49 protein-coding genes and 1 riboswitch (1 of these 50 cut by a window edge) are annotated in these 56,578 nt (G+C 70.3%); of the genes, 29 read left to right on the forward strand and 20 right to left on the reverse strand.

What is annotated here, in order from left to right:
* Positions 1–294 precede the first annotated feature (294 nt).
* Both ACFWYW_RS47165 and mgrA read left to right on the forward strand, forming a co-directional pair.
* Positions 295–2,343, forward strand: a complete 2,049-nt coding sequence (locus tag ACFWYW_RS47165; RefSeq protein WP_379613950.1) for a S9 family peptidase — start codon at positions 295–297, stop codon at positions 2,341–2,343.
* Positions 2,340–3,326 (forward strand): L-glyceraldehyde 3-phosphate reductase, encoded by a 987-nt coding sequence (gene mgrA, locus ACFWYW_RS47170; RefSeq protein WP_379613952.1) that lies wholly within the window; start codon positions 2,340–2,342, stop codon positions 3,324–3,326. Before ACFWYW_RS47165 ends, mgrA begins: the two co-directional genes overlap by 4 nt.
* On the opposite strand, the gene ACFWYW_RS47175 is transcribed toward mgrA, so the two are convergent.
* On the reverse strand, positions 3,323–5,785 hold the full coding sequence (locus ACFWYW_RS47175; RefSeq protein ID WP_379613954.1) for a flippase-like domain-containing protein: 2,463 nt from the start codon (positions 5,783–5,785) through the stop codon (positions 3,323–3,325). The two genes, mgrA and ACFWYW_RS47175, sit on opposite strands and share 4 nt — an antisense overlap.
* Before the next feature lie 151 nt (positions 5,786–5,936).
* Here ACFWYW_RS47175 and ACFWYW_RS47180 point away from each other — a divergent pair, with 151 nt between their 5' ends.
* The 3 genes from ACFWYW_RS47180 (at position 5,937) to ACFWYW_RS47190 (ending at position 10,925) form a co-directional block, all read left to right on the forward strand.
* Entirely contained in the window at positions 5,937–7,232 is a 1,296-nt protein-coding gene (locus ACFWYW_RS47180; protein ID WP_379613956.1) for a M28 family peptidase, read from the forward strand.
* Positions 7,233–7,323: 91 nt separating this feature from the next.
* Positions 7,324–8,877: a M28 family peptidase gene (locus ACFWYW_RS47185; protein ID WP_379613958.1), complete on the forward strand. Its 1,554-nt coding sequence runs from the start codon at positions 7,324–7,326 to the stop codon at positions 8,875–8,877.
* 56 nt (positions 8,878–8,933) lie between these two features.
* Positions 8,934–10,925, forward strand: coding sequence for a molybdopterin-dependent oxidoreductase (locus tag ACFWYW_RS47190; RefSeq protein WP_379613960.1), 1,992 nt, complete (start codon positions 8,934–8,936; stop codon positions 10,923–10,925).
* Here the strand turns inward: ACFWYW_RS47190 and ACFWYW_RS47195 are convergent.
* Positions 10,912–11,841: a GNAT family N-acetyltransferase gene (locus ACFWYW_RS47195; RefSeq protein WP_379613962.1), complete on the reverse strand. Its 930-nt coding sequence runs from the start codon at positions 11,839–11,841 to the stop codon at positions 10,912–10,914. The genes ACFWYW_RS47190 and ACFWYW_RS47195 overlap by 14 nt on opposite strands.
* A gap of 75 nt (positions 11,842–11,916) precedes the next feature.
* On the opposite strand from ACFWYW_RS47195, the gene ACFWYW_RS47200 reads away from it, so the two are divergent.
* The gene (locus ACFWYW_RS47200) at positions 11,917–12,357 is read left to right on the forward strand and encodes a hypothetical protein (protein ID WP_379613964.1); all 441 of its coding nucleotides are present in this window, start codon (positions 11,917–11,919) and stop codon (positions 12,355–12,357) included.
* On the opposite strand, the gene ACFWYW_RS47205 is transcribed toward ACFWYW_RS47200, so the two are convergent.
* The 5 genes from ACFWYW_RS47205 to ACFWYW_RS47225 form a co-directional block, all read right to left on the reverse strand.
* Positions 12,326–13,240: an NADPH:quinone oxidoreductase family protein gene (locus ACFWYW_RS47205; RefSeq protein WP_379613966.1), complete on the reverse strand. Its 915-nt coding sequence runs from the start codon at positions 13,238–13,240 to the stop codon at positions 12,326–12,328. The genes ACFWYW_RS47200 and ACFWYW_RS47205 overlap by 32 nt on opposite strands.
* Positions 13,237–13,704 carry an SRPBCC family protein gene (locus ACFWYW_RS47210; protein WP_379613968.1) on the reverse strand — a complete coding sequence of 156 codons (468 nt, stop codon included), beginning with the start codon at positions 13,702–13,704 and terminating at the stop codon, positions 13,237–13,239. The genes ACFWYW_RS47205 and ACFWYW_RS47210 overlap by 4 nt, the downstream gene beginning before the upstream one ends.
* Positions 13,705–13,729: 25 nt before the next feature.
* A complete protein-coding gene (locus ACFWYW_RS47215) occupies positions 13,730–14,113 on the reverse strand; it encodes a VOC family protein (RefSeq protein WP_379613970.1) in 384 nt (127 codons plus the stop codon).
* A gap of 95 nt (positions 14,114–14,208) precedes the next feature.
* Positions 14,209–14,535 carry a DMT family transporter gene (locus ACFWYW_RS47220; protein ID WP_379613972.1) on the reverse strand — a complete coding sequence of 109 codons (327 nt, stop codon included), beginning with the start codon at positions 14,533–14,535 and terminating at the stop codon, positions 14,209–14,211.
* Between the two features lie 35 nt (positions 14,536–14,570).
* A riboswitch (guanidine-III (ykkC-III) riboswitch) is annotated at positions 14,571–14,630 on the reverse strand.
* A gap of 4 nt (positions 14,631–14,634) precedes the next feature.
* On the reverse strand, positions 14,635–15,453 hold the full coding sequence (locus ACFWYW_RS47225) for a class I SAM-dependent methyltransferase (protein ID WP_379613974.1): 819 nt from the start codon (positions 15,451–15,453) through the stop codon (positions 14,635–14,637).
* A 103-nt stretch (positions 15,454–15,556) separates the two neighbouring features.
* Here ACFWYW_RS47225 and ACFWYW_RS47230 point away from each other — a divergent pair, with 103 nt between their 5' ends.
* From ACFWYW_RS47230 to ACFWYW_RS47240, 3 genes are read left to right on the forward strand one after another with little or no spacing between them, the layout of a single operon-like run.
* Positions 15,557–17,362 (forward strand): acyl-CoA dehydrogenase, encoded by a 1,806-nt coding sequence (locus tag ACFWYW_RS47230; protein WP_379613976.1) that lies wholly within the window; start codon positions 15,557–15,559, stop codon positions 17,360–17,362.
* A 55-nt stretch (positions 17,363–17,417) separates the two neighbouring features.
* A complete protein-coding gene (locus ACFWYW_RS47235) occupies positions 17,418–18,356 on the forward strand; it encodes an MBL fold metallo-hydrolase (RefSeq protein WP_379613978.1) in 939 nt (312 codons plus the stop codon).
* Positions 18,357–18,416: 60 nt separating this feature from the next.
* The gene (locus tag ACFWYW_RS47240; RefSeq protein ID WP_379613980.1) at positions 18,417–18,641 is read left to right on the forward strand and encodes a hypothetical protein; all 225 of its coding nucleotides are present in this window, start codon (positions 18,417–18,419) and stop codon (positions 18,639–18,641) included.
* On the opposite strand, the gene ACFWYW_RS47245 is transcribed toward ACFWYW_RS47240, so the two are convergent.
* The 5 genes from ACFWYW_RS47245 to pdhA form a co-directional block, all read right to left on the reverse strand.
* Positions 18,638–18,931 (reverse strand): Dabb family protein, encoded by a 294-nt coding sequence (locus tag ACFWYW_RS47245; protein ID WP_379613982.1) that lies wholly within the window; start codon positions 18,929–18,931, stop codon positions 18,638–18,640. The genes ACFWYW_RS47240 and ACFWYW_RS47245 overlap by 4 nt on opposite strands.
* A 10-nt stretch (positions 18,932–18,941) precedes the next feature.
* Positions 18,942–22,481: a fibronectin type III domain-containing protein gene (locus ACFWYW_RS47250; protein ID WP_379613984.1), complete on the reverse strand. Its 3,540-nt coding sequence runs from the start codon at positions 22,479–22,481 to the stop codon at positions 18,942–18,944.
* Between the two features lie 133 nt (positions 22,482–22,614).
* Positions 22,615–24,027, reverse strand: a complete 1,413-nt coding sequence (locus tag ACFWYW_RS47255; protein WP_379613986.1) for a dihydrolipoamide acetyltransferase family protein — start codon at positions 24,025–24,027, stop codon at positions 22,615–22,617.
* A gap of 14 nt (positions 24,028–24,041) precedes the next feature.
* Complete coding sequence (locus ACFWYW_RS47260) at positions 24,042–25,022, reverse strand: alpha-ketoacid dehydrogenase subunit beta (protein WP_379613988.1); 981 nt, start codon at positions 25,020–25,022, stop codon at positions 24,042–24,044.
* Complete coding sequence (gene pdhA, locus ACFWYW_RS47265) at positions 25,019–26,110, reverse strand: pyruvate dehydrogenase (acetyl-transferring) E1 component subunit alpha (RefSeq protein ID WP_379613990.1); 1,092 nt, start codon at positions 26,108–26,110, stop codon at positions 25,019–25,021. Before pdhA ends, ACFWYW_RS47260 begins: the two co-directional genes overlap by 4 nt.
* 252 nt (positions 26,111–26,362) lie before the next feature.
* On the opposite strand from pdhA, the gene ACFWYW_RS47270 reads away from it, so the two are divergent.
* The 6 genes from ACFWYW_RS47270 (at position 26,363) to purL (ending at position 32,936) form a co-directional block, all read left to right on the forward strand.
* A complete protein-coding gene (locus ACFWYW_RS47270) occupies positions 26,363–27,784 on the forward strand; it encodes a hypothetical protein (protein WP_379613992.1) in 1,422 nt (473 codons plus the stop codon).
* Entirely contained in the window at positions 27,720–29,057 is a 1,338-nt protein-coding gene (locus ACFWYW_RS47275; protein ID WP_379614336.1) for a hypothetical protein, read from the forward strand. The genes ACFWYW_RS47270 and ACFWYW_RS47275 overlap by 65 nt, the downstream gene beginning before the upstream one ends.
* Entirely contained in the window at positions 28,975–29,220 is a 246-nt protein-coding gene (gene purS, locus ACFWYW_RS47280) for a phosphoribosylformylglycinamidine synthase subunit PurS (protein WP_379613994.1), read from the forward strand. The genes ACFWYW_RS47275 and purS overlap by 83 nt, the downstream gene beginning before the upstream one ends.
* Positions 29,221–29,441: 221 nt before the next feature.
* Positions 29,442–29,825, forward strand: a complete 384-nt coding sequence (locus ACFWYW_RS47285) for an ATP-binding protein (protein WP_184970239.1) — start codon at positions 29,442–29,444, stop codon at positions 29,823–29,825.
* A gap of 178 nt (positions 29,826–30,003) precedes the next feature.
* Complete coding sequence (gene purQ / locus ACFWYW_RS47290) at positions 30,004–30,684, forward strand: phosphoribosylformylglycinamidine synthase subunit PurQ (protein ID WP_379613996.1); 681 nt, start codon at positions 30,004–30,006, stop codon at positions 30,682–30,684.
* Positions 30,681–32,936, forward strand: coding sequence for a phosphoribosylformylglycinamidine synthase subunit PurL (gene purL / locus ACFWYW_RS47295; RefSeq protein WP_379613998.1), 2,256 nt, complete (start codon positions 30,681–30,683; stop codon positions 32,934–32,936). Before purQ ends, purL begins: the two co-directional genes overlap by 4 nt.
* A 50-nt stretch (positions 32,937–32,986) precedes the next feature.
* On the opposite strand, the gene ACFWYW_RS47300 is transcribed toward purL, so the two are convergent.
* Complete coding sequence (locus ACFWYW_RS47300; protein ID WP_379614000.1) at positions 32,987–33,901, reverse strand: hypothetical protein; 915 nt, start codon at positions 33,899–33,901, stop codon at positions 32,987–32,989.
* Positions 33,902–34,127: 226 nt separating this feature from the next.
* On the opposite strand from ACFWYW_RS47300, the gene ACFWYW_RS47305 reads away from it, so the two are divergent.
* Genes ACFWYW_RS47305 through ACFWYW_RS47315 form a run of 3 tightly spaced genes read left to right on the forward strand, consistent with a single transcriptional unit; the run spans position 34,128 to position 38,310 of the window.
* Positions 34,128–36,137, forward strand: a complete 2,010-nt coding sequence (locus ACFWYW_RS47305; protein WP_379614002.1) for an adenylate/guanylate cyclase domain-containing protein — start codon at positions 34,128–34,130, stop codon at positions 36,135–36,137.
* 33 nt (positions 36,138–36,170) lie between these two features.
* Positions 36,171–36,833 (forward strand): Crp/Fnr family transcriptional regulator, encoded by a 663-nt coding sequence (locus ACFWYW_RS47310; protein ID WP_379614004.1) that lies wholly within the window; start codon positions 36,171–36,173, stop codon positions 36,831–36,833.
* A gap of 34 nt (positions 36,834–36,867) precedes the next feature.
* Positions 36,868–38,310, forward strand: coding sequence for an MFS transporter (locus tag ACFWYW_RS47315; protein ID WP_379614006.1), 1,443 nt, complete (start codon positions 36,868–36,870; stop codon positions 38,308–38,310).
* A 146-nt stretch (positions 38,311–38,456) separates the two neighbouring features.
* Here ACFWYW_RS47315 and ACFWYW_RS47320 read toward each other — a convergent pair whose 3' ends face one another.
* Complete coding sequence (locus tag ACFWYW_RS47320) at positions 38,457–39,206, reverse strand: methylenetetrahydrofolate reductase (protein ID WP_379614008.1); 750 nt, start codon at positions 39,204–39,206, stop codon at positions 38,457–38,459.
* Positions 39,203–39,859: a TetR/AcrR family transcriptional regulator gene (locus ACFWYW_RS47325; RefSeq protein ID WP_379614338.1), complete on the reverse strand. Its 657-nt coding sequence runs from the start codon at positions 39,857–39,859 to the stop codon at positions 39,203–39,205. Before ACFWYW_RS47325 ends, ACFWYW_RS47320 begins: the two co-directional genes overlap by 4 nt.
* A gap of 73 nt (positions 39,860–39,932) precedes the next feature.
* On the opposite strand from ACFWYW_RS47325, the gene ACFWYW_RS47330 reads away from it, so the two are divergent.
* Complete coding sequence (locus ACFWYW_RS47330) at positions 39,933–41,342, forward strand: MFS transporter (RefSeq protein WP_379614010.1); 1,410 nt, start codon at positions 39,933–39,935, stop codon at positions 41,340–41,342.
* Here the strand turns inward: ACFWYW_RS47330 and ACFWYW_RS47335 are convergent.
* Both ACFWYW_RS47335 and ACFWYW_RS47340 read right to left on the reverse strand, forming a co-directional pair.
* Positions 41,306–43,186 carry an ABC transporter ATP-binding protein gene (locus tag ACFWYW_RS47335; RefSeq protein WP_379614012.1) on the reverse strand — a complete coding sequence of 627 codons (1,881 nt, stop codon included), beginning with the start codon at positions 43,184–43,186 and terminating at the stop codon, positions 41,306–41,308. The genes ACFWYW_RS47330 and ACFWYW_RS47335 overlap by 37 nt on opposite strands.
* A 44-nt stretch (positions 43,187–43,230) precedes the next feature.
* A complete protein-coding gene (locus ACFWYW_RS47340; protein WP_379614340.1) occupies positions 43,231–45,189 on the reverse strand; it encodes a PhoX family protein in 1,959 nt (652 codons plus the stop codon).
* A 193-nt stretch (positions 45,190–45,382) separates the two neighbouring features.
* Here ACFWYW_RS47340 and ACFWYW_RS47345 point away from each other — a divergent pair, with 193 nt between their 5' ends.
* The gene (locus ACFWYW_RS47345; protein WP_379614014.1) at positions 45,383–45,820 is read left to right on the forward strand and encodes a sterol carrier family protein; all 438 of its coding nucleotides are present in this window, start codon (positions 45,383–45,385) and stop codon (positions 45,818–45,820) included.
* 2 nt (positions 45,821–45,822) lie between these two features.
* Here the strand turns inward: ACFWYW_RS47345 and ACFWYW_RS47350 are convergent, their stop codons facing one another.
* Positions 45,823–47,517, reverse strand: a complete 1,695-nt coding sequence (locus ACFWYW_RS47350; protein WP_379614016.1) for a hypothetical protein — start codon at positions 47,515–47,517, stop codon at positions 45,823–45,825.
* A gap of 144 nt (positions 47,518–47,661) precedes the next feature.
* On the opposite strand from ACFWYW_RS47350, the gene ACFWYW_RS47355 reads away from it, so the two are divergent.
* From ACFWYW_RS47355 to purM, 4 genes are read left to right on the forward strand one after another with little or no spacing between them, the layout of a single operon-like run.
* Positions 47,662–48,111: a MarR family winged helix-turn-helix transcriptional regulator gene (locus tag ACFWYW_RS47355; RefSeq protein ID WP_379614018.1), complete on the forward strand. Its 450-nt coding sequence runs from the start codon at positions 47,662–47,664 to the stop codon at positions 48,109–48,111.
* A gap of 40 nt (positions 48,112–48,151) precedes the next feature.
* Complete coding sequence (locus ACFWYW_RS47360) at positions 48,152–48,895, forward strand: SDR family NAD(P)-dependent oxidoreductase (RefSeq protein WP_379614020.1); 744 nt, start codon at positions 48,152–48,154, stop codon at positions 48,893–48,895.
* A 51-nt stretch (positions 48,896–48,946) separates the two neighbouring features.
* Positions 48,947–50,383, forward strand: coding sequence for an amidophosphoribosyltransferase (purF, locus tag ACFWYW_RS47365; protein WP_379614022.1), 1,437 nt, complete (start codon positions 48,947–48,949; stop codon positions 50,381–50,383).
* Complete coding sequence (purM, locus tag ACFWYW_RS47370) at positions 50,380–51,405, forward strand: phosphoribosylformylglycinamidine cyclo-ligase (protein WP_379614024.1); 1,026 nt, start codon at positions 50,380–50,382, stop codon at positions 51,403–51,405. Before purF ends, purM begins: the two co-directional genes overlap by 4 nt.
* Here purM and ACFWYW_RS47375 read toward each other — a convergent pair.
* Complete coding sequence (locus ACFWYW_RS47375; protein ID WP_379614026.1) at positions 51,402–52,223, reverse strand: SAM-dependent methyltransferase; 822 nt, start codon at positions 52,221–52,223, stop codon at positions 51,402–51,404. The genes purM and ACFWYW_RS47375 overlap by 4 nt on opposite strands.
* A 133-nt stretch (positions 52,224–52,356) precedes the next feature.
* Here ACFWYW_RS47375 and ACFWYW_RS47380 point away from each other — a divergent pair, with 133 nt between their 5' ends.
* From ACFWYW_RS47380 to ACFWYW_RS47400, 5 genes are read left to right on the forward strand one after another with little or no spacing between them, the layout of a single operon-like run.
* Positions 52,357–53,241, forward strand: coding sequence for an ATP-binding cassette domain-containing protein (locus ACFWYW_RS47380; protein WP_379614028.1), 885 nt, complete (start codon positions 52,357–52,359; stop codon positions 53,239–53,241).
* On the forward strand, positions 53,241–53,966 hold the full coding sequence (locus ACFWYW_RS47385; RefSeq protein ID WP_379614030.1) for an ABC transporter permease: 726 nt from the start codon (positions 53,241–53,243) through the stop codon (positions 53,964–53,966). The genes ACFWYW_RS47380 and ACFWYW_RS47385 overlap by 1 nt, the downstream gene beginning before the upstream one ends.
* Positions 53,963–55,126, forward strand: coding sequence for a sensor histidine kinase (locus tag ACFWYW_RS47390; protein ID WP_379614032.1), 1,164 nt, complete (start codon positions 53,963–53,965; stop codon positions 55,124–55,126). Before ACFWYW_RS47385 ends, ACFWYW_RS47390 begins: the two co-directional genes overlap by 4 nt.
* On the forward strand, positions 55,123–55,716 hold the full coding sequence (locus ACFWYW_RS47395; RefSeq protein ID WP_379614034.1) for a response regulator transcription factor: 594 nt from the start codon (positions 55,123–55,125) through the stop codon (positions 55,714–55,716). Before ACFWYW_RS47390 ends, ACFWYW_RS47395 begins: the two co-directional genes overlap by 4 nt.
* A 16-nt stretch (positions 55,717–55,732) precedes the next feature.
* Positions 55,733–56,335 (forward strand): GNAT family N-acetyltransferase, encoded by a 603-nt coding sequence (locus ACFWYW_RS47400; protein ID WP_379614036.1) that lies wholly within the window; start codon positions 55,733–55,735, stop codon positions 56,333–56,335.
* Here ACFWYW_RS47400 and ACFWYW_RS47405 read toward each other — a convergent pair.
* Positions 56,332–56,578, reverse strand: partial view of a DoxX family protein gene (locus ACFWYW_RS47405; RefSeq protein WP_379614038.1) — the 3' portion only. 104 nt of this gene lie beyond the right edge of the window; only the last 247 of its 351 coding nucleotides appear in the window; its start codon lies beyond the right edge, outside the window; the stop codon is at positions 56,332–56,334. The two genes, ACFWYW_RS47400 and ACFWYW_RS47405, sit on opposite strands and share 4 nt — an antisense overlap.

Here is a 56,578-nt window from a genome sequence, read left to right on the forward strand (position 1 = left end):
TTCAGCCGGTCCGCTTGGTGTCAAATTGACACTCGCGGGCTGACCTGCGGGAATTTCGACCACCCCGTCTCCGGGGCAACCCCTCTAACTTACTCGCTCCGAGACCGACATGCAAATCGATCATCAGAACCAGCGCGTTGCAAGGGGATACCGACTCAGCACACGCCAGAACCACCCGAGAGAGGTGGTTGGTTGCGCCGCACTGCGTCGGCTTTAGAAGATTAGCAGCGCCCCAGACCACTCGGGACACCTTCCGCAACACAGAACGATCACAGCCGAACATAGACTCCCCCCGTGAGCAGGAACACGCCGCCGACGGCGAAGAGGGTCCCGACTGAGCGTCTCCATCACGGCGACACCGTGATCGACGAATACGCGTGGCTGACCGACAAGGAAGATCCGGACACGGTCTCCTATCTGGAAGCCGAGAACGCGTATCTCAAACAGGAGACCGCTCACCTGGCCGACCTCCAGGAGCAGGTTTTCCAAGAGATCAAGGGCAGGACGCAGGAAACCGACCTGTCCGTGCCCAGCCGTAAGGGCGCGTGGTGGTATTTCACCCGTACGGAGGAGGGCAAGCAATACGCCGTCTCCTGCCGGGTACCCGCCACCGGCGACGAACCTCCGGAGATTCAGCCCGGCAAGGTTCTCGACCACGAGCAGGTGCTGCTCGACGGCAACGCGCTGGCCGGCGACAGCCCGTTCTTCTCGGTCGGCACCAGCGCGGTCTCCCCCGACGGCACGATGCTGGCCTACTCCACCGACTACAAGGGCGCCGAGCGCTTCACCCTGCGCTTCAAGAACCTGACCACCGGCGAGACGCTCCCCGACGAGATCGAGGACATCTTCTACGGCGGAGCCTGGTCCGCCGACGGCTCGACGTTCTTCTACACCCGGGTGGACGACGCCTGGCGCCCCCACCAGGTCTACCGCCACACCCTCGGCACTCATGACGACGTCCTGGTCTACGAGGAGTCCGACGAGCGGTTCTGGGTCGGCATCGGCCTGACCCGCAGCGAGCGCTACCTGGTCCTGGGCGCCGGCAGCAAGATCACCAGCGAGGTGCGCCTCCTGGCCGCCGACGACCCTTCCGGCGAGTTCCACCTGGTACGCCCCCGCGAGACCGGCGTCGAATACGGCGTCGAGCACGCCGGAGACTTCTTCTACGTGCTGCACAACAAGGCCGCCGAGAACTTCGAGATCGCCACCGCCCCGCTCGGCTCCCCCGGCGACTGGACGCCGCTGATCGAGCACCGCGAGGACACCCGCCTGCTGGAGATCGACGCCTTCGAGAACCACGCCGTGGTGCACTTCCGCCGCGAAGGTCTTACCGGCCTGCGGATCCTGCCCAAGGACGCGGACGCGTACGAGATCGACTTCCCCGAGCCCCTCTACGACGTCGGGCCCGCGGGCAACCCCGAGTTCTCCACCGGCAGGCTCCGGCTGGCCTACACCAGCATGATCACGCCGCCCAGCGTCTACGACTACGACCTGGCCACGCACGAGCTGATCCTGCTCAAGCAGCGGCCGGTGCTCGGCGGCTACGACCCGGGCGACTACGAGCAGGTCCGCGAGTGGGCCACGGCCGAGGACGGCACCCGCGTCCCGATCTCGATCGTCAAGCGCAAGGACGCCGCCAAGCCCGCCCCCACCGTCCTGTACGGCTACGGCAGCTACGAGACCTCCATCGACCCGAGCTTCTCCGTGGCCAGGCTGTCCCTGCTCGACCGCGGGTTCGTCTTCGCCATCGCGCACGTGCGCGGCGGCGGCGAGATGGGCCGTCGCTGGTACGAAGAGGGCAAGATGACCCGCAAGAAGAACACCTTCACCGACTTCGTGGCCGCCGCGAAGCACCTGAAGGCGGCGGGCTGGAGCGAGCGGGTGATCGCCAGGGGCGGTTCGGCCGGCGGCCTGCTGATGGGCGCGGTCGCGAACCTGGCTCCGGAGGAGTTCGCGGGCGTGGTGGCCGAGGTGCCGTTCGTGGACGCGCTGAACACGATCCTCGATCCGTCGCTCCCGCTGACCGTGATTGAGTGGGACGAGTGGGGCGATCCGCTGCACAACTCCGATGTCTACGCCTACATGAAGAGCTACACGCCTTACGAGAACGTGGACGGCCGGCCGTACCCGCCGATCCTCGCGATCACGAGCCTGAACGACACGCGCGTCCTCTACCACGAGCCGGCGAAGTGGATCGCCAGGCTGCGGGCGGTCGCGAACGGCGGGCCGTTCCTGCTGAAGACGGAGATGGGCGCCGGGCACGGCGGACGCAGCGGACGTTACGACGCGTGGCGCGAGGAGGCGTTCGCGCTCTCCTGGATCATCGAGAGGGGCACCGCATGACCTACCAGGCCGACGAGGGCCGGTATCAGGACCGCATGCCGTACAACCGGAGCGGGCGGAGCGGGCTCAAGCTGCCTGCAGTCTCGCTGGGGTTGTGGCACAACTTCGGCGACGACCGTCCGCTGGAGAACTCGCGCTCGATCCTGCGGCGGGCCTTCGACCTGGGCGTGACGCACTTCGACCTGGCCAACAATTACGGCGTGCCGTACGGCTCGGCGGAGCGGAACTTCGGGACGATCTTCGCCCAGGACTTCGCGCGCTACCGGGACGAGCTGATCATCTCGACGAAGGCCGGCTATGACATGTGGCCGGGGCCGTACGGGGAGTGGGGCTCGCGCAAGTACGTGCTGGCCAGCCTCGACCAGTCGCTCGCCCGCATGGGGCTCGACCACGTCGACGTCTTCTACAGCCATCGGCCCGATCCGCAGACGCCGTTCGAGGAGACGATGGGCGCGCTGGACCACGCGGTGCGGTCGGGGAAGGCCCTGTACGCGGGCATCTCCAACTACTCGGCCGAGCAGACCGCGCAGGCGGCCAGGATCATGCGCGAATTGGGTACGCCGCTGCTGATCCACCAGCCGTCCTACTCGATGATCAACCGGTGGATCGAGGACGGGCTGCTGGACACGCTGGAAGATGCGGGGATGGGCTGCATCGTCTACTCGCCCCTGGCGCAGGGGCTGCTGACCGACCGCTACCTGAAGGACGTGCCGGCGGACTCGCGGGCGGCGACCAGCAGGTTCCTGTCGGCCGAGCGGGCGGAGCGCGACCGTGAGCTGGCCCGCGGTCTCAACGGCATCGCCGAGCAGCGCGGCCAGACGCTGGCCCAGATGGCCCTGTCCTGGGCCATGCGCGACCCGCGGGTCACCAGCGTGCTGATCGGCGCGAGCAGCGTGAAGCAGTTGGAGGACAACGTGGCCTGCGTGAACGGCCCCGCCTTCACCGAGGACGAACTGGCCCGGATCGACAAGCTCGTTGTTTAGAGGGCCTCGTGTTTCTGCAGCCAGGTGAAGGCGGCCCATCCGGGGAGGACGGGGAGCCAGAACGTGAGCAGGCGGTAGAGCAGGACGGCGGAGGTGGCCACGGCGCTGTCGACGCCGGCCACCGTGAGGCCGCCGGCGAGCGCGAGTTCGACCGCGCCCAGACCACCCGGTGTGGGCGCGGCCGAGCCGATCGCGTTGGCGGTCAGGAAGACCACGGCGACGGCGGTGAAGGAGATGTCGCCGCCGAACGCCGAGACGCAGGCGTCGAGGCAGGTCACGAACGCGATCGTGATCATCACGGTCCCGGCGAAGCCCTCGAACATCTTCCGCGGTGACTGCAGCACGTCCAGCAGGCGCGGCAGCACGTTCGAGAAGAGTGAGCGCAGCCGCTTGGTGAGCATCCTGCGCAGCGGCGGCACGCCGAGCACGGCGACGATCAGCACCGCGACGGCCAGCATCACCAGGACCAGCCCGCGTGTGGGCGTGAACGACGTGGCGGTGTTGGACCCGGTGATGTAGGCGAACAGCAACAGCAGGCTGATGTGCGCGATCAGCATGACCAGTTGCGAGGCGCCGACGCTGGCCACGGCCGAGGCGGGCGGGATGCCGCGCTTCTGCAGGTAGCGGGTGTTGATCGCGACGGCGCCCACCGCGGGCGGCGCGACCAGCTTCACGAACGACGAGGCGAACTGCACCAGCACCGTCCGCCACAGCGGCAGCGACTCCGGCACGAACCCGCGCAGCATGAGCGCGGCGGCGATGAAGCTGACGAACGAGGCGGCCAGCGCCAGCAGCGACCAGGCCCAGTTGGCGGTGGTGATGACGGTGACGAGGTTGACCTGGCTGAGCTGGGACAGCAGGAAGTAGGCGGCCAGCGTGCTGGCGATGATCGTGACCAGCGTGCGCGGACGGAACCGCTCCAGCCGGATCTCCTCGATCTTGGCCTGCGGCTTGAGCGCCTCGATCTGCTCCCGGATGGCCGACAGCAGGCCCTTGTCCTTGGCCAGCGCGGACCGTGTCTGCCGGGTCAGCGCGATCTTCTGCAGCAGTGGCATGGCCCCGGCCAGCGCGTCCTCGCCCACGACCCGGGCGGCGGAGGCGACCGAGCGCTCGGCCCCGACGCGCAGTGCGAGATAGGTGAGCAGCTGGACGACGTCGAGCCGCAGCAGCAGGTCGCCGGCGGCGATCTCGCCGCTCCTGGCGTCGGTGAGCACGACCCGGCCGTCGGCGTCGACGTGGATGCTGTCGCCGGTCAGCCGCCGGTGGGCCAGCCGTTGCAGGCGCAGCAGTTCGAGCTGCTCCCAGATCTGGGCGAGCAGGTCGTCGTCGATCTCGGAGTCGGGCAGCGCGTCGAGCGGGCGGGTGCTGAGGTGCTCGTAGGCGAGGAGCGCGGCTTCGGTGCCGACCTCGCTGGTGCCGAGCAGGCGCGGGGTCGAGGCCCCCGCCGCCTGCGCGGCGTAGGCCATGAGCGCCTCGCGTTCCAGCTCCGCGCGCAGCGACCTGATCGCCCTGCGCCTGGTCTCGGAGTTGAGCCTGATGCGCCGCCACAGCCGGTACGGCAGGCCGGCCACCTGCCGGTCACGGTCGAGAACGGTGACGTCGAGGCTGCTGCCGTCGTGGAGCCCGATGGCGTAGCGGCGGCTGCCCTGGTGGTCGTCTTCGATCCGCCGGGCGCTGACCGGCTGGAAGGAGAGCTTGCGCAGGGCGGCGATCACCGCGGTGCCGGGGGGTCTGGTGTTGGGGCTGCCGACGCCGTAGAGCGTGCCGTAGCCGATGGCCATGCCGGCCACGATCGTCACCATCGCGCTGGGCAGCGTGAGCTGCTTGCTGGTGAACAGCGAGAGCACGTCGAGCGCGATGACCGTCCAGATCAGCGCCCGCCAGGTGGGCCTGCGTGAGATGCGTACGGCGGTGCTGTAGGCGACCACGGAGGCGAGCAGGGTGTTGAACGGCTCCACCCCCGGCCGGTTGCCGGTGAGCAGTTGGCGCAGGTCGCCCGCGGCGTCGGAGGACATGACCCATTCGCCGATGAGGAACGAGCCGACCAGGCCGATGATCGCCGCGATGAGGCCTTCCGCCACGCGCAGGCCGTCGCGGTGGAAGACGCGCTCGACCGCGAAGGCGACCGGCACGACGAGCACCGCGCCGCCGCCGAGGAAGGCGGCGACCCGGCTGAGCAGGTTGGGTACGAGGTTGGCGCCCTCGGCGACGTCGCCGGCCAGGCCGTTCAGCGTCTGCTTGGCGACCAGCGACAGCAGGACGATCGCGGCGAGCGCGAGCAGGGCGGCGATGAAGCGGAGCAGGTCGGAGGGGCGGCGCAGGCGTTGCGGCAGGAGCGGTTCGACGACGTAGACCTCCGGGTCCTTGTCGTCGCCCTCCGTTTCACGGCGCGGCTCAACCACGGCCGGTTCCCTCTCCGAGAGGTCCGCCGCGTTGTCGCGTTCTCTGATTTCCGCCACCGTCCGCGATTCTGCACCTTCCGGGCCAGACCGTACGATCTTTGGCCTCTAGTGTCCCCAATCGTCACCTGAGTCAACGCCCCGGGTAAGGACTCGACCAGCGACGACGCGTCTAACCCCGGTCCGCGGCCAACGTTGGCATCCTCAGGCCATGATCACTCATACGATGCTGATCCTGGCCCTAGCCGCGCCGGGCGAACCGCTCGTAGACGCGGTCAAGGTGGACAACGTACTAGGACATCTCCAGGCCTTCCAAGCCATCGCTGACGCACACGCGGGTACCCGGGCAGCCGGCACGCCCGGATACGACGCATCTGCAGCCTATGTGGCCGCGCGGCTGCGTGACGCGGGTTACACCGTGCGGCTTCAGCCGTTCGCCTTCGACTTCTACCGGGAGCTGGCGCCGGCGGTGGTGGAGGGCGGCGGGCGGCGGCTCACGGGGGTCACCACGCTGAGGTACTCGGGCGCCGGCGACGTGCACGCGGCGCCGCAGGAGGCGGGCGAGGGGTGCGCGGCCCGTGACTTCAAGGGTTTTCGCGCCGGGCGGATCGCGGTGACGCGGCGCGGGACGTGCATGTTCGCGGTGAAGGCGCGCAACGCGGCGGCCGCGGGAGCCAAGGCGCTGATCGTGGTCGACCAGAAGGGCTCCTTCGCGGGGAGCGCGGGGACGCCGCAGCCGATCCCGGTCGTGGGGGTGCCGCCGGAGGCGGGCGCGCAGGTGACCAAGCTGAAGAGGGTCCGGGTCACGACGAAGACCGTGAGCGAGGAGCGCATCACGCACAACGTGCTGGCCGAGACGCGGGGCACGGGCAGGGCGGTGATGGTCGGGGCGCACCTGGACTCGACGCTGGACGGGCCCGGCATCAACGACAACGGCTCGGGCAGCGCGGCGATCCTGGAGATCGCGCTGCGGGCGGCGCGTACGCCGTTGCGGCAGCCGGTGCGGTTCGCCTGGTGGGGCGCGGAGGAGGTGGGCCTGCTCGGGTCCGGCCACTACGTGCGGAGCCTGCCGGAGACCGAGCGCAAGAAGATCGAGGCCTATCTGAACCTCGACATGATCGCCTCGCCGAACCACACGTTCGCGATCTTCGACGGTGACGACTCCGAGCGCACGGGCGCGGGCGCGGGCCCGAAGGGCTCGGCCAGGGTGGAGCGGGCGTTCCAGCGGTATTTCCGCGAGCGCGGCCTGCCGTTCCGCGCCGCCGATCTGACGGGCCGTTCGGATTACGGGCCGTTCGTGGCCGCCGGGATCGCCTCCGGCGGATTGTTCACCGGCGGCGAGGAGAAGAAGACGGAGAAGGAAGCCGGTCTGTTCGGCGGTACGGCGGGCCAACCGCTCGACAAGTGCTACCACCAGGCCTGCGACACATTGCGGAACATCAGTGTGAAGGCGCTGGAGGTGACGGCGGACGCGGTCGCGGCGGTCGTCAGCCGCCTGGCCGCATAAGAACTCCGGGGCAACATCTTCCCCAGTAACCCCCCTTCGGAATATTTTTCACGCTATCGGGGGGATCGTTTCATCTTTACCGAGGAGCCATATGCGTCGTCGCCTGTCCGCAGGCGTGCTGGGTGCGGCCGCGCTCGCACTCGTCACCCCCCTCGCCCTGTCCGCTCCCGCTTACGCCGACCACGGCCGCGATCCGGCCCGCCAGCTCGTCCAGGCCGTCAAGGGCAAGCACGTCGAACGCCACCTGCGGGTGCTCGACCTGATCGCCAAGGCCGGCGGCGGCACCCGCGTCTCCAGCAGCCGCGGCTACGACCTGTCGCGTGACTACGTGGCCACGCTGCTGCGCGCCGTCGGCTACAAGGTGACCGTCCAGCCGTTCGAGTTCACCTTCGACGGCTACCGGACCAAGCCCGTGCTCGAACGGCTCTCGCCCAGTCCCAAGGCCTACAAGAACGGCTTCTTCAACGACTACGTCGCGATGGGCGACTCGCCCGCCGGCGGCGTCACCGGGCAGATCCAGGCCGTGGACCTGGTGCTGCCGCCGACGCCCCAGCCGTCGTCCACCTCGGGCTGCGAGCCGGCCGACTTCGCCGGGTTCGTCAAGGGCCGCGTGGCGCTGCTGCAGCGCGGCACCTGCAACTTCGGGGTCAAGGCGAAGAACGCGCAGGACGCCGGGGCCAGTGCGGTGATCGTCCTCAACGAGGGCCAGCCCGGACGCACCGACGTGGACCTCAACCCGGCGCTCAGCGACCCGTCGATCACGATCCCGTCCTTCTTCACGAGCTTCGCCGTGGGCTCCGACCTGGCGGCGACGCCCGAGGCCACCGTGAAGCTGAACTGGGACCCGCTGGTCGAGCAGCGCACCACCTACAACGTGATCGCCGAGTCGCGCGGCGGCCGGGCCGACAACGTCGTGATGATGGGCGCCCATCTGGACAGCGTGCAGGAAGGGCCGGGCATCAACGACAACGGCTCGGGCTCCGCGGGAGTGCTGGAGGTGGCGCTCCAGATGGCCAGGTTCCAGCCGGTCAACAAGGTGCGGTTCGGGTTCTGGGGCGCTGAGGAGTTCGGGCTGCTGGGGTCGAAGCACTATGTCGAGTCGCTGTCGCAGGAGCAGAAGAACGCGATCGGGCTCTACCTGAACTACGACATGATCGGCTCGCCGAACTTCGCGTACCACATCTACGACGGTGACGGGGATGCGTTCGGGGTGCCGGGTCCGGCCGGGTCGGCGCAGCTGGAGAAGGACTTCCAGGGGTTCTACGGGGCTCGCGGCCTGCCGTTCAAGCCGAGCGAGTTCGACGGGCGCTCGGACTACAAGGCCTTCATCGACGCCGGGATCGCCGGCGGCGGGTTGTTCACCGGGGCCGAGAAGAAGAAGACCGAGGAAGAGGCCAAGCTCTTCGGCGGTACGGCGGGCGAGCCGTACGACCCGTGCTACCACGGCGAGTGCGACACGATCGAGAACGTCGACGAGACCGCGCTGGACGTGAACTCCGACGCGATCGCGGCCCTGGCCGCCAAGTACACCTACAGCAAGGCGGCGCTGGACGCCATCCACAAGCCGGGGGCGCCGCACACGCCGCCCGCGGCGCGGATGGCCGCCACCGTCACCCATGACGGGGTGCCCGCGGCGACGAGCTGACGAGGCTGGAGCGCCCCGGGGAAGTTTCCGGGGCGCTCTTTCGTAAGCTGTGCGCTATGTCGGGAAATCTGCAGGTTTTGGGGGCGTGTCCGCTGGACTGCCCCGACACGTGCTCCTGGGTCGTCACGGTCGAGAACGGCGAGGCCGTCAAGATGCGTGGGAATCCCGACCAGCCGTACACGCGGGGCGCGCTTTGCGTGAAGGTCAACCGGTATCTGGAGCACACACGGGCGGCTGACCGGATTCTCCATCCGCTGCGCCGTACCGGGCCCAAGGGGTCTGGGCAGTTCGAGCGGATCAGCTGGGACGAGGCGCTCGACGAGATCGCCACCCGGTTGCGGAGCATCGCCGACGAGCACGGCGGCGAGGCGATCTGGCCCTACAACGGCACCGGGTCGCTCGGCTACGTGCAGGGGTGCGAGGGCGTGGCGGGGCGGCGGTTCTGGAACATGCTCGGCGCCTCACGGCACTGGCTCAACATCTGCTCCTCCGCGGGCTCCTCCGGGCTGCGGCGCGCCAACGGCACCGCGGGCGGCATGGACCCGGAGAACTTCGCGCAGTCCAAGCTGATCCTGCTCTGGGGCACCAACACGCTGACCAGCGGGCACCACCTGTGGAAGTTCATCCAGGACGCGCGGGCCGACGGCGCGCACGTGGTGGCGATCGACCCGATCAGGACCCGTACCGCCGACCAGGCCGACGAGCACATCGCGATCCGGCCGGGCACCGACGCCGTGCTGGCGCTCGGCCTGCTCAACGTGGTGCTGGCCGAGGGCACACAGGATGAGGATTACCTGGCCGCACATACCGAGGGCTGGGATGACTTCCGCGAAGAAATCCTGAAATATCCGGTGGAACGTGCGGCCGAGATCACCGGCATCCCCGCCGCGACCGTCCACAGCCTGGGGATGAGGCTCGCCCACACCCGCCCCACCGCGATCCGCGCCACGATGGGCATCCAGCGCCACGCCGGCGGCGGTACGGCCATGCGCACGATCACCGCCATCCCCGGCGTGACCGGCGACTGGCGCCACCCGGGCGGCGGCGTGGCGTACTCGACCAGCGACCACGTGCACTTCACCATCGACACCCGCGAGGACCTGCTGGCCCAGCCGGTGCGCACGCTGGCCATGACCCGCCTGGCCGCGGAACTGCCGTCGGTGAAGTGCCTGTTCGTCTACGGCGCCAACCCGCTCGCCTCGACCTCCGACACCAACAGGATCCGCCGCGAGATGCTGCGCGAAGACCTGTTCACGGTGGTCATGGAGCACTTCCCCACCGACACCGCCGACCACGCCGACATCGTGCTGCCCGCGACCATGCAGACCGAGCACATGGACCTGCACGCCGGCTACGGCCACCTCTACCTGCTGTGGAACGAGCCCGCGGTCCCGCCGCCCGGCGAGTGCCTGTCCACGACGGAGACGTTCCGCCGCCTGGCCGAGCGCATGGGCATGACCGAGCCGTCGTTGTTCGACACGGACCTGGAGCTGGCCGAGCAGCTTCTGTCGAGCGGGCATCCGTCGCTGGAGGGCATCACGCTCGACCGGCTGCGCAAGGAGGGATGGGTGCGGATGAGCTACCCCAAGCCCTTCGCGCCCTTCGCCGACGGCTTCCCGACCCGGTCGGGGCGGCTGCGCTTCCCGCCGCCCGGCAAGGCCTACGTGCCGCCGTACTCGGCGGGCAAGGACGGGCTGACGCTGATCACCCCGGCCGCGCACACGTTCCTCAACACGATCTTCGGCAACAATCCCGAGCTGCGCAGGAGGTCGAAGGAACCGGTGGTGCTGGTGAACGCGGCCGACGCGGTGGCGCGCGGGCTGGCCGACGGCCAGCGGGTGCGCGTGCACAACGCCAACGGCGAGTTCCTGGCCGACGTGGAGATCAGCGACCGGGTGGCCGCCGGGGTCGTGGCCTCGCCCAAGGGCCGCTGGCCGAAGTTCTCGCCCGGCGGCGCCGGCCCGAACGCCGTGGTGGACGAGCGCGACGCCGACATGGGCAAGGGCGCCGTCTACCACGACAACATCGTCGAGCTCACGCCGGTGTGAGCGGCAGCTTGAACCCTTCGTGGGACTGGGCGTAGCCGAGGGAGCGGTAGAAGCGGTGCGCTTCCTCGCGCTGCTTGTCCGAGGTGAGCTGCACCATCACGCAGCCGCGTGCCCGGCCCTTGGCGTGCGCCCACTCCATCATCTTGCGGCCCCAGCCCTGGCCGCGCAGGTGGGCGGCGACGCGTACCGCCTCGACCTGGAGGCGGGTGGCGCCGTTGCGGGAGATGCCGGGGATGTAGGTGAGCTGCATGGTGCCGACGATCTCGCCCTTCAGCTCGGCCACGATCAGCTCGTTGTTCGGGTCGGCCTGGATGGCGGCGAAGGCGGCCTCGTGGGCGGGGCCGTACGTGCCGGTGCGCCGGGCGGCGACCGCGTCGTCGGCGATGAGGGCCACCACGGCGGGGACGTCCTCGGCCCGTGCCGCGCGGAACACCAGCGACAGCACGTACTGGGAGTCCTGGAGCGACGGGTTGGACGGCAGGCCCATGACCTTGCCCGTGGGCACGAAACCCTTGCCCGCGTACAGGGCGCGGGCGGCGGTGTTCACGTCGACGGCCCAGAGCTCGACCTCCTCGGCCTGCCTGCCGCGGGCCCAGGCGATCACCTCGTCCACCAGCCGCGAGCCGACCTTGGCTCCCCTGGCCTCAGGGGCGACCCACATGGACAGCAGGTGCACGTGTTCCGGCCGCTCGGCGAGGCCGTAGACCATGCCGTGGATCGCACCGTCCGCCGTGGCGGCGAAGAACACCGAATCCGGATTTTCCAGGCGTTCGACCCATTTCTCCGCCGGGAAGGCGGCCTCGCGCTCATAGGTGGATCCGAACGCGTCGGGAGAGTCGGCGAGGGCGCGCAGCCGTACCTCGCGCAGACGCCCGGCGTCGGCTGTGGTCAGGCGTTCCATGGTGAATTCAGGCATGTCCGCATCATGTCAGGGACGGGTCAGGGTCCATCCCCGATGTGAACAAGGGCACTGAAGGGGCAATCTGAGGCCATGAACGAAATCAGCCGACGCGACGAGATGTCGCTTTCCGGCGCCGCCCTCCGCGGCGCCCCCTGGAAGGCCGCCGTGGTCGGTGGCGGCGCCACCGCCGCCATCGCCTGGGTGTTCTCCGGATTCGACGACATGGCCTGGGCGCTCGGCCTGGGCATCAACCTGTTCGCGCTGATCGCCGCGATCGGCGCGGTCGCCAAGCCGGACGTGAGCGACCGGGTGACCAGGCAGGCCAGGATGTGGTCGCTGAAGCACCCGTGGAAGTTCGCGCTCCTGCCGGCCGGAATCTCGGCCGTCCTGGACTACCCGGTGCAACTGGTGCTCGACGGCGAGGGCGTCTTCGGGGCCGCATGGGGCGCGCTGTGGCACGGTGCGCTGGTCTACCTGATCGCGGCCGTCCTGACGTTCGTCATGCAGGGACGAGCACGATCTTCCCAGTGACCCGGCGCTCCACCAGATCCGCCATGGCCTGCCCCGCCTGTTCCAGTGGGCGCACCTGCGGGGCCACGGGATCGATGCCCGGCATGGCCAGCAGTTCCTCCAGCATCGCCCGGTTCTCCGCCGCATGGGTCATGGACCAGGCGCCCCAGTCCAGGCCCATGACGGACCGGCTGCGCAGCAGCACCTGGTTGGCGGGGAGCCGCGGGATCTCCCCGGAGGCGAAGCCCACCACCAGCAGCCGGCCGCGCTCGCGCAGCGCGCGCAGGGCCTGCTCCGACAGCGCGCCGCCGACGGGGTCGACCGCCACGTCCACTCCCCAGGCGCGCGCCGTGGTCTTGAGGTCGTCGTAGCCGACGGCCTCGTCCGCCCCGGCCGTGATCGCCACCTCGCGCTTGGCCGCGCTCGACGCCGCCGCCAGCACGTCGGCGCCCAGCGCCTTGGCCACCTGAACCGCCGCCAGCCCGACCCCGCCGCCCGCGCCCAGCACCAGCACGCGCTCGCCCGGCCGCAGCCCCGCCCGCTCCCGCAGCGCGAACAGCGCCGTGCAGTGGCTCTGCGCGAAGGCCGCCGCTCGCGCGGCGTCGAGATGATCAGGCAGCGGTACGGCCTGCGCCGCGTGCACCAGCACATGGCTGGCGAACCCGCCGAGCCCGGTGATGGCCAGGACCCGCGTGCCGTCGGGGGTGCGCCCCGCCACCTCGTACCCGGGTGTGAACGGCAGCGGCGGCCTGATCTGGTAGCCGCCGCGCACCATGAGCCCGTCGACGAAGTTCACCCCGGCCGCCTCGACCTCGATGAGCACCTGCCCGGGTCCGGGGACGAGGTCGGGGGTCTCGACGAGTTCGACGGGCTTGCCGTACTCGGTGCAGACGATCGCCTTCATCGGCGCTCCGCCACGCGCTTGAGGTTCTCCAGCGTCGTGACCATGTTCGCGGTGTTGTGGCCGACCCGGTCGGGCACGCCGGTGGCCCAGCCGCCGACGACGCGCATGAACGCGCCGCGGGTGTCCCACGTCTTCTGTTCGACCAGGCAGCCCTCGTCGGTCGGGGTCAGCTCGAACCGCCAGACGGCCACGTCGAGCACTCCCCCGGCGCGGACGTGGTAGGCGAAGGCGCGGCCGGGTTCCGCGGCGGTGACCGTGCATCGGGTGGACCAGCGGCGGGCGCCGTTGCGGTTGCTGCCGACGAAGCGCGCGCCCCTTCTGGGCTCCTTGACCTCGCCGACCCAGCGGGCCCTGCGGCACTCGGCGTTCCACGTGCCGAGGTTGGCGAGGTCGGTGATGAGCTCGTAGACCCGCTGTGCGGGGGCGGCGATCTCGATGCGTGCGGACGCGCTTGGCTCGCTCATGCCGCCCAGTCTGATCGACCGAACTTTATTCGGGCAAGCCTCTCTCGGCCTGGCTTCTGCAGACGTCGAACTCGTTGCCCTCGGGATCGCGCATGACGACCCAGCCGACGCCGTCCGCGGTGCGGCGGTCGTCGAAGATCGTGGCGCCGAGGCCGAGCAGGCGCTCGACCTCCTGGTCGCGGGTGCGGCCCTCGGTGCCGTTGACGTCGAAGTGGATGCGGTTCTTGATCGTCTTGCCCTCGGGAACCTTGACGAACAGCAGGTAGGGGTCCTGTTTGGTGCGCAACATGACTTCGTCGTCGCCGGGGACGTCGCCTTCGCCGAGCGGCAGGCCAGTGGCCTCCGACCACCACACGGCCAGCTCGTAGGGGTTGGCCGCGTCGATGGTGACGGCATGGATCTCAATCATGCGACCCAGTGAATCGAACACCACCAAAGCCGTCAAGCAGGTTATGCGGCCGTGCGGCAGGGGAACAGACCGCACGGCCGAGACCGCGAGGGGGGTCAGTGGGCGGCGCCGCCCGCCAGGTTGAGGCCGATGACGCCGATGACGATGAGCGCGATGCTGGCGACCCGGGCGAACGACACGTTGTCCCCCATGGCGAGCATGCCCACGATCGCGGTGCCCACGGCGCCGATGCCGGTCCAGACGGCGTAGGCGGTGCCGACCTCAAGCGATTTCAGGCTGTACGCCAGCAGGCCGAAGCTCAGGACCGCGAAGCCCAGGAACGAGATGGTCCACCACAGATGCGACAGCCCGTTGCTCATCTTGAGCGACAGGGCCATCACCACCTCGAAGGCGCCGGCGATGATGAGCAGGATCCACGCCATGACGATGCACTCCCTTGCGAACGAGTCGACAATGTCGTGCGTCGTCTTGGCAAACCGGGTACGGCGCGTCTCGTCCGGGAGCTATGTCGCTCATTTCCTCTAACGGCGGGCGTTCTCCGATGATTCCCACCAGATCGTGACCCAGCGGTCACGTGGCACCGGCCACATGCCGAGCTCCATCGCGGTCTCCGCCACCTCGGGGGCGCGGGCGGGGTCGAGGCAGATGCGGTGGCAGGCGGAGGCGGCCAGTTCCTCCAGCGTGCCGAAGCGTTCCAGTGGCGACTCGCGCTCCTCCACCCGCACGTCGAAGCCCATCGCCGCGGCCAGCGCCACCACGTCTTCCGCGACGGGCCGCACGGGGCGGCGTACGTCGTGGAAGTGCTCCCACAGCGGAGCGAGCCAGCTCATCGGGTGGCGGTGGGTGAGCTCCAGCACCACGCGGCGGCGGGCGTGCGCGTCGAGTTCGCGCAGGAAGCCGGTGAGGTCGGGCACGTTGTAGACGACGTGCGCGGCCACGGCCACGTCGGCGACGGGCACCTCGGGGGCCACGTCGGGCCAGCGGCCCTCGACCCGGACGACCTCCACGCCGAGTTTGTCCGCCTTGGGGCCGAGTGCGGCCAGCATCTCGGGTGAGGTATCCACGGCGATCACCGCGCCCAGGTGCTCGTGCAACGGCAGCGAGGCGGCGCCCGCGCCCGCGCCGACGTCAAGGACGGTGCCGCCCTCGGGCAGCGCCTCGGCCAGGCGCGTCATCGTCGGGCCGTGGTCGGGCTCGGCCAGCGCGCGGTCGGTGCGCGTGGCGAATCTGGCGGGACGGTGGCCCCACGGATCGGCCGGGGCCTTCTCCAGGATTTCCGGAGGAATGGCCCACGAACCCAGGCGCTCCCGCCACAGGGCGGAGAGCTCTTCGGCGTTCATGCAGACGAGCATGCCACGCATACCAGTGGTTACCCGCGGGTAGCATTTCTAGTAAGGTTACTGGCCAGTAGACTAACGCCGCGGTTCAAGGAGATCAGCAGCCATGGGCCACTACAAGAGCAACGTGCGCGACCTGGAGTTCAACCTCTTCGAGGTGTTCGGCCGCCGTGACATCCTCGGCACCGGGCCCTATGCGGAGGTCGATGAGGACGTCGCCCGGAGCATTCTCGACGAGGTCAACCGACTGTCCACGACCGTCCTTGCCGATTCGTTCGAGGAGGGCGACCGCACCCCGCCGGTCTTCGACCCCGCCACGAGCACCGTGACCGTCTCCGATGGCGTCAAGAAGTCCTACAAGGCGCTCGTGGACGGCGGCTGGGCGCACCTCGACCTGCCGGTCGACCTGGGCGGCCCCGGCATCCCGCGGACCCTCGCGTGGGCCACGGCCGAGATGGTCCTGGGCGCCAACCCGGCGCTGTACATGTACGCCGCCGGCCCCAATTTCGCCTACACCCTGTGGAAGACCGGCACCACTGACCAGAAGCGCTTCGCCGAACTGGCCATCGAGCGCAACTGGGGCGCCACCATGGTGCTCACCGAGCCCGACGCCGGCTCCGACGTCGGCGCGGGCCGCGCCAAGGCGATCCAGCAGCCCGACGGCACCTGGCACATCGAGGGCGTCAAGCGCTTCATCACCAGCGCCGAGCACGACATGTCGGAGAACATCTTCCACCTCGTGCTGGCCCGCCCCGAGGGCCACGGCCCCGGCACCAAGGGCCTGTCGATGTTCCTGGTGCCCAAGTACCACGTGAACCTGGAGACCGGCGAGCTCGGCGAGCGCAACGGCGCCTACGTCACCAACGTCGAGAAGAAGATGGGGCTCAAGGTCTCCACCACCTGCGAGCTCACCTTCGGCGACAAGCACCCGGCCATCGGCACCCTGGTCGGCGACGTGCACGAGGGCATCAAGCAGATGTTCATGGTCATCGAGCACGCCCGCATGATGGTCGGCACCAAGGCCATCGCCACCCTGTCCACCGGCTACCTGAACGCGCTGGAGTACGCCAAGTCCCGCGTCCAGGGCGCCGACCTGACCAAGATGACCGACAAGGCCGCCCCCCGCGTCACCATCACCCACCACCCCGACGTACGCCGCGAGCTCATGCTGCAGAAGGCCTACGCCGAGGGCATGCGCGCCCTGGTCATGTACACCGCGACCTTCCAGGACGCCATCCAGATCAACCCGGACGACCAGGCCGCGCACGCGATGAACGACCTGCTCCTCCCGATCGTCAAGGGCGTCGGCTCCGAGCGTTCCTACGAGCTGCTCTCCCGCTCGCTGCAGACCCTGGGCGGCTCCGGCTACTTGCAGGACTACCCGATCGAGCAGTACATCAGGGACGCCAAGATCGACTCCCTCTACGAGGGCACCACCGCGATCCAGGGTCTCGACCTGTTCTTCCGCAAGATCCTGCGCAACCAGGGCGCCGCCGTCGGCTCCCTGCTGGCCGAGATCAACGCCTTCGCCGGCTCCGAGGCGGGAAACGGCCGCCTGAAGGAGGAGCGCAAGCTCCTCGCCGAGGCCGCGGCCGAGGTCAAGGCCATGGGCGACACGATGGCCGGCTGGGCGCTCGGCTCCCTGGAGGCGCCGGGTGAGCTCTACAAGGTCGGCCTGAACTCCACCAGGTTCCTGCTGGCCCTCGGCGACCTCATCATCGGCTGGCTGCTGCTGCGCCAGTCGGAGGTGGCCCTGGCCCGGCTGGCCGAGGGCGAGGACGCCTTCTACCAGGGCAAGGTCGCCGCCGCCTCCTTCTTCGCCGGCACCGTCCTGCCGAGGATCGCCACCGAGCGGCGCATCCTCGACGCGACCGGGCTGGAGCTGATGGAGCTGCCGGAAGAGGCCTTCTGACCCAGGGGCCGGAGAAGACCGCCCGCCACGCCGGCGGGCGGTCTATTTTCGCTCCATGAGCTCATCGCGGCACGATCACCCCCTGCCACCGGCCCGTGCGCACGAGGTCTCGGACGGCGTCCACGCCTACGTCCAGCCCGACGGGAGCTGGTGGATCAACAACACCGGCTTCCTCGTCGGCCGGCGCGGCGTGGTCAGCATCGACGCCTGCGCCACGGAACGGCGGACCAGGGCGCTGCGCGAGGCGGTCGCGCGGGTGACCGACCGGCCGATCACGACGCTGGTCAACACCCACTACCACGGAGACCACACGTTCGGTAACTACCTGTTCCCCGAGGCCACGATCGTCGGGCACGAGCTGGCCAGGCGGATGATCCTGGCCGAGGGCATCCCCGACTACCGCGCGGCCTGGTCGGCCGAGGTGGAGTGGGGCGAGCTGGAGGCGGTGCCGCCGTTCCTCACCTTCACCGACCAGATCACGCTTTATGTGGATGAGCTGAGGTGCGAGGTCAGGCACCCGGGGATGGCGGCGCACACCACGAACGACGTGTATGTGTGGATTCCGGAGCGCCGGGTGCTGTTCTCCGGCGATCTGGTGTTCAACGGCGGTACGCCGTTCATGCTGACGGGCTCGGTGGCCGGGACTGTCGAGGTGCTCGACCGGATCAGGGAGCTCGGTGCGGAGACGATCGTCCCGGGGCACGGCGAGCCGTGCGGGCCCGAGGTGATCGACCGGGTCCAGGAGTACGCGCGGTTCGTGCTGGCCACGGCCGAGCAGGGGCGCGCGGCGGGGCTGACGCCGCTGGAGGCGGCCAGGGAGACCGACCTGGGGCCGTGGGCGGAGCTGCTGGATCCCGAGCGCATCGTGGGCAACCTCCACCGCGCCTACGCCGAACTGGACGGCCTGCCCAGAGGTGGACAGATCGATGTCGTGGCCGCCGTCATGGACATGATCACTTACAACGGCGGCCAGCCACTTACCTGCCTCGCGTGACGATCACCCATACTCGGGTATGACCGAGTGCGTACGCGCTCATTCCCTCCGGAGGTCGCCATGGGTGTCGGGGTCAGCATCTTCTTCCTCACGCTTGGCGCGATCCTGAGATTCGCGATCGATCCCAACGTGTTCGGCAGCGCCGTCCGCATGGACGTCATCGGCCTGATCTTCATGATCGTCGGTGGCGTGGGGGTGGTGCTGAGCATCGTGCTCGCGCCCAAGCGGGGCCGTACCTCAGAAGACCGGCTGATGCACCGGGAGAACAACCCCCCGGAGGTCTAGAGCTCGACCTGGAGCGCCGCGCGGGCGGCGAGGATCGGCTTGATGCGCTCGGCGATGACGGCCTGGTGCACGGGGTGGTCCCGGTAGACCTCGTAGTCGGCGACCGAGTCGAACTCGGCCACGACCGCGAAGTCGGAGTTGCCCGCGCCCAGGCCGAGGTCGGTGCCGAGGTCGTAGCGGCGCAACTGCGGGATCGCCCCGGGCAGCGCCGCCAGTCCCTCGGCCACGGCGGCCTTCTGGTCGTCGGTGGCCTCTTCTGACCAGGTCAGCAGCACGATGTGACGGATCATGCCGGTCAGCCTAGGGGCCGATCGACAACCGGTCGACGTTGGGTCCTCCGTTCGCGGTGGTGGCGGTGGCTCGGATCTTGTTGACTCCGGCCTGGAGCTGGATCGGCACCGTCTTCGTCTGCCACGTCGTCCAGGCGCCGGTGCCGGGGAAGTCGGCCGTGGCGCCGTTGACGTTCAGCGGGCGATTGACCGTCGTGCCGTTGGCGTAACGGATCACCGCGTTCACGGTGCCGGCGGTGGCGGCGGTGACCGTCCACTCGACGTAGGAGCCGGTGACGTTGTCGTAGTTGACGAAGCCGGTGCCGGTGAAACCGGCGTGGTTCGACTCGACCACGCCCTGCGAGATCACCGCGTCCTCCGCCTGGTGGTCGGCGCCCGGCTGCCGCGGGGTCACGATGAGGCGGTCGAGGTTCGGGCCGCCGTTGGCCGTGGTCGAAGTGGCTCGGATCTTGTTGACTCCGGCCTGGAGCTGGATCGGCACCGTCTTCGTCTGCCACGTCGTCCAGGCGCCGGTGCCGGGGAAGTCGGCCGTGGCGCCGTTGACGTTCAGCGGGCGGTTGACCGTCGTGCCGTTGGCGTAGCGGATCTCCAGGTTCGCCGGGCCCGCGGCGGCGGCGTTCACGGTCCACTCCACGTACGAGCCGACGACGTTGTCCAGATTGACGAAGCCCGTGCCGGTGAAGCCGGCGTGGTTCGACTCCACCGCGCCCTGCGAGATCACCGCGTCCTCGGCCTGGTGGTCGGCGGGGCCGCTGCCGGTGGTGGCCTGGACCTCGTTGGAGGGGTCGGAGACGAGGCCCGCCGCGTCGCGGGCGCGGACGGTGAAGGTGTACGGCGTGCCCGGCTGCAGGCCGGAGACCGTGGCGGTGGTACCGGTGACCGAGGGGCCGCCCCGCACGTCGTAGCCGACGACGCCGACGTTGTCGGTCGCCGGGTCCCAGGCCAGGGAGACCGACGACGAGGTCGTGCCGGTGACGCGCAGGTTCGTCGGCGGAGTGGGCCGCTCGACGTCCGGCGGGCCGGTCGGGACGGTGACCGTGGCGGTGTTCCAGCCCGAGACCCTGGCGTTCGCGCCGGTGCCGCCGGCCGTCAGCGTCTTCGACTCGCCCGGCCACAGGCTGATCGCGTTGTCGGACCAGGTGATGGGCAGGACCGGTGTGCCCGCGGCGTCGACCATCCTGACGTCCAGGTAGAGGGCGGGGGCGGTGCCGGTGTTGGTGATCGTGACCGTGTTCGTGGTCGCGGTGACGCTCAGGGAGGTCCTGGGCATCGAGTTGAGGCCGGTCAGGTTGGCGTAGCTGGAGGTCGGCACGTAGTACCAGGTGTTGCCCGACCAGTCGATGACGTCGTCGGAGGTGGACAGCCAGTAGACGTTGCGGTCGATCTCCTCGCCGGCGCGCAGGAGCGTCAGCCGTACCAGGTAGGTGGAGCTGAGGCCGGAGATGGACGGGATCGTGACCGCGGTCGCCTTGCCGCCGTCGGCGGGGACGTTGACGGTCGCCGTGCTGGAGTACTTCGCGGTGCCGTCGAGGTTGAAGACGTCGGTCTTGACCTGGAGGTTCTGGGCGGCGTTCGTCGTGGAGTTGACCACGACGACCGAGTCGTTGTCGTAGGAGTACTGGACGTGCAGCGGCTTGTTGGCCTCGCGCGCGCCCCAGTAGGAGCCGCCCTGGTCGAGGTAGTAGTCGAACAACTGCCAGTGCAACGAGGACCAGCCGCTGTTGAGCATCCAGTAGATGACGCCGGTGGAGGGGTTCGTGGAGTCGGTGAAGTTACGGCCATAGGCCTCGAACTGGGCTCTCACCGCCTCGTACTGGGCCAGTTGCGCCTTCTTCACGTAGTCCTCGCGGCCGGAGGGCACGCCGTACCGGCCTCTGAGGGCGTTGTGGTAGATCGACAGGTTGTTGAAGGTGCTGGAGGGCGAGCGGTGGTACTGCGTGGCGCCCGGGTTCTGCCAGAGCGAGTCGATCTGGGCCGGGGTCATCATGCGCTTGAGCGAGTCCAGCGTGGGCACGTCGGGCCCGGCGCCGGTCTCGGAGTTGAAGCCGAACGCGCCGCCTTCGCGCTTGTTGTACCAGTAGTTCGGCGGCACCCAGTCGTACGGCCCCGGCATCTTCATGCCCGAGTTGCCCAGTTGCGGGCTGGACTTGTCGCTGGCCACCGGGACGATCGGCAACTGCCATTCGGCCTGGTTCAGCGCGTCCAGGTAGCCGGTCTCCTTCTGCGCGGGCGGCGGGTTGTCCGAGCCGATGAGGAAGGAGATCACGCTCGGGTGGTTGCGCAGCCGTACGGCTTCGGCCAGCATCGACGCCTTGGCGATCGGGTAGTCGCCGCTGGAGAAGGAACCCTCCCACTTGTTGCAGCACTCCCAGCCGGGCAGGGTCAGGATGCCGTGTTTGTCGGCCAGGTCGTAGAGCTCGTCGCCCTCCAGGTGCCCCTCGATCCTGATCGTGTTGAGGCCGAGGTCCTTGACGTAGCGGAGCTTGTCCTCGAGGTAGCCGATCTTGGGCCGCAGGAAGATGTCGGGCGACCAGCCGCCGCCCCTGATGAGGAGGTTCCGGCCGTTGATCTTGTAGTAGCGGCGGCCGGAGGCGTTCTTGGCCGACTCGACCTTGCGGACGCCGAAGCGCTCGCCGACCACGTCGCTGGTGACGCCGCCGACGGCCGCGGTGAGGCCGAGGTCGTAGAGGGGCTGGACGCCCATCGCGTACGGCCACCAGACCCGCGGGTTGCCGATCGTCTGGTTGAACGTGATCCGCCTGGTCTCGCCCGCGGCCAGGGAGACGTCCTGGCTGAACGTGAGCGCGCCGATCGTGCCGCTGACCGTGGTGGTCACCGGGCTCGTGGTGTGGTTGCGTACGTCGGCCTTGATCGTCAGGTCGGCGCGGTCCAGGGCGGGCACGGCGAGGTTCGTGATCACGTGCGGGTTGTTGAGCGAGACCGCGGCGGTCCGCTTGATCAGCACGTCGCGGAAGATGCCCATGTTGTCGTCGCGCGGCAACTGCACCCAGTCGATCCAGCCGATCGTCAGATGGCTGTTCGGGTTGTTGGGGTTGATCCGGAAGGCGATGGAGTTGACGCCCGCGCGTACCTGGGCGGTGATGTCGCGCTCGTGCCGCGTGTACGCGCCGGCCGCGCCGCTGACCACCTGGGTCCCGTTGACCCAGACGTCGGCGCCGGAGATCACCCCGCTGAAGTCGAGCAGGGTGCGCATGCCGCTGTCGGCGCCGAGCGTGAAGTCGGCCCGGTACCACCACGCCACGTCGAAGTCGGCGGTGGGGATGGACTGCATGTTCGTGGAGAAGAACGGGTCGGGGTAGACGCCGTTCTCCAGGAGGCCGGCGAGGACCGTGGAGCGCGGGCCGACCGGGTACCAGCCGGTGGCGGCGTACCCGGGAGTGGAGATGGCGGCGCCGGAATCGCTCACCTTGGCCGAGGACTGGATCTTGTAACCGGGCAGTGCGGTCACCGACGGCGCCTCGGCATGGGCGGGAAGTGAGATCCCGAAAGCGGCCATGAGCAGCGACAACACGACGAGTAATCGGGCCATGGGGCACTCCGCTGAGATGAGTCCGTTTGTTAATAAACCTTCTTAACCACCAGATCGGATCTCGTAAATCCCCTTGAAGCCACAAAACACAACAGGCCGCCACCCTTCGCGGGCGGCGGCCTGTCGCGTGTCGTCAGCTCCAGGCGAGCATCCGCAGCGGATCCTCCAGCATCGCGCCCACGTCACGCAGGAACAGCGAGCCCAGCTCGCCGTCGATGATCCGGTGATCGAACGACAGCGCCAGCGTCGTCACCTTGCGCACCGCCAGCTCGCCGTCCACCACCCACGGCATGTCCCGCACCTGGCCGAACGCCAGGATCGCCGACTCGCCCGGGTTGATGATCGGCGTACCGGTGTCGACGCCGAACACGCCCACATTGGTGATCGTGAACGTGCCGCCGGACATCTCCGCCGGCTGCGTCCTGCCCGCCCTGGCCGTCTCGGTGAGCTTGCCGAGCGCCTCGGCCAGCTCGGGCAGCGACAGCGTGTGGGCCGACTTGACGTTCGGCACCACCAGGCCGCGCGGCGTGGCCGCGGCGATCCCCAGGTTCACGTAGTGCTTGACCACGATCTCCTGGGCCTGCTCGTCCCAGGCCGAGTTGATCATGGGGTAGCGGCGGGCGGCCACCAGCACCGCCTTGGCCACCAGCAGCAGCGGCGAGACCTTGACCTCGGCGAAGTCCGGCACCTCGCGCAGGCGCCGGACGGCCTCCATGGTCGCGCTCACGTCGAGCTGCAGGAACTCGGTGACGTGCGGGGCGGTGAACGCGCTGGCCACCATGGCCTGCGCGGTCATCTTGCGCACGCCCTTGATCGGAATGCGCTCTTCCTGTACGGCCGGCCGAGCCGTCACCTCCTGGGTGGCGTCTCCGGCGGCGGCGTGGATGTCCTCCCTGGTGATCGAGCCCTGGGGCCCGGTGCCGTTGAGCGTGGTCAGGTCGACGCCCAGGTCCTTGGCCAGCTTCCGTACGGGCGGCTTGGCCAGGACCATCACGCGGCCGCTCTCCGATGCGGGCGTGCCCGCCGCAGCGGGGCCGGTGACCTCGGTGCGGGCCGGGTTGGCCACAGGCGCCACGGGCGTGGGAGCGGGGCTCGAAGGAGCGGCGCTTGACGGCGCGGCGGTGGCGGGTTGCTTGCGCGGCCGGCGCTGGGCGGCGCCGGTCTTGACGCCGTAACCCACCAGGACGGCCTGACGCTCCTCCTTGGGCGCCGGGCTCCCGTGTACGCCCGGCTCCACGGCGGCCTCCGCCGGCGGGCTGGGCACCATGTCGTCGGCCAGCGCCTCGGCCCGCTCGCCGGTCTGCCCGGCGGCCGTGTCGATGGCGATGATGGGCAGGCCCACGTCGACGGTCTGGCCCTCCTCGGCCATCAGGCCGGCGACCACCCCGTCCCACGGGATCGGCAGCTCGACGATCGACTTGGCGGTCTCGATCTCGACCACGATCTGGTCGACCTTGACCGCGTCACCCGCCTTCACCTTCCACCGGACGATCTCCGCCTCGGTCAGTCCCTCGCCGACGTCGGGGAGCTTGAACTCGCGTCGCATACGGGATCCCCCTCTCAGTAGGCGTAGGCGCGGTCGACGGCGTCGAGCACCCTGTCCAGGTCGGGCAGGTAGTGCTCTTCGAGCTTCGACGGCGGGTAGGGGGTGGAGAACCCGCCGACACGCAGCACCGGCGCCTCCAGGTGGTAGAAGCACTGCTCGGTGATCCGGGCGGCGAGCTCGGCGCCGAAGCCGCTGTAGACGGGCGCCTCGTGCACGATGACGACCCGGCCGGTCCTGCGTACCGAGTCCATGAGGCGCGGGGTGTCCAGGGGGTTGAGCGAGCGCAGGTCGATGACCTCCAGGGAGCGGCCCTCCTCGGCGGCGGCGCCGGCCACCTCCAGGCAGGTCTTGACCATGGGGCCGTAGGCGACGAGCGTGAGGTCGGTGCCCTGCCGTACCACGGAGGCCTGGTCGAAGGGGGTCCACCAGTCGGTGGTGCCGGTGTCGACCTCGGCCTTCTCCCAGTAGCGGCGCTTGGGCTCGAAGAAGATGACCGGGTCGTCGCTGCTGATGGCCTGCTGGATCATCGAATAGGCGTCGAGCGGGTTGGAACAGGCGACGACGCGCAGCCCGGCGGTGTGCGTGAAGTACGACTCGGGCGACTCGCTGTGGTGCTCGACGGCGCCGATGCCGCCGCCGCAGGGGATGCGGACCACGATGGGCAGCTTGATCGCCCCGAGCGAGCGCATGGGCATCTTGGCGAGCTGGGTGATGATCTGGTCGGCGGCCGGGAAGACGAAGCCGTCGAACTGGATCTCGCACACCGGGCGGAAGCCGCGCAGCGCCAGGCCGATGGCGGTGCCGATGATGCCGGACTCGGCGAGCGGGGTGTCGATGACCCGGTCGTCGCCGAAATCCTTCTGCAGGCCGTCGGTGACGCGGAAGACGCCGCCGAGCTTGCCGACGTCCTCGCCCATGATGAGGACCTTGGGGTCGTCCTCCATGGCCTTGCGCATGCCCTCGTTCAGCGCCTTGGACAGGCTGAGCACCGTCATGCCTCGAACCCTTCCAGGTAGGCGGCGAACTGGGCGCGCTCCTCGTCGATCAGGGCGTGCGGCTCGCGGTAGACGTGGTCGAAGATGTCGAGCGGCTGGGGGTCGGGCATCTCCAGGCAGCGCCGGCGCACGTCCGCGCCGAGCTGCTCGGCCTCGGCGTCGATGGCGTCGAAGAACGCCTGGTCGGCCATCTCCTGCTTGAACAGGTACGCCTTGACCCGCTCGATGGGGTCCTTGAGCTTCCAGGCTTCGAGCTCGGAGGCGACCCGGTAGCGGGTGGGGTCGTCGGTGGTGGTGTGGGCGCCCATGCGGTAGGTGAAGGCCTCGATCAGCGTGGGGCCCTGGCCGCTGCGGGCGTCGGCCAGCGCCTTGCGGGTGACCGCGAGGCAGGCGAAGACGTCGTTGCCGTCGACCCGGAGCCCGGGGAAACCGAAGCCGGAGGCGCGCCGGTAGAGCGGGATGCGGGACTGCTTCTCGATCGGCTCGGAGATGGCCCACTGGTTGTTCTGACAGAAGAAGACGACCGGGGCGTTGAAGACGCTGGCCCAGACGAACGACTCGTTGACGTCGCCCTGGGAGGAGGCGCCGTCGCCGAAGTAGACGATCGCGGCGCCCTCGCCGCCGTCGCGCTGGATTCCCATGGCGTAGCCGACCGCGTGGAGCGTCTGGCTGCCGATCACGATCGTGTAGAGGTGGAAGTTGTGCTCGACGGGGTCCCAGCCCCCGTGGTTGACGCCGCGGAACAGACCCAGCAGCTTGACGGGGTCGACGTCGCGGCACCAGGCCACGCCGTGCTCGCGGTAGGTCGGGAAGGCCATGTCGGCGTCGGTGAGCGCCCGGCCTGAACCGATCTGAGCGGCTTCCTGGCCGAGCAGCGATGCCCAGATGCCCAGTTCGCCCTGGCGTTGCAGCGCAACCGCTCCAAGGTCGACACGGCGGACGAGCACGAGATCGCGGTAGAGCGACCTGACCTCCTCCGGTGTCAGGTCGATGTCGTAGTCGGGGTGCTCGACTCGCTCGCCCTCGGGGGTGAGCAACTGGACGAGCTCTGGGGGTGCTTCAGCACCACGAGAGGCGTCGACTGTCACGTGCCACTCCTGTGCGGTCGGGGCCGGGGTGGGTGGGGTTGCCACCGGCGGCCGGCCTTCTGGGCGTCCAAACCACTTGGTGGTGATTCGTCCACATATGGGGACATGGTGGCAGACGTCACAGCCCTTCGCGCAAGCCCCATGTCGTCCAAGTTCCCCACGTAACGGGCGTGAACCCTTTCGGCAACAGGCGGCAAGAAGAGGTAAACGACCCCCAAAGGAGCCGACGTGATATCGACATCACGTGTCTTTGTGCTGCCCAGAAACCACTGGTTTCTGCTCGTGGCACTGGTCCCGGCCGTGGTGTTGCGCGTTCTGACCATGGCCGGACATCCCCCGGCCCTGCTGTTCTTCGCCGACTCCTTCACCTACCTCCGCGCGCCCGCCCCTGGAACGTTCCGACCTGCGGGTTACTCCATCTTCCTGCACGTGCTCCGCCCGGCGCACAGCCTGGCCCTGGTCACCGCGGCGCAGCACGTGATCGGGCTCGTCCTGGCAGTTTCGGTCTATGCATTACTACGCCGCCGCGGCCTGCCCGGGTGGGGCGCCACGCTGGCCGTCACGCCGCTGCTGTTCGATGAGTTCCTCATCCTCATGGAGCACATGGTGATGGCCGACGCGCTGTTCGCCGCGCTTGTGACGGGCGGCGTGCTCGCCCTGCTCAGCGGCTGGTACGGCACGGCCGGCCTGCTACTCGGAGCCGCCGCGCTCACCAGGACCATCGGCCTGCCGGTGCTCGTCCTCGGCGTTGCCTACCTGACGGCGCGCAGGGTGGGTCCGCGGCCGGTGCTGCGACTGGCGGCGGCCGGGCTGGCGCCGCTGGTGGCGTACTCCGCCTGGGCGTTCGCCGAGACCGGATCCCCGGCCCTGACCAGGGCGGACGGGATGTTCCTGTGGGCGCGGACCATGAGCTTCGCCGACTGCCGGATCATCAGGCCCGCTGACACCCGGCTCTGCACCGGCCAGCCCGCCGGGAAGCGGGCGGCGCCGCCGTTCTGGCTGTGGGGCGGGACGCTCGATCGCATCCCGGTCAAGGAGCGCAACGCGGTCGCCGGGCAGTTCGCCCGCGAGGCGATCGCCGCCCAGCCCGTGGCGTACCTGGCGGCCGTGGGCAGGGATCTCGGCGAGTTGCTGCGCTGGGAGCGCACCTCCGCGCGGGTGGTGCCCGGCAAGCGCAACCCGTACCAGTTTCCGCGCGAGGAACGGCCGGTGAAGGATCCCGGGCCCGCGAGCTACGAGCGGGGCCCCGCCGGCACGCGCCTCGTCGAGCCGTACGCCGGGTGGATGCGCGCCTACCAGCGCTTCGGCTACCTGCCGTATCCCCTGCTCACGCTGGCTCTGCTCGGCTCACTGGCGGCGGCGGTCATCAGGCGGCGGCCCGAGGCGCTGCTGCCCGGACTGGCGGCGGTGACGCTGGTGGCCGGCCCGCCGTTCGTGAGCGGATACGACATCCGATACGTGCTCGCGGCCGTCCCGCTGACCTGTCTGGCAATCGGGATGGTGACATTTCCTATTAGCCTGGGTCGCGGTCTCCCTAGGAAGAGAAGTTCTCGTGTCAGCACACCGCGCCCTGATCGTCACCCTGATACCCGCGATCGCGCTGCGCCTGCTGGCCGTCCTGGGCTATCCCCCGTCGCTGCTGTTCTTCGGCGACTCCTTCGCGTTCCTGAGTGAGAAGCTCGCCCCCGGCACCACCCGCCCGTCGGGCTACTCCCTGCTGCTGGCGCTGCTGCGCCCCGCGCACAGCCTCACGCTGATCACCGTCGCGCAGCACCTGCTCGGCCTGGCCCTCGCGGTCGGCGTCTACCTGCTGCTACGCCGCCGCGGCCTGCCCGGCTGGGGCGCCACGCTGCTGGTCACGCCCATCCTCTTCGACGAGTTCATGGTCCTGCTCGAACACATGATCATGGCCGACCTCGTCTTCATCGTGCTGGTCTGCGGCGCGATCACGCTTATCGTCTGGCGGGTGACCCCGGCCACCGCCGCCGTGGGCGGGCTGCTGCTCGGGCTCGCGGGCATCACCCGCACGGTCGGCCTGCCGCTGCTCATCCTCACCGCCGCTTACCTGCTCATCCGCCGGTACGGCTGGCGCCCGCTGGTGGCCCTCGTCGTGGCCGGGGCCGTCCCGCTCGGCGCGTACGCCACCTGGACCAAGGTCGAAAAGGGCAAGTTCGCGCTGACCGAGGCGGACGGCAACTTCCTGTGGTCCAGGACCATGAGCTTCGCCGACTGCGCGGTGATCAGACCGCCGGAGCGCCTGGCCGTGCTCTGCCCGAACATGCCGGTGGAACAGCGCCCCTACCCGCCGTACTGGCTGTGGGAGAGCTTCTCGCCCCTGCTCAAGGTGCCCGGCACCGCCAACCGCAACCAACTGGCCGGCGAGTTCGCCAGGAAGGCGATCCTCGCCCAGCCCGGCCCCTACCTCGGCGCGGTGGCCACCGACCTCACCAAGCTGCTGCGCTGGGAGCGCACCGCCGCGGCGGAGAAGACGCCCTACAAGTTCCCCGCCGCCGAGCGCCCGTTGAAAGGCTCGGTCAAGGAGATCGCCGAGTCCTACGAGGACGGCCCCGCCGCCACCCGCGTCGTCGAGCCGTTCGCCGGGTGGCTGCGCGCCTACCAGCGCTTCGGCTACCTGCCCTTCCCCGTGCTGATGCTGGGCCTGGCCGGCGCGCTGGGCGCCGCGCTGGTCCGGCGGCGCTGGGACGCGCTGCTGCCGGGCGTGGCGGCGCTCGCGCTGGCCGTCTCGCCGCCCTTCCTGGCCGCCTATGACGTGCGTTACGTCATCCCGGCGATTCCGCTGGTCTGCCTGGCACTAGGCTTGACCCTCGGCACCCGACCACCATCGCCATCGCAGGAGGACCCAAGTGGCGCGCGTCATCGTCGACGTCATGCTGAAGCCGGAGATTCTCGACCCGCAGGGGCAGGCGATCGCCCGAGCCCTGCCTAGGCTGGGCTTCGCCGGGGTCTCCGCCGTCCGTCAGGGCAAGCGCTTCGAGATCGAACTGGACGGCCCCGCCGACGAGGCGGCACTTGCGGACGTCCGAAAGATGGCCGAGACGCTCCTGGCCAACACCGTCATCGAGGACTACGTCGTGCGGGTTGAGGGGTAGAAGCGTACGTTTGGCACCAGAATTGCCCCTGGCGGCTTAAAGCCGGGTTTTGCTGTGCCACAATCCCACGGGCTTACCAATACTAAATAACAACAACGTGATTTTGCGGTTAGCCCTGATTTCTCGGGGAAACCTACTCCAGGTGACGTTCTGGCGCCGGGAGGGGTCCGGTGGATATTGAGTTCTCGTTGGCACTGCCTCGGGATGCGATCGGCATACCGATGGTCAGGCGAGTGCTCGGCGATGCTATGCGCTCACTCAGCGTAAGCGAAAGCTGCATCGCCGACATGCTGCTCGCCGTCTCCGAGGCATGTTCCAACGCGGTGCGGCACGGGGGTCCCGCCAACCGCTACGAGGTCACGGCCGCCATCGGCTATGGCCGGTGCGACGTCCGCGTCGCCGACAACGGCGGCGGGCTGCCCTCGATGCCCCTGCACTTCCCGCCTCCCGAGACCGAGAACGGCCGCGGCCTGCTGATCATGCGCTCCGTCGTGGACGAGATCTCCTTCGGCGTCACGCCCGGCCAGGGCACCACGGTCCACCTGCGCAAGCAGCTGGCGTGGGACGAGGCCGACACCCGGCCGCGCGAGCTCGCCGCCGTCTGACATTCCCCCCATTCCGTACGGCAGGCCGCCGCCTCGCCGTACCAGCGGCATGTCCGCATCCGGAGGCCCTCACAGAGGCACGCCCGCGCACCCGATAGATTGTGGGCACCGCCGCAGACCGCCATCCGCCAGCAAGAGATGGTGGCGCGCGCGTGCGCATCCTCGGAGGGACGAAGTCATGAGCGCTGCCCGAGTGGGCATTGTCACGTTTCCCGGCACACTCGACGACCAGGACGCGGCGAGAGCCGTGCGGCTGGCCGGTGCCGAGGCCGTTCCGCTGTGGCACGCCGACCACGATCTCAAGGGAGTGGACGCGGTCTTCCTGCCCGGCGGCTTCTCCTACGGCGACTACCTGCGGTGCGGGGCCATCTCCCGGTTCGCGCCGCTGATGGACGATCTGATCCCGGCGGCGAGGGCGGGCCTGCCCGTGCTCGGCACCTGCAACGGGTTCCAGATCCTGTGCGAGGCGCACCTGCTGCCCGGGGCGCTGACCCGCAACGCCTCGCTGCACTACGTCTGCCGCGACCAGCGGCTGCGCGTGGAGTCCGACCGGACCGCCTGGACCCACGACTTCGCGGCCGGTCAGGAGATCGTGCTGCCGGTCAAGCACGGCGAGGGGCGCTACGTCGCCTCCGACGAGACGCTGGCCGAGCTGGAGGCGGATGGCCGGGTGGTCTTCCGCTACCTCGGCAACCCCAACGGCTCGCTCAACGACATCGCGGGCATCACCAACGAGGCCGGAAACGTCGTCGGCCTCATGCCCCACCCCGAGCACGCGGTCGAAGACCTGGTCGGCGCCCCGTCGACCGACGGGCGCGGCTTCTTCACCTCCATTCTCAGGAAGCTGGTGAACTCATGACCGATTCGGTGAAGCGGGCCGCTGTGAGCCCCGATGAGGCGATGCCGTTCGCCGAGCTTGGGATGAAGCGGGACGAGTACGACCGGGTCAAGGAGATCCTGGGGCGCCGGCCCACCGGGTCCGAGCTGGCCATCTACTCCGTCATGTGGTCGGAGCACTGCTCGTACAAGTCCTCCAAGGTGCATCTGCGGCAGTTCGCCACCAAGGCGCCCAAGTCCGAGGCGCTGCTCGTCGGCATGGGCGAGAACGCCGGCGTCGTCGACATCGGCGACGGCTGGGCCGCCACGTTCAAGATCGAGTCGCACAACCACCCGTCCTACGTCGAGCCGCACCAGGGCGCGGCCACCGGCGTCGGCGGCATCGTGCGCGACATCATGTCGATGGGCGCGCGCCCGATCGCCGTCATGGACGCGCTGCGCTTCGGCGGCGCCCACCAGCAGGACACCAAGCGGGTGCTGCCCGGCGTCGTCGAGGGCATCTCCTCCTACGGCAACTGCCTCGGCCTGCCCAACATCGGCGGCGAGGTCGTCTTCGACCCCTGCTACATCGGCAACCCGCTGGTCAACGCCCTCTGCGTCGGCCTGCTGCGCAAGGACCAGATCAAGCTGGCCACCGCGCCGGGCCCCGGCAACAAGGTCGTGCTGTTCGGCGCCTCCACCGGTCCCGACGGCATCGGCGGCGCCTCGGTGCTGGCCTCGGCGACCTTCGAGGACGAGTCGCAGGCCAAGCGGCCCGCCGTACAGGTCGGCGACCCGTTCATGGAGAAGCTCCTCATCGAGTGCTGCCTGGAGCTCTACGCGGCCGACGTGGTCGTCGGCATCCAGGACCTCGGCGCGGCGGGCGTCTCGTGCGCCACCACGGAACTGGCCGCCAAGGGCACCGGCGGTATGCACGTCGACCTCAACCTGGTCCCGCTCCGCGATCCCTCGCTAAGGCCCGAGGAGATCCTGATGAGCGAGTCCCAGGAGCGGATGATGGCGGTCGTCACGCCGTCGGACATCCCGGCCTTCATGGCCATCTGCGAGAAGTGGGACGTGCCCGCCGTCGTCATCGGCGAGGTGACCGACACCGGCCGCCTGATCATGACCTGGGACGGCGAGGTCATCGTGGACATCCCGCCGGGCACCGCGGCCGACGACGGACCGGTGTACGAGCGGCCCTACCACGAGCCGGTCGGCCAGCCCGCGCTCAACGCCGACACCCCGGACCGCCTGGAGCGCCCGGACAACCTGCGGGCCGCGCTCCTGCAGCTCCTCGGCTCGCCGAACCTGGCCTCCAAGGAGTGGGTGACCTCCCAGTACGACCGGTACGTGCGCTCCAACACCGTGCTGGCCCAGCCGGCCGACGCGGGCATGCTGCGTATCTCGGAGGTGATGGCGGGCTCGGAGCCCACCACCCGCGGCATCGCGCTGGCCACCGACGGCAACGGCCGCTACGCCAAGCTCGACCCGTACGCGGGGGCGCAGCTCGCTCTGGCCGAGGCCTACCGGAACGTGGCCGTCACCGGAGCCAAGCCGCTGGCCGTCACCAACTGCCTCAACTTCGGCTCGCCCGAGGACCCCGAGGTGATGTGGCAGTTCGCCGAGGCGGTACGCGGCCTGGCCGACGCCTGCAAGATCCTCGGCGTACCGGTGACCGGCGGCAACGTCTCCTTCTACAACCAGACCGGCAGCACCGCCATCCACCCGACGCCGGTCGTGGGCGTGCTCGGCGTCATCGACGACGTGGCCAAGCGGGTGCCCTCGGGCTTCACCGCCGAGGGGCTGCGGGTCGCGCTGCTGGGTGAGACGAAGGCCGAGTTCGGCGGCTCCGAGTGGGCGCACGTGGCGCACGGCCACCTGGGCGGACTGCCGCCGGAGGCCGACCTCGTCGCGGAGGCGGCGCTGGCCACCGTGCTGGTCGAGGCGGCGCGGCGCGGGCTGCTGCGGGGCTCGCACGACCTGTCGGACGGCGGGCTCGGGATCGCGCTGGCCGAGGCCTGCCTGGCCGCCGGGGTCGGCGCGACGGTGTCGGCTTCGCTGACCGGGGACACGTTCACCGACCTGTTCAGCGAGTCGTCGGCGCGGGCGCTGGTGGCGGTCAGGCCGGAGGCGTTCGACGAGTTCGCGGCGCTGTGCGCGCGGCACGAGGTGCCCTGCTACGGGCTCGGCGTGACCGGTGGGTCTTCACTGGTCGTGGAGGGCGTGTTCGAGGTGCCGCTCGCGGAACTGCGCGAGACGCACGAGGGGACGCTGCCGGAGCTGCTGGGCTAGACGGTGGTTCCGAGGGGCCGGTGGCGTTCCCACCGGCCCCTCGGCGCGGGTCAGACCTTCTTGAGGCAGACCACGTAGACGGTGCCGTTGCCGCTGCCGCCGTGGGTGCTGGTCTCCGCGACGCTCCTGTCGTCGTTGTTGTTGTCCTTGGCGATCGTCACCGACCAGCTCTTGGAGCCCGAGGGCATGCTGCTGATGACGGTGTACCGGGTGGAGATGCCGGAGAAGCCGCCGCCCGTGACCACGTCGTTGCCCTTGCACGAGGCGGTGCCGGAGGTGTAGCCGATCGAGCTGGTCTCGGTGTAGGTCGTGTAGGTGCCGCCACCGCCTGTGCCGGGGTCACCCTTGGGCCCCTGGGGGCCGGTGTCACCCTTGTCGCCCTTGAAGCCGCGGGGGCCGGTCTCGCCCTTTTCGCCAGTCTTGCCGGGGGTGCCGGGCCTGCCGTCGTCGCCCTTGGGGCCCGCCGGCCCGGCCGGGCCGCGCTCGCCGTCCTTGCCGTTCAGGCCGTCCTTGCCGTCTGCGCCCTTGGGACCGGTCGCGCCGTCCTTGCCGTCTGCGCCCTTGGGGCCGGTGGCGCCGTCCTTGCCCGGGGCGCCGTCGGCGCCCTTCGGGCCCTGCGGGCCGGTGGCGCCCTTCAGGCCGGGCACGCCCTTGGGGCCCTGGGGGCCGGTCGGGCCGGTGGCGCCGGCCGGGCCGGCGGGGCCCGCTGGACCGCGCTCGCCCTGGGGGCCCTGGACGCCGGAGGTGCTGTGCCCGCCGCCGCCCCCGATGAGCACCCGGATCTCGGTCTTCCTGCAGGGCGTGGCCGGGTTGACGATGCGGGCGTACCGGGTCTTCTTGTGCACGCACGCGTGCACCTCGGCCGCCGAGGAGGTGGAAGCGGTGGCGACGCCACCGACGGTCAGCAGTGAGGCGGCCAGCGCGCCTGCGGCGGCGAGCGGGAGCACGCGAGTCTTGAGGGCCACGGTTGTCCTTCCAGGGGAATCTGATGCTCATGGTGAGCATGAGGTTCACGCTTCAACCGTTCCAACGGATGGCAAGAACCACATAACGTGTTCATAACTGACAGAGAGTGACGAACTGGGCTTACCAACTCTGACTGACGGACTGCGTAAAACGACGCACCGCTCTCCGCCGGACTTAGGGATAATCAGGACTGTTCGGGGCCCACGTCACTGCGGAGGCCGCACGTTGCCTACCGACCGTCCCTTCCTCCCGCCAGCCACCCAGCCGGTCAGAGCCGTCGTCTGGGCGATCCATCTAGCGCTGCCCCTGCTCGGACTCTGGCTTCTCCTCGCGCAGGAGAAGCTGAACATCATGTGGCAGCACAATCCCAGCCACTTCTGGATGATCCTCGCGGTCGCCGGACTCAACGTGACACTCGGCCTGATGGTCAGCGAGGCCTCGCGCCGGCGGCAGGACGCGCGGCTGTTCCTCGTGTCCATGGTGTTCCTGACCAGCGCCGGGTTCTTCTTCCTGCACGGCCTGGCCACCCCGCAGGTGATCCTTCCGGTCGGCTCGCTCGGGTTCGACATCGGGCAGCAGGTCGGGCTCACCCTCGCGGCCGGGTTCGCGTTCGCCTCCGCGCTGCCGCTGGGTGAGCGTGCGGCGGCGCGCGTACTGGAGGCGCAGCACGTCATCCGCGGCGCGCTGATCGGCTTCATGATCCTGTGGGGGCTGTCCTCACTGCTGCCCGGCCTCACCCCGCTCAGCGACCCGCCGCTCGGCGAGCACGCCGACTGGCTGGTCTGGGGCTCCATTCCAGGCGTCCTGCTGTACGGCGCCGCCACCGTCATGATGTTCCTGATCCACCGCAGACGCCCCGCGGCCATGCTGATCAGCCTGATCACCGCCTACGCGCTCCTGGGCGAGGCGATGCTGGCCGGGATGTCGCAGCTCAACTGGCACCTGACCTGGTGGCTCTGGCACATCCTGCTGACGCTGGCCTTCGTCTTCGTCGGCTACAGCTCGTACCTGAAGTTCCGCCGCGAGGGGTCGAGCGCGGGCCTGTTCGACGCCGTCGCCCTGTCGGCGACGGTGGCGCGCGTCAAGGCCGACTACGACCGCGCCCTGGAAGAGCTCGTCGAGCACGTACGGCGCGGCGAACCCCTGGCCGCCACCCGCCTGGCCGGCAAGTTCGACCTGACCGAGAGCCAGGCGGCCGTCCTGGACCGGGCCGGCGAGGCCCTGGCCAACGAGCGGCGGCTGTCGGAGCGCCTGGCCGCCCTCGTGGACGTCAGCGCCCAGACCCGGGTCGGCCTGCCGGAGACGGAGCTGCTGGCCACCGCGCTGGAACGGGTCCGCCAGGCGTACGGGGACGTCAGGATCGGCCTGGTCTCCGACGGGCAGGTGGACATCGGCTCCCGCGAGTACGTCTTCGAGGGGCACGCCCCGGTCCACCGGGACCAGCTCGTCGCCTACCCGCTGACCGTGAAGGGGCATCTGGCCGGGGCGCTGGAGGTGCCGCTGGGCCGTACCGCGCAGGATGAGGCGCTCGCGGCCACGCTGGCGGGACAGCTGTCGATCTCGCTGGAGAACGCCCGCCTCTACCACGAGCTCAACACGTTGTTCCGGCAGTACATGTCGCCCGACGTGGCCAACGCGCTGCTCGCCGATCCGGACCAGGCGGCGCTCGGCGGGCAGCTCAAGCAGCTCACGGCGTTGTTCGCCGACCTCAAGGGGTTCACGACGTTCTCCGAGCGGGTCACGCCGGGCGAGATCGTGGAGATGCTGAACCGGTACCACACCGCCGCGGTGCCGTGCATTCTCGACAACGGCGGCACGATCGTGCAGTTCGTCGGGGACGCGCTGCTGGCGTTGTTCAACGCGCCGGCCACCCAGCACGACCACGCGGCGGCGGCCTGCCGGGCGGCGCTGGCGATGCAGGAGGCGGCGGAGGTGATCGCCGCCGAGAGCCGGGGCGCGGACGTGGAGTGGCCGACGTTCCGTGTCGGGGTCAACACCGGTCCCGCGCTGGTGGGCAACATCGGCAGCCCGGAGCTGCGCGGGTTCAACGCGATGGGCGACTGCGTGAACGTGGCCGCGCGGCTGCAGGGTGTCGCGGAGCCCGGCTCGGTGGTCATCGGCGCGACCACGCTGGCCCAGCTCGGCGCCGGCGTGGCGACCCGGTCCCTGGGAAGGCTGGAGCTCAAGGGCAAGGATGAGCGGGTGGAGGCCCACGTTCTGCTGACAATGCCATAGAAGGGGCGGCGGCCGTACAGTCATAATCGCGGCATGAACCCAGAGCCTGGCGAGTTCACCTCCTTGCTCACCCCGGAAGAGATCGCCGCGCTGCGCGCGGCGGGCCGGCCGCGCCGATGGGAGCGCGGCACGACCGTCATGACAGAAGGCGACACCTCCGACTGGGTGCTGGTGCTGACCGAGGGCCGGGTCAAGTGCTCATCACACACCAGCAGCGGCACCGAGGTCGTGCTGGCCATCCGCGGGCCTGGCGCGCTGATCGGCGAGATGTCGTCGATCGACGGCTGGCCGCGCTCGGCCACGGTGGCGGCGCTGGAGCCGATCGAGGGCATAGTGGTGCAGGACTTCCCCGCCTACCTGCGCGAGCACGGGCGGGTGGCGGTGCTCCTCATGCAGTCGGTCACCGAGAAGCTGCGCGACGCCGACCGCAAGCGGATCGAGTACGGGGCGTTCGACACGACAGGGCGGGTGGCGACCCGGCTGATCGAGCTGGCCGAGCGCTACGGCGAGAAGACCAACAGCGGGGTACGCGTGGCGCTGCCCCTGTCCCAGGACGAGCTGGCCGGCTGGACCGGCGCCTCGCGGGAGGCGGTCAGCAAGGCGCTGCGCTCGCTGCGCGACCGCGGGCTGATCGAGACCGGGCGGCGGCGGGTGATCATCCACGACCTGGAGGGGCTGCGCAAGCGGGCCAGGTGAAAGCGGACGTACGTCGTACGTCATAGTGGGGGGCATGGTCGCGGTCTCCCCCGATTACGCCAGCCGCCTCCGGTATGCCTGGAAGGTCGTGTCGGTCACCAGTCTCGGGCTTGTCCTGATCGGCATCGCCGGGAGCACGCTCAACGTGGCGCTGCCCGCGGTCGTCCGGCACTTCCGGGCGGGGCCGTTCGAGTCGGGCTGGATCCTGCTGGCGTTCCTGCTGGTCAACACCGCCAGCCTGGTCTTCTTCGGCCGGGTCGCCGACCTGCTCGGGCGGCGGGAGATCTATCTGGCCGGGTTCGCGCTGTTCACCGTGGCCTCGCTGCTGGCCGGGTTCTCGCCGAACGTGTGGTTCCTGGTGGCGATGCGGGTCGTACAGGCCATCGGCGCCGCCATGATCCTGGCCAACGGGACCGTCATCATCACCGACGCCTTCCCGCCCGACCGGCTCAGCCAGGGCATGGGCGTCTACATCGGCACCCTCTCCGTCGCCCAGCTCGCCGGCCCCACGCTGGGCGGCCTCATCGCCGACACAGCGGGCTGGCAGTGGATCTTCTGGGTGAACGTGCCCGCCGGGGTGATCGCGCTGGCGTGGGGCGCGGTGACGCTGCGCAAAATGCCGCGCGGGCCGCGCGAGCCGGTGGACGCGCTGGGCAACGTGCTGGTGTTCGCCGCCCTGTCCGCGGTACTGCTGGCGTTGTCGGAGGCCGGTTCCCGTGGCCTGTCCAGCCCCGTCGTGCTCACCGGCGCCGCCGTCTTCCTGGTGCTGGCCCCGCTGATCGTGGTCGTGGAACGGCGGGCCTCGCACCCGGTGCTCAACATGGGGCTGTTCGCGGGGCGGATGCTGGCCTGCGCGAACCTGGCCTCTTTCTGCAACGCTCTGGCCCGCTCGGCGCTGATCCTGGTGGTCGCCCTGTACTTCCAGTCCGCCCGCGGCCTGGACGCCTTCACCGCCGGTCTGAGCGTCCTGCCGGTGCCCGTGGGCATGGCGCTCGCCTCGCCCATCGCCGGGGCGCTCGGGCGCCGCCTGTCTCCGCACGCGCTGTCGATCGGGGGGTCGGTGTTCAGCGCCCTGGGTCTCGGGACGCTGATGCTGACGGCGGATCCGGCCACGCCGTACTGGATCATCGGGGTGGGGCTCTTCCTGGCCGGGTGCGGGAGCGGGACGTTCCTGACCGGCAACACCACGCAGGTGATGTCCGCGCTGCCCGCCGGCAGCCTCGGGGTGGTGAACGGCTTCCGCATCATGGTCATGAACGTGGGGGTCGTGCTGAGCGTGGGCCTGTCGCTGAGCCTGATCACCAGTGCGGTGGGGCCGGAACTGCGCGACCAGGTGTACGCGGCCACGCTGTCCAAGCTGTCACCCGTGGCCGTGGACCAGCTCATGACCGGTTTCCAGCGCGCCTACACCGTCCTGTTCGCCGTCGCCCTCCTCGGCACCCTCCTGGCCGTCCTCGCCCGCAACCCCAAGCCGTAACGTCTCACGCGATCCTGCGGACGTTCAGGGAACACCTGCTTGAGCAGGCGAACGAGGATGCCGAACGACTGCGAGACGACCCAGACGACCAGGCCGAGATGCTGGCGATCCAGCGCTTCATGGGAGTCACGGAGTGATCTTCGGGGTCAGGCGAGTTCGGTGGACAGGCGGGACTCGACGTCGCGGTAGCGCGCGACCGGGATGAGGTGGACGCCGTCGTACGCGCCGGAGTCGCGGATGGCCAGCACGTGCTCGCAGGCCGCCTCAACACCGGCCATGCGGTCGGCGGCCAGGGCGGTGAACATCGACTCGGGGATCGCGATGTCGGGGATGGCGCCGGCCAGGCGGCGCGCGTGCGACTCGCTGGCCAGGACCATGACGCCGGCGTAGACGGGCACGTCGACGGGGTTGGCCTCGCGCCAGCGCAGCAACGTGTCCAGGTCGAAGCTGACCTGGACGAACAGGAAGTCGGCCGCGCGCTTCCACGCGGGGAGCGGGCGGTGCCCGGCCGCCGCGCCGACCTTGAAGTCCGGGGAGAACGCCCTGGCCTCGTCGATCATCGAGCGGACCGTGAGGTCGCTGGTGCGGTTGCCGCTCGTCGGCTTGTCGCCGAAGACGAACAGAAACTGGTCGACCCCGTACGCGGCGGCCGTCAGCAGGTCGCGGCGGAAGCCGAGCAGGTTGCGGTCGCGGGAGTTCAGGCAGGCGATGCTGCGCCCTCCCATGGCCTCCACCTCGTGCGCGACCGCGACCGACGAGACCGTGGCGCGGCCGATGTGGTTGTCGGGGATGAGGAAGGAGTGGGCGATCTTGCTCAGCGTGCCGATCTGGTGCCTGACGTGCTTCAGATCGGGCTTGGTGGGCGGTTCGATCTCGCAGATCAGCTCGAAGGTCATGTCCGTGATCCTGCCAGGGCGGCGATGCCGCTGAGGATCAGCTCGACGCCGAAGGAGTCGTAGAAGCCGGGGTCCAGGTCGCCGACCATGGGCGCGGCCATCGCCACGATGTTCGGGTAGCGGTCGGCGGGAAGCGACTCCAGGCCCACCCGCTTGACCCTGAGCATCTCGCTCGCCTGCTCGGGGGTGCAGGCGGCGCGGAAGTGCACCGGGGCGTCGGCGATGGCGATGGCGCTCTGCAGGATGTACTTGGTGATCAGGCAGCTCTCCTCCACGCCGAACCCGCCCTCGCGGGCCAGGCCGAGCGCCAGGTCCCAGACGGCCAGGAACCGCGGCACCTGGGTCTGGTCGGTCTGCTCCAGCACGTTCTTGGCGCACGGGTGCCGGCGCAGCGTCCTTATCAGGCCCTCCACGAGGTCGCGTAGCTGGTCGAGCCAGGGCCGCCCGTCGTCGTGGCCGACCTGGAACCCGGCGATCAGGTGGTCGGCCATGCCGATGAGCAGCAGTTCCTTGTTCTTGAAGTGCCAGTAGAGCGCCATCGGCGTGACGCCCAGGTCGGTGGCCAGCCGCCGGATCGTGACCGCGTCGAGTCCTTCGTCGTCGCCGATCTCCAGGGCGCGTTCGACGATCGCCTCGGCGCTCAGTTTTCCCATCACGGTTGACAACTATACGCCGTACAAGGTCTCCTGTACGTCGTACAAGTACGGCGTACAGGAAGGAATGATCATGCGCAGATGGTGGGCCCTGGGCGCTGTGACGCTCGGGACGACGATGACCTACCTGGACAACAACATCCAGAACACCGCACTGCCGACGATCCAGCGGGAGCTCGGTCTCACGATCTCCGGGCTGGAGTGGATCACGACCGCGTACATCCTGGTCTTCGCCGGACTCATGCTGGTCGGCGGGAGGCTGGCCGACCTGTTCGGCGCGCGGCGGATCTTCCTGGCCGGGCTGTCGCTCTTCACGCTCTCGTCCCTGGCGGCGGGCCTGTCGGAGTCCGGCGGCACGCTGATCGCCGCCCGCGCCGCCCAGGGCGTCGGGGCCGCGCTGCTCACGCCGACCTCGTTGGCGCTGCTGTCGCAGATCTTCCGCGACCCCGCCGAACGCGGCAGGGCCGTCGGCATCTGGAGCTCGGCCGGCGCCCTCTCGATGGCGCTCGGCCCGGTCACCGGCGGCTTCATCAGCGAGTACCTGCACTGGGGCTGGATCTACCTGATCAACGTGCCGCTCGGCGTCGCCACGTTCTGGCTGGCCTGGTGGGCGGTGCGCCCCGCATTCCAGCCGGTACGGCACAGCCTCGACCTGCCCGGCCTGGCCAGTTCCACGATCGCCCTGTTCGCCCTGACCTTCGCGCTCATCGAAGGTTCGTCGGCCGGCTGGACCTCGCCTCTGATCCTGGCCGCCTTCGCCGTCGCCCTGGCCGGCGCCGTGTTCTTCGTGCTCGTGGAGTCCCGCTCGGCCGAGCCGATGATCGACGTGTCGCTCTTTCGCGACCGGGTCTTCAGCGGCGGAATCCTGAGCATGGGCGTCTGGTCGTTCGGCGTGTTCGGCATCTACTTCTTCAGCGCGCTGTGGCTGCAGAACGTGCTCGGCTTCTCCCCCACCGAGGCGGGCGCCGCGTTCGTGCCGATGGCGCTGGTCATGGCCGTCGTCGCCCTCCTGTCACAGCGGCTGGCCCGGCTCATCGGCATCGGCCCCACCGTGGCCCTCGGCCTCGTGCTGATGGCGGCGGCCATCTTCATGCTCTCCGGAGTGGGGGCCGACGGCCGCTACCTCGACGTGCTGCCCTGGTTCCTGGTCTACGGGATCGGCGGCGGCATGCTGGTGCCGCTGACCACCGCCGTCCTCGACGCGCTGCCGGAGGGACGCTCGGGCGTCGCCTCCGGTGTGCTGAACGTCTCCCGGGAGGTGTTCGGGCTGCTCGGGATCACCGTGCTCGGCGCGATCCTGACCTCCCGGCAGAGCGGCAGCGGCCTGGCCCCGCTGCCCGCCTTCCTCGACGCCTACCAGTTCACGCTGGTGATCGCGGCGGTCATCGTGCTGGTCGGGGTGCCGGTGAGCCTGTCGGCCATGCGGCGGCGGCCCCGTACGCCCGATCATGCCGCGGCGGAGATGGCCGGGTCGGCGAACTGAGTGCGATAGAGCTCCTCGTAGCGGCCACCCGCGGCCAGGAGTTCCTCGTGCGTGCCGCGCTCGGCCACCCGGCCGTCCTCGATCACCAGGATCTGGTCGGCGGCGCGGATCGTGGACAGGCGGTGCGCGATCACCACGGCGGTCCGGCCGTCGAGCGCCTCGGCCAGCGCCGCCTGCACGGCCGCCTCGCTCGTGGAGTCGAGCGCGGCGGTGGCCTCGTCCAGGATCACCACCTGCGGCTTGGCCAGCAGCAGGCGGGCGATGGTCAGGCGCTGGCGCTCGCCGCCGGACAGGCGGTAGCCGCGTTCGCCGACCACGGTGTCCAGCTTGTCCGGCAGCGACTCGATGAGGGTGGACAGACGGGCCCGGCGCAGGGCGTCCCAGATCTCCTCGTCGGTGGCCTCAGGGCGGGCGAAGAGCAGGTTGCCGCGGATGGAGTCGTGGAAGAGGTGGCCGTCCTGGGTGACCATGCCGAGGGTCTCGCGGATGGAGTCGGCGCTCAGGTTGCGTACGTCGACGCCGCCGAGCCGTACCGTGCCTTCGTCGACGTCGTAGAGGCGCGGCAGGAGCTGCGCGATCGTCGACTTGCCCGCGCCCGAGGAGCCCACCAGGGCGATCATCTGGCCGGGTTCGGCGGTGAAGGAGATGCCGTGCAGGACCCGCTCGCCGCCGCGGGAGTCGAGCGTCGCGACCTCCTCAAGCGAGGCGAGGGAGACCTTGTCAGCCGAGGGGTAGGCGAAGCGCACGTCGTCGAACTCCACCGTCACCGGCCCATCGGGTACGGCCCGCGCCCCCGGCCTGTCCTTGATCAGCGGCTCCAGGTCGAGCACCTCGAAGACCCGCTCGAAGCTGACCAGGGCGCTCATGACGTCCACGCGGGCGCTGGCCAGGCTGGTCAGCGGCGCGTACAGGCGGGTCAGCAGCAGCGCCAGAGCCACCACCGAGCCGGGGTCGAGACTGCCGCTCAGGGCGTAGAAGCCGCCGAGGCCGTAGACGAGCGCCAGGGCGAGGGCCGAGACGAGGGTGAGGGCGGTGACGAAGAAGTACTGGGTCATCGCGGTGCGCACGCCGATGTCGCGCACCCGCCTGGCCCTTGCGGAGAACTCCGCCGATTCCCTGGCCGGCCGTCCGAACAACTTCACCAGCGTCGCGCCGGGCGCCGAGAACCGCTCGGTCATCTGGGTGCTCATGGCCGCGTTGTGGTCGGCGGCCTCGCGGCGCTGGTCGGCGATCCTGAGGCCCATCCTGCGGGCGGGCAGCACGAAGATCGGCAGCAGGAGCAGCGCCAGCAGCGTGATCTGCCAGGAGATGCCGATCATGACCGTCAGGGTGAGCACGAGTGTGACCACGTTGCCGGCGACGCTGGAGAGTGTGTCGGTGAAGGCGCGCTGGGCGCCGATGACGTCGTTGTTCAGCCGGCTCACCAGCGCGCCGGTGCGCGTCCTGGTGAAGAAGGCGATCGGCATGCGCTGGACGTGGTCGAACACCGCGGTACGCAGGTCGAGGATCAGCCCCTCGCCCAGCCCGGATGACAGCCAGCGGCTGATCAGGCCGAGCCCGGCCTCGGCCAGCGCCAGGCCGGCGATGAGCACGGCCAGCCAGATCACCACGCTGAGGGGCTGCGCCTTGACGATGGCGTCCACCACCCGGCCCGCCAGGACGGGGGCCAGGACGGCCAGGCCCGCCATCACCACGCTGAGCGCCAGGTACACGGCGATCCTGCGGCGGTGAGGGCGGGCGAAACCGCCTATCCGTTTCAGCGTGGCCTTGGACAGTCGTCTTCGGTCACGCTGGTTGTTGTTCATCGAGTACAGCTGGTGCCAGGCGGTCATCTCCATGCTCATGGGTAGACCGTAAGAGCTCAACCAAACTTGAGGTCAAGCCGTTTTCAGGAGCCGATCTTGCGGCCCCTGCCGTGCCAGACGACGGCGACCGACGGGCGGGGCTGCTCGCCGTCGGGCCAGCGGCTGGCGGGGTTGTCCGGGGTGGCGCCGTCGATCTCGCCCGGGTGCTGGACCGCGACGAAGACGCTGCGCTGGTCGTCGGTGACCATCGGGCCGCAGGTCTCCGCGCCCACCGGCACCGTGAGGAACTGGCGGACGTGCCCGCGCTCACGGCCGCGCATCGGCGTGACGAACAGGCCGTCGTTGGCGCCCAGCGCGTTGCCGTCCGTGGAGATCCACAAGTTGCCGTCGCGGTCGAAGGCCAGGTTGTCCGGGCAGGAGATCGGCGAGACCTTCGTCTTGTCGTACCCGGCGAAGTAGGTCGAGGCGTCGTTCGGGTCGCCGCAGACCAGCGGCAGCGACCAGGCGAAGCCGTTGCCGCGGCCCTCGACGATCTCCAGCACGTGGCCGTGCTTGTTCGACGGGCGCGGGTTGGCCTCGTCCACCTGGGCGGGGGTACGGGCGGTGTTGTTGGTCAGCGCCACGTAGACCGCGCCGGTGACCGGGTTGCGCTCCATGTCCTCGGGCCGGTCCATCTTGGTCGCGCCCACCTTGTCGGCGGCGGTACGCGTGTAGATCAGCACCTCGGCCGCGCTCATCCCCTGCACGTGCGACTCGTCGCCGGACACCAGCGGGATCCACTCGCCGGACCCGTCGAAGGCGCCGTCGGCGGGCAGCTTGCCGGAGCCGTCGATCTCCTCCTTGGGGCTGTCGCCGCTGAACTTGGCCACGTACAGCGTGCCCTCGTCGAGCAGCGTGCGGTTGTGCCGGTCGAAGCCCGGGATGTAGCGCTTCTTCGAGACGAACTTGTAGATGTACTCGAAGCGCGAGTCGTCGCCCATGTACACCACGAGGCGGCCGTCACGCGAGATCGAGGTGGTGGCGGCCTCGTGCTTGAAGCGGCCGAGCGCGGTGCGCTTGAGCGGCGTCGAGTCCGGGTCGAACGGGTCGATCTCCACGATCCACCCGAACCGGTTGGCCTCGTTCGGGTGCTTGGCCAGGTCGAAGCGCTCCTCGACCTTGTCGAAGCGGCGGTTGGACGCCTGGATGTTCGTCGGGATCGTGTAGCGGGCGATGTTGGGGTTGTTCTTGTCGCCGTTGACGAAGTACTGGTCGAAGTTCTCCTCGGCGGTCAGCACCGTGCCCCAGGGAGTGGTGCCGCCGGCGCAGTTGTTCAGCATGCCGACCGGCTTGCGGCCGGCCGGGTCGGCCGCCGTCTTGAGCAGGTCGTGGCCCGCGGCGGGACCGGTGAAGCGCATCGGGGTCTGCGCGGTGACACGCCGGTTGTAGCGCCGCCGCCCCTTCGTCACCAGCTTCCACTCACCGGTGCTCCGGACGCGCTCCACCTCCACGACCGAGCCGCCGTGCGCGGCCAGCGCGATCTTGATCTGCTCGGGGGTCGCCGTCGCCGCCGTGTACCCGCGGAACATCAGCGACTCGTCGGTGTACTCGTGGTTGACCCAGAGCAGCCCGCGGTTGCGCCCCATCTCGAAGAGCGTCACGAAGTCGCAGTTGTAGCCGAACTGCTTGGCCTGCGCCTCGGCCGTCTGGTTGTCGAAGTCGAAGTCGGGGGCGTCGGGCAGCACCGGGTCGCCCCAGCGGACCACGACGGAGGAGCGGTAGCCGTCCGGGATGCGCAGCGCGTCGTCCTTGTTCGGCGGCACCGGCGTGAAGCGCAGGTCACCGTGGTGCCATCCGGCCGCGGACAGCTCTCCGTCCGGCTCCGCGGGATCCGCCATCGCGGGTACGGCTCCCGCCACACCCGCCCCGACCACCAGCGCGCCCAGGGCACCCGCGCGCAGGGCGCCGCGACGGGACAGGGCTTCGGTGGCGATGTCACTGAAGTAGGCGTTGCCGCTGCGGTTGGCGACGTCGTGCGCGCACGCGTTGCCGCATCGGAACATGCACGTCAGGGCCGACCGGCCGCCCTTGTGCGAGTCGTTGAGCAGGGGCAGCAACACGGGGTTCCTCCAAGGTGGTGCGCAATCGTTCCGCCGGGACGCTACGGCCGCATTCGGAACCGCCGGTGAACGACGGTCACCGCCTCGATGAACGCTGGCTGGGGGTACGTGGGGGTCGGGGCTGGAGAATAGGGGGATGGCAGCCAGGAAGATCGACCCCGACAAGCTGAGGGCCGCGCTCGACGCGCAGCTGATCGCCAACGACCAGCCGGAATACGACGGCCCCGCGGCCGGGCTCGCCGACACGTTGGTCGGGGCCGTGGTGACCGCCTACGACCGGGGGTCCGCTCCCGAGCGCGCCGCCGAGCGGCTGGCCGTGCGGTATCTGCTGGAACGGCTGGCGTCCGGGGCACCGGGGCGGACCGTTGAGGTCAGGGTGCCGCCGCACGCCGCCGTGCAGGCGATCGAAGGACCCAGGCACACCCGGGGGACGCCGCCCAACGTGGTCGAGACCGACGCGCGGACCTGGATCGACCTGGCGCTCGGCCGGATCGGGTGGGACGAGGCGATGGCGAAGGGCGCCGTCTCAGCGAGCGGCGCCCGTGCCGACCTATCCGAATTCCTCCCCCTCTGACGTCAGGGGGTGCTCCACGGGAGCTTGTTCTGCACGCAGCGCTCGCTGAGCTGCGGCGGCAGGTTGGCGCACTCCGAGAAGTAGGCGCGGATCGCGAAGAACCCGCACACCGCCAGGACCAGCGTGGCGATGCCCAGGCCGATGCCGGTCCAGGACATGCCCTTGCTGCCGCCCTTGGACAGCGCGACCGCGCCGAGCACGATCGCGATGATCGCGGTGAGCACGCCGGTGAAGCACACCAGCAGCAGGAACACGCTCGCCACACCCAGCACCAGCGACGCCACCGCCAGGCCGTTGCCGGGCTTCTTGGGCTGCCAGTCCGGCTGGTACGGGCCGGGGCCGCCGGTGGGCGGGGTGTAGGCGCCGCCTCCGGCGGGTGGGTAGGCGGGGCCGCCGGGGGCGCCGCCGTACGGGCTGGACGGGGTGGAGCCGGGGACCGACGGGTCGGCGCCGCCGTACGGGGAGGCGCCGGGGACCGGGCCTTCCGCCGGACTCTGGGCGGCGGCCGCATAGGGATCCCGAGGCGGCCCCGCCCCATAGGGCACCTCCCCCGCACCCGCCCCTTGACCACCCGCACCCTGGCCACCGGCACCCTGGCCACCCGTGCCTTGACCGCCGGTGCCCTGATCGCCTTGACCCTGACCGCCCTGACCGCCCTGACCGCCCTGACCGCTTTGACCGCCCTGACCGCCCTGACCGCCCTGACCGCTCTGGCCGCCTGGGGCTGTGGCGCCGAAGGCCGCGCCCGCCGCGGCGCCCGCGGCGGCGGCACCTGCCGCACCTGCCGCACCTGCCGCACCTGGGCCGGCGGGTGTTCCGCTGCCCGGGGTGCCGCCTTCCGGGTACTCGCCGTACGTGGCGCCGGTGCCGTACTCCTTGGGGCCGCCCTCGTACGGGCTGGCCGGAGCGAACGTCGGGCGTTCCGGCGGCGTGGGCGGGTCGTAGCGCGACGGCTGCGGGCCCGATGACGACGAACTGCCCGGCCCCTCCCAGCTCGACGCCGGCGACGAACTCTCCCAGCCCGGGTAAGAAGGCGTCGAGCCCGGGACCTGGTACGCCTGCGTCTCCCCCGCTCCCGGCTGCTCGGAACCCTGCGGCTCCGGCGCGTCCCAGGACCGGGTGGGCTCGGGTGTCCCGGCCGGAGGCGTGTCGTCGCGTGCCCACTCCGGGATCTCGTACGCGGTGGTGCGCTCGGTGTCCTGCGGCGCGGGCACGTCCGGCTCGTTCCACGGGGACGGCTCAGGCGGCGGCGGTGGCGGTGGCACGGTCGGCGGCACCACGGGCGGCACCGGCGTGATCGGCTCCTCGGCCGCCGCGCCTCCCCACGCCTCGGGCTCCCCCGCCCCACGCTCTTCCCGTCCGCCACCGCCCTGCCCGTAGGGGCTGCTCTCAGCCTGACCGCCCTGTCCGGGCGTGTCGTAGGGAGAGGGCTCGCCGTTGGAGGCGGGCTCCTGCCGCCCGTACGGCGGCGCCGCGGTCTCGTCCTCGCCGGGCACCGTCTCCTCCACCCACCACGAGGCGGGCTGCTCGTCGGAGTCGGGCGGCTCGGGCAGGTCGTCGTCCGGCCCGGCCGCGCGCGGCTGCGAGGGCGGCGGCGAGGGCGGTGCGGGCGGCGGCGACGGCTGGTCTGGCGCGTCTGGTGCGGGACGGCCTTGCGCAGGTGGGCGCGGCTCGTCCGGGTCCCCAGGTGTGGTCACGTCTGCGTCTCCCGACGGGGTCGTCATAGCCGGATACCCCACCTTCGCGCGCGTCCGGTCCCGGCAACCGCGCGACACGGTAAGAGTCCGCCCACGGTTGCTTCATGTTGCGCCAAAACCGCTGGCGGCGGGCAAGATGAAGGCATGCTCGACGAGACCCTCACCTACGCGCTCATCAAGATCACCAAGGTGCACCGCTACCGGGTGGCGGCCGAACTGAGCGAGCTGGGCCTGCACGTGGGCCAGGAGATGCTGCTCAACCAGTTGTGGCGCGAGGACGGGCTGTCGCAGAGCGAGCTGATCGCCCGGCTGGGCGTGGAGCCGCCCACGGTGACGAAGACGATCCAGCGCCTGGAGCGGGCGGGGTTCGTGCGCCGTACGCCGGACCCGAAGCGGCCCCGGCTGAGCCACGTCCATCTGACGGAGGCGGGCAAGGCGTTGCGGGCGCCGGTGGAGGAGATCTGGGAGCGCAACGACCGCGAGGTGCTGGCCCAGCTCGCCCCGGAGGACCGCGCGACGATGGTCAGATTGGTCGGCCAGCTGTGGGCCTGCCCTTCCGCCGAGGGCGAAACTCCCTTGCACCGTTGCGATTAGCCGACTAATTAGTTGGCTAAGAACAACGAATGGAGTCCTCATGCACGTTCTCGTCACCGGCGGCTCGTCCGGCATCGGCGCCGCCACCGCCCGCGCGTTCGGCCGCGCCGGGCACCGTGTCACCCTGACCTACAAGTCCGGCCCCGACCGTGCCGAACGGGTCGTGAAGGAAATCGAGCAGGCCGGCGGGACGGCGGCGGCCGTACACCTGGATCTGGGTGAGCACGGGAGCGTCCGGGCGGCGGTCGCCGCGGCGGGGCCGTTCGACTCGGTGATCGCCAACGCGGTGATGTGGGGCGGGGACGCGCCCAGGACGGAGAGTTTCGAGGAGATTCCGATCGAGCACTGGAGCGAGATGCTCCACGCCAACGTGCTCGGCAACGTGGTGCTCGCGCAGTCCGTGTTGCCCGCGATGCGGGAGCGGGGTTTCGGACGGGTCGTTCTGGTCTCCTCGGGGATCGCCGAGGAGGGTACACCCGGCGCCGGCCCGTACGGCACCGCCAAGATGGCCCTGCACGGCCTGGCCCGCACGCTGGCCTGGCAGGCGGGCATGGACGGCGTCCTGGTGAACGTGGCCGCCGTCGGCCTGACCAGGACGGACAGCAGTCCGATCCCCGGGCAGGTGTTCGACGCGGTGGCCGGCCGTACACCCAGCAAGAGGTTGTCCACCGCGGACGACGTGGCGGCGCTCCTGCTCTTCCTCGGTTCAGCCGCCAACCACAACCTCACCGGCGAGATCATCCGAGAAGGGTCGAACGCGGCACGATCCGCCCATGTCACCTGATCTCGCACCCGGGTGTGCGAGCACGGAAGTGGCCGACCTAAACTGAGGTACGTGCTGAAGGGCGACGGCCGGCTCGGCCATGACCTGGACCCCCAAGACCGTGCTCCCAAGGATGCCTGCGGTGTCTTCGGCGTGTGGGCCCCAGGCGAGGAAGTATCCAAACTCACCTACTACGGGCTGTACGCGTTGCAGCACCGCGGCCAGGAGTCCGCGGGCATCGCGGTCAGCGAGGGCAGCAGGATCCTCGTCTACAAGGACATGGGGCTCGTCGCCCAGGTCTTCGACGAGTCGGTGCTCGGAACCCTGCGCGGTCACCTGGCCATCGGCCACTGCCGCTACTCCACCACCGGTTCCAGCGTCTGGGAGAACGCTCAGCCCACGCTGAGCTCCACCGACCAGGGCGGGCTCGCGCTCGCCCACAACGGCAACCTGATCAACACCCCGGTCCTGGCCCAGCGCCTTGAGCCGGGCACCACCAGGGCCACCACCGACACCGAGGTGCTCACCACCCTGCTCGCGCAGGACCGCAGCCGCTCCATCGAGGACGCCGCCGCGGAACTGCTCCCGCAGGTGCTCGGCGCCTACTCGCTGGTGTTCATGAACGAGAAGACCCTCTACGCGGCCCGCGACCCGCAGGGCATCCGCCCGCTGGTCCTGGGCCGCCTGGAGCGGGGCTGGGTCGTCGCCTCGGAGACGGCCGCGCTCGACATCGTCGGCGCCACGTTCGTGCGCGAGGTCGAGCCGGGCGAGCTGCTGACCATCGACGAGCGCGGCGTGCGCTCGCGCAGGTTCGCGGTCGCCGAGCCGAAGGGCTGCCTGTTCGAGTACGTCTACCTGGCCCGCCCCGACACCACGATCGCCGGGCGCGGCGTGCAGGTCACCCGCGTCGAGGTCGGCAGGGTGCTGGCCCGCGAGCACCCGGTCGAGGCCGACCTGGTCATCCCGACACCCGAGTCGGGCACCCCCGCCGCCGTCGGCTACGCCGAGGAGTCCGGCATCCCCTACGGCCAGGGCCTGGTCAAGAACTCCTACGTCGGCCGCACGTTCATCGAGCCGTCGCAGACCATCCGCCAGCTCGGCATCCGGCTCAAGCTCAACCCGCTGCGCGAGGTCGTGGAGGGCAAGCGGCTGGTCGTCGTCGACGACTCGATCGTGCGCGGCAACACCCAGCGCGCGATCGTCAAGATGCTGCGCGAGGCGGGCGCGCGCGAGGTGCACGTGCGCATCTCCTCCCCGCCGGTCTCCTGGCCGTGCTTCTACGGCATCGACTTCGCCACCCGCGCCGAGCTGATCGCCGGCTCGCTGTCGGTGGAGGAGATCAGGGCCTCCCTGGGCGCCGACTCGCTCGGCTACATCTCCCTGGAAGGCCTGACCGAGGCCACGACCATCCCCGCCGACCGCCTCTGCCGCGCCTGCTTCGACGGCAGCTACCCGATCCCGATCGACCAGGACAACGTCGGGAAGTACGTGTTGGAGAGCACCAAGTGACCACCTACGAGGCCGCCGGGGTCGACATCGCGGCGGGCGAGCGCGCCGTCGAGCTGATGAAGGCCAAGGTCGCGCGCTCGCGCCGGCCCGAGGTGGTCGACGACGCCAGCGGCTTCGCCGGGTTGTTCGACGCCTCGTTCCTGCTGCGTTACAAGCGGCCGCTGCTGGCCACGTCGACCGACGGCGTGGGCACCAAGGTCATGATCGCGCAGCAGTACGGCAAGCACGACACCATCGGCATCGACCTGGTCGGCATGGTCCTCGACGACCTGGTGGTCTGCGGCGCCGAGCCGCTGTTCATGACCGACTACATCGCCTGCGGCAAGGTGGTGCCCGAGCGTGTCGCCGAGATCGTCGGCGGCGTGGCCGAGGGCTGCCGCCTGGCCGGGGCGGCGCTGGTCGGCGGCGAGACCGCCGAGCACCCCGGCGCCATGGGCGCCGACGAGTACGACCTGGCCGGCGCCGGCACGGGCGTGGTCGAGGCTGCGGACATGCTCGGTCCCGACCGGGTGCGCGCGGGCGACGTGGTGCTGGGCCTGGCCTCGTCGGGCATCCACTCCAACGGCTACTCGCTCGTGCGGCACGTGGTGAAGAACGCCGGGCTGTCGCTGGACGACGAGCTGCCCGAGCTCGCCCGCCCGCTGGGCGAGGAACTGCTGGAGCCCACCCGTATCTACTCCCTCGACTGTCTGGAGCTGGCCCGCTCGGTCGAGGTGCACGCCTACTCCCACATCACGGGTGGCGGCGTCGAGGGCAACATCGCGCGTTCCCTGCCGCCAGGGCTTGACGCGGTGCTGTCGCGGGAGTCGTGGACGGTGCCCGCCGTCTTCCAGGTCCTGGCCGGGCACGGCTCGATCGAGCAGCAGGCGATGGACCGCACGTTCAACCTGGGTGTGGGCATGGCCGCGATCGTCGCCCCCGAGGCGGCCGACGCGGCCCTGCGCCTGCTGGAGTCGCGCGGGCTGCCCGCGTGGGTGCTGGGCGAGATCGTCCCCGGCACCGGCGCCGCCCGCTACTCCTAACCCGCCAGCCGGCCCACTCCCGCGTCGATGAGCACGTGGGGTGGGCCGTCCAGCAGCGGTACGGCCGGCACCTCGTCCTCCGGCATCCGCCAGTCCTGCACGGGCACCAGTCCCGGCCCGATCAGCTCGAACCCGTCGAAGAAGCCGAGCACCTGCTCGCGGGTGCGGAACACCGACTGGATCGGCGAGCCGGCGGTGGCGACGCTCAGCTGCCGTTTCGCCTCGGGGTGGCTCTCGTCCATGGCGTGGGTGAGCACGAGATGGCTGCCCGGCGCCATCCGCTCGCGGAAGCGCTTGACGATGCCGTGGGGGTCCTCGCCGTCCAGGACGAAGTGGAGCAGCCCGACCATCAGCACCCCGACCGGCTGCTCGAAGTCGATGAGGCCGCGGACGTGCGGGTCGGTGAAGATGGCGTCGGGGTCCCTGGCGTCGGCCAGGATGCCGGCCACGCCGGGCGCGCTGGCCAGCAGCACCTCGGCGTGCAGCCGTACGACGGGGTCGTAGTCGACGTAGACGACCCGGCAGGCGGGGTTGGTCCGCCTGGCCACCTCGTGCACGCTGGGCGAGGTGGGGATGCCGGTGCCGAGGTCGATGAACTGCCGGATGCCCTGCTGGGCCATGTGGTGCACGGCGCGGGTGAGGAAGTTCCGGGAGGCGCGGGCGACGAGTTTCGTGTCCGGCGCGAGCGCCAGTAACTTGTCGGCGACCGCTCGATCCACCGCGAGGTTGTCCTTGCCGCCGAGCAGGTAGTCGTAGACACGGGCGGAGCTGGGGACGGTGGGGTCGACGCCGGGCGGAACACGTTCGAGCTCGGTCACAGGAACCATCGTATGCCGCGCAGGTCCCATGATCGTGGGATCATCCCGGATATTCCGCCTATGGACTCGGCGCCGCCGGAACACTGACATACGGCACTACCCGGGGGCATCGCCCGTCGAGCAGCCTTTTTCCATGGCAAACGCCCTGGAACTCACGGCCGTCAGCAAACGCTACGGCCAGACCAGAGCCCTCGACGGCGTCGATCTGACCGCCGAGCAGGGCCAGACGATCGCGGTGCTCGGCCCGAACGGCGCGGGCAAGAGCACCCTGCTCTCCATCGCCCTCGGCCTGCTCCCGCCCACCTCCGGTGCCGCCGCCGTACTCGGCCATCCGCCGGTCGCGGCCCTGCGCAAGGGCCTGGTCGGCGTCCTGCTGCAGGAGTCCGGCCTGCTGGAGGACGTCCGGGTGGCCGAGCTGGTCACGGCGACCGCCGGCATGTACCAGAAGCCGATGCCGGTGGAGCAGGCCCTGCGCGCCGCCCGCGCGGACGGCTTCGCGGCCCAGCGGATCGGCAGGCTCTCCGGCGGACAGCGGCAGCGGGTGCGCATCGCCCTCGCCCTGATCGGCGACCCGCGCCTGCTCGTGCTGGACGAGCCCACCGTCGGACTCGACGTGGACGGCCGCCGCGCCCTGTGGCAGGAGGTACGGGCGCGCACCGCCCAGGGCCGCACCGCGGTCTTCGCCACCCACTACCTCACCGAGGCCGACGACTACGCCGACCGGGTGATCCTGCTGGCCAAGGGCAAGGTCGTGGCCGACGGACCGGTCGAGAAGATCAAGGAGCTGGTCGGCGGCAGCGAGGTGCACGTCACGCTGGACGCCGCCGAGGTGGGGGCGCTCCAGGCGTTGCCCGGGGTGCGTCAGGTGCGGGTGGAGGGCGGCGCCGCCGTACTGCGGACCAATGACTCCGACGCGACGCTGCGCGCGCTGTTCGCGACATTCACCGACGCCAGAGACGTCCGCACGGCCGGGACCGACCTCGAAAGCGCCTTCGTGAGCCTGACGGGAGGCAGCTGATGGGCTCCTACGTCAAGCTCGAACTGCTGCGGTCCGTGCGCAACACCACCAGCCTCATCATGCTGACCGTCTTCCCCCTCGTGCTCTACCTGGTGTGGACGAAGGTGCTGCGGGTCGTCCCCGCGGGGCCGCAGCAGGTCGACTTCGCCGCGTACACGATGGTCTCGATGGCCGTATACGGCGCGATGGGCGGCGCGCTGTTCATCGGCGGCGCGATCGCCATGGAACGCTCGAAGGGCTGGCTGCGGCAGCTCGCCGTCACGCCGCTGCCCGCCCACGGCTACATCTCGGCCAAGCTGATCGCGGGCGCGACCGGGGTCCTGCCGAGCATCTTCGCCGTGCTCGCCGGGGGCGCCCTCATCTCCGGTGTACGGCTGCCGCCCGGCACCTGGCCCGCGCTCGTGGTGCTGATCTGGGTGGGCGTGGTGCCGTTCGCCGCTCTGGGCGTCGCCTTCGGCTACACGATGAACGGGCAGGCGGCGAACCTGGCCATGATCGGCGTCTTCTTCGGGCTGTCCGTCCTGGGCGGGTTGTGGCTGCCGGTTCAGCTCATGCCGGAGTTCATGCGGACGCTGGCCGAGTACAGCCCCGCCTACCAGGCCGGATCTCTCGGCTGGCGGGCTCTGGCCGGCGACTGGCCGACGGTCAGGTCGCTGGTCGTGCTGGCCGGGTGGACGCTGCTGTTTTCCGGGCTGGCCGCCTGGCGTTACCGTCGGGCCTTGTGAAGGTGGCGGCGCGCGGCGAGTTCGGCAACGGCCGTAGCCAGGTCAGGGCGGGCTCGGTGGCCTGGCTGCTGGTGACGCTCTGGCCGCTGTGGACGTTCTTGTCCACCGGTCCGGCCCTGCCGCGCGTCCTGTGGGCGTTCGGCGGGCTCGCGGTGCTGTCGGGCTGCTGGATGACGATCATGTGGCGGATGCTCGGCGAGCACAGCGGCGCGCCCCGGCGGTGGCCCATGGCCGGGCTGGCCGCGGCCGCGCTCGCGCTCCTTCCCGTGCTCGGGCCGCCCTGGGCGTTCGTCGCGTTCATCTACGTCATCACCGGACTGGCCGCGACGACCGGCGGCGCCGGGTTCGTCGCCGGGGTGCTGCTGACCATCGCCGTGACCATGGGCTTCCTGCTCGCGCACGGGCTGACGGTGTGGTGGCTGGTGCTCGTCATCCTGGCCCAGGCCGGTGCCGTACACGGCATGAAGCAGATGGGCCACCTGCTCGTCCGGCTGGCCGCCGCGCGCGCCCAGGTGGCCCAGCTCGCCGTGGACAACGAGCGGCTGCGCTTCTCCAGGGACCTGCACGACACCCTCGGCCACACCCTGACCTCGATCACCATCAGAAGCCAGCTCGCCGCCCGGCTGGCCCGCACCGACCCCGACCGCGCCGCGCGGGAGATGGGCGACGTGGAGGCCGCCGCCCGCCAGGCCCTCGACGAGGTACGGCACGCCGTCGCCGGATACCGGGCCCCGGCGCTGTCGGAAGAGCTGGAGAAGGCGGCGCGGGAGTTGGAGCTGGCCGGGGTCGAGGTGGTGGTCTCCCCCGCCGGCGGCCCGATCCCGGGGGCCGCGGAGACGCTGCTGGCGTGGGCGGTGCGCGAGGCCGCCACCAACGTCCTGCGCCACAGCGGCGCGCGGCACTGCTGGATCACGTTGAGCGTGGACACGACCTGGGCGGAGCTGGAGGTCCGCGACAACGGCCCCACGACCGCACCTCCCGCCACGCTTTCAGACCGGCCTCCCGCCACGGCCGGGCCTCTGGATGGAGCGGCCAGGCGGGGTAACGGGTTGACCGGGCTGGCCGAGCGGGTGGCCGGGGCCGGTGGGTCGCTGGATGTGGGTGCCCTGCCGGAGGGCGGGTATCGCCTGTGTGCCCGCGTGCCGCTGGAGGCCGCGTGATCCGTGTGCTCATCGCCGACGACCAGGACCTCGTCAGGGGCGGGCTGGCCGCGCTGCTCGGCCTGGAGGCCGACATCGAGGTGGTGGCCCAGGTGGGCCGGGGCGACCTGGTCGAGGCCGCGGCGGCGGAGCACCGGCCCGACGTGATCCTGCTCGACATAGAGATGCCCGGAATGTCCGGGCTGGAGGTGGCCGAGCGGCTGCCGGGCCATCGGGTGGTGATCGTGACCACGTTCGGGCGCCCCGGCTACCTCAGCCGGGCTCTGGACGCCGGGGTGGCCGGGTTCGTGGTCAAGGACGCGCCGGCCGCGGAGCTGGCGGGAGCCGTACGGCGGGTGATGGCGGGTGAGCGGGTGATCGACCCCAAGCTGGCCGTGAGCGCGAGCGCCGTCGGGCCGAGCCCGCTCACGCAGCGGGAACGCGAGGTGCTGCGCACGGCCCGCGACGGCTCGACCGTGGCCGACATCGCCCGCCGCCTGTTCCTGACCGAGGGGACGGTACGCAACTACCTGTCGTCGGCGATCGGCAAGACCGGCGCCCGAAACCGTGCCGAAGCGGTACATGTGGCCGAGTCGCGGGGCTGGTTGTAGCTGTACAGTGCCACGCATGACTGAGGGGCTCGTGCAGATCGCGGCAGAGGTGGAGACGTTCCTGGCGAGCCTGCCGCCGGGGGCCGGGCGGGTGACGCTGCGGCCGCTGACCAGGCACGACGAGGACGAGTTCACCAGGCTGACCAAGGCCAGCGCGGAGCTGCACCACCCTTGGATGTCCCTGCCCGCGACCGCCGAGGAGTACCAGGCCTACCTGGCCCACTTCGACCCCGCGACCACCCGCCGCCTGCTGGTGTGCCTGCGCGACAGCGGCGACATCACCGGCATGGTCAACATCAACAGCATCATCCGCGGCCGCTTCCAGAACGGCTCGCTCGGCTACGCGGCCTTCGCCCCCACCGCCGGCCACGGCTACATGAGCGAGGGCCTGGCCCTCGTCCTGCGCTACTCCTTCGAGCAGTTGCGGCTCCACCGCCTGGAAGCCCAGATCCAGCCGGGCAACCACGCCTCGCTCAAGCTCGTCCAGCGCCTCGGCTTCCGCCATGAGGGCTTCTCCCCCGGGATGCTGTTCATCGACGGCGCCTGGCGCGACCACGAACGCTGGGCCATCCTCAACCCCGACCCCTGGCCGGCCCACCCCTCGCTGCCCAACCCCTAGACGGCGGCGGAGGCCAGCGCCAGGCAGGCCGCGGCCAGCACGAGGAAGGTCCCGGGAAAGGGCAGGTGCGCGAGGACGCGGGCGCGCGCGACGGCGAACACGGCGCCGGCGAAGAAGAGCACCAGCCCTGCCGCAGCGGCGATGCCGATCGCGGGTACGGCCAGCCCGGCCAGCAGCCCGACCGCCCCCGCCGCCTTGGCCACGCCCAGCCAGGTGATCCACGAACGCGGCACGCCGTACTTG

Source organism: Nonomuraea sp. NPDC059023 (genome assembly GCF_042740095.1).
GTDB lineage: Bacteria > Actinomycetota > Actinomycetes > Streptosporangiales > Streptosporangiaceae > Nonomuraea.

Coding starts and splice junctions, on each gene's coding strand:
- mgrA (WP_379613952.1), top strand. CDS start 2,340: ATGACCTACCAGGCCGACGAGGGCCGGTATCAGGACCGCATGCCGTAC.
- ACFWYW_RS47180 (WP_379613956.1), top strand. CDS start 5,937: ATGATCACTCATACGATGCTGATCCTGGCCCTAGCCGCGCCGGGCGAA.
- ACFWYW_RS47185 (WP_379613958.1), top strand. CDS start 7,324: ATGCGTCGTCGCCTGTCCGCAGGCGTGCTGGGTGCGGCCGCGCTCGCA.
- ACFWYW_RS47190 (WP_379613960.1), top strand. CDS start 8,934: ATGTCGGGAAATCTGCAGGTTTTGGGGGCGTGTCCGCTGGACTGCCCC.
- ACFWYW_RS47195 (WP_379613962.1), bottom strand. CDS start 11,841: ATGCCTGAATTCACCATGGAACGCCTGACCACAGCCGACGCCGGGCGT.
- ACFWYW_RS47200 (WP_379613964.1), top strand. CDS start 11,917: ATGAACGAAATCAGCCGACGCGACGAGATGTCGCTTTCCGGCGCCGCC.
- ACFWYW_RS47205 (WP_379613966.1), bottom strand. CDS start 13,240: ATGAAGGCGATCGTCTGCACCGAGTACGGCAAGCCCGTCGAACTCGTC.
- ACFWYW_RS47210 (WP_379613968.1), bottom strand. CDS start 13,704: ATGAGCGAGCCAAGCGCGTCCGCACGCATCGAGATCGCCGCCCCCGCA.
- ACFWYW_RS47215 (WP_379613970.1), bottom strand. CDS start 14,113: ATGATTGAGATCCATGCCGTCACCATCGACGCGGCCAACCCCTACGAG.
- ACFWYW_RS47220 (WP_379613972.1), bottom strand. CDS start 14,535: ATGGCGTGGATCCTGCTCATCATCGCCGGCGCCTTCGAGGTGGTGATG.
- ACFWYW_RS47225 (WP_379613974.1), bottom strand. CDS start 15,453: ATGAACGCCGAAGAGCTCTCCGCCCTGTGGCGGGAGCGCCTGGGTTCG.
- ACFWYW_RS47230 (WP_379613976.1), top strand. CDS start 15,557: ATGGGCCACTACAAGAGCAACGTGCGCGACCTGGAGTTCAACCTCTTC.
- ACFWYW_RS47235 (WP_379613978.1), top strand. CDS start 17,418: ATGAGCTCATCGCGGCACGATCACCCCCTGCCACCGGCCCGTGCGCAC.
- ACFWYW_RS47240 (WP_379613980.1), top strand. CDS start 18,417: ATGGGTGTCGGGGTCAGCATCTTCTTCCTCACGCTTGGCGCGATCCTG.
- ACFWYW_RS47245 (WP_379613982.1), bottom strand. CDS start 18,931: ATGATCCGTCACATCGTGCTGCTGACCTGGTCAGAAGAGGCCACCGAC.
- ACFWYW_RS47250 (WP_379613984.1), bottom strand. CDS start 22,481: ATGGCCCGATTACTCGTCGTGTTGTCGCTGCTCATGGCCGCTTTCGGG.
- ACFWYW_RS47255 (WP_379613986.1), bottom strand. CDS start 24,027: ATGCGACGCGAGTTCAAGCTCCCCGACGTCGGCGAGGGACTGACCGAG.
- ACFWYW_RS47260 (WP_379613988.1), bottom strand. CDS start 25,022: ATGACGGTGCTCAGCCTGTCCAAGGCGCTGAACGAGGGCATGCGCAAG.
- ACFWYW_RS47285 (WP_184970239.1), top strand. CDS start 29,442: ATGGTCAGGCGAGTGCTCGGCGATGCTATGCGCTCACTCAGCGTAAGC.
- purQ (WP_379613996.1), top strand. CDS start 30,004: ATGAGCGCTGCCCGAGTGGGCATTGTCACGTTTCCCGGCACACTCGAC.
- purL (WP_379613998.1), top strand. CDS start 30,681: ATGACCGATTCGGTGAAGCGGGCCGCTGTGAGCCCCGATGAGGCGATG.
- ACFWYW_RS47310 (WP_379614004.1), top strand. CDS start 36,171: ATGAACCCAGAGCCTGGCGAGTTCACCTCCTTGCTCACCCCGGAAGAG.
- ACFWYW_RS47315 (WP_379614006.1), top strand. CDS start 36,868: ATGGTCGCGGTCTCCCCCGATTACGCCAGCCGCCTCCGGTATGCCTGG.
- ACFWYW_RS47320 (WP_379614008.1), bottom strand. CDS start 39,206: ATGACCTTCGAGCTGATCTGCGAGATCGAACCGCCCACCAAGCCCGAT.
- ACFWYW_RS47325 (WP_379614338.1), bottom strand. CDS start 39,859: ATGGGAAAACTGAGCGCCGAGGCGATCGTCGAACGCGCCCTGGAGATC.
- ACFWYW_RS47330 (WP_379614010.1), top strand. CDS start 39,933: ATGCGCAGATGGTGGGCCCTGGGCGCTGTGACGCTCGGGACGACGATG.
- ACFWYW_RS47335 (WP_379614012.1), bottom strand. CDS start 43,186: ATGAGCATGGAGATGACCGCCTGGCACCAGCTGTACTCGATGAACAAC.
- ACFWYW_RS47340 (WP_379614340.1), bottom strand. CDS start 45,189: ATGTTCCGATGCGGCAACGCGTGCGCGCACGACGTCGCCAACCGCAGC.
- ACFWYW_RS47345 (WP_379614014.1), top strand. CDS start 45,383: ATGGCAGCCAGGAAGATCGACCCCGACAAGCTGAGGGCCGCGCTCGAC.
- ACFWYW_RS47355 (WP_379614018.1), top strand. CDS start 47,662: ATGCTCGACGAGACCCTCACCTACGCGCTCATCAAGATCACCAAGGTG.
- ACFWYW_RS47360 (WP_379614020.1), top strand. CDS start 48,152: ATGCACGTTCTCGTCACCGGCGGCTCGTCCGGCATCGGCGCCGCCACC.
- ACFWYW_RS47380 (WP_379614028.1), top strand. CDS start 52,357: ATGGCAAACGCCCTGGAACTCACGGCCGTCAGCAAACGCTACGGCCAG.
- ACFWYW_RS47385 (WP_379614030.1), top strand. CDS start 53,241: ATGGGCTCCTACGTCAAGCTCGAACTGCTGCGGTCCGTGCGCAACACC.
- ACFWYW_RS47400 (WP_379614036.1), top strand. CDS start 55,733: ATGACTGAGGGGCTCGTGCAGATCGCGGCAGAGGTGGAGACGTTCCTG.